This is a genomic window from Kitasatospora sp. NPDC085879 (assembly GCF_040686255.1).
Classification (GTDB): Bacteria; Actinomycetota; Actinomycetes; order Streptomycetales; family Streptomycetaceae; genus Kitasatospora.
The window spans coordinates 56,615-113,010 of record NZ_JBFBJZ010000014.1 but is presented as its reverse complement, the minus strand read 5'-3'; the positions used below and the strand labels follow the sequence as shown (position 1 = coordinate 113,010).

General features: G+C 74.3%; 52 protein-coding genes. 25 read left to right on the top strand and 27 right to left on the bottom strand.

Features of this window, described 5'->3' with window-relative positions; genetic code table 11:
• Positions 1–81: 81 nt before the first annotated feature.
• The 3 genes from AB0P35_RS13820 (at position 82) to AB0P35_RS13810 (ending at position 1,859) form a co-directional block, all read left to right on the top strand.
• Positions 82–951 carry a 3-hydroxybutyryl-CoA dehydrogenase gene (locus AB0P35_RS13820; protein WP_095872006.1) on the top strand — a complete coding sequence of 290 codons (870 nt, stop codon included), beginning with the start codon at positions 82–84 and terminating at the stop codon, positions 949–951.
• Between the two features lie 108 nt (positions 952–1,059).
• Entirely contained in the window at positions 1,060–1,296 is a 237-nt protein-coding gene (locus tag AB0P35_RS13815) for a hypothetical protein (RefSeq protein ID WP_363510239.1), read from the top strand.
• A gap of 101 nt (positions 1,297–1,397) precedes the next feature.
• Entirely contained in the window at positions 1,398–1,859 is a 462-nt protein-coding gene (locus AB0P35_RS13810) for a hypothetical protein (protein ID WP_144298581.1), read from the top strand.
• A gap of 439 nt (positions 1,860–2,298) precedes the next feature.
• Here AB0P35_RS13810 and AB0P35_RS13805 read toward each other — a convergent pair whose 3' ends face one another.
• The 9 genes from AB0P35_RS13805 to infC all read right to left on the bottom strand — a co-directional run bounded on the left by AB0P35_RS13805 (position 2,299) and on the right by infC (position 11,906).
• Complete coding sequence (locus tag AB0P35_RS13805) at positions 2,299–3,033, bottom strand: hypothetical protein (RefSeq protein ID WP_363510237.1); 735 nt, start codon at positions 3,031–3,033, stop codon at positions 2,299–2,301.
• 93 nt (positions 3,034–3,126) lie between these two features.
• Positions 3,127–4,014 carry a chitosanase gene (locus AB0P35_RS13800; RefSeq protein WP_363510235.1) on the bottom strand — a complete coding sequence of 296 codons (888 nt, stop codon included), beginning with the start codon at positions 4,012–4,014 and terminating at the stop codon, positions 3,127–3,129.
• Between the two features lie 286 nt (positions 4,015–4,300).
• Positions 4,301–6,814 carry a phenylalanine--tRNA ligase subunit beta gene (pheT, locus tag AB0P35_RS13795; RefSeq protein WP_363510233.1) on the bottom strand — a complete coding sequence of 838 codons (2,514 nt, stop codon included), beginning with the start codon at positions 6,812–6,814 and terminating at the stop codon, positions 4,301–4,303.
• Positions 6,814–7,935 carry a phenylalanine--tRNA ligase subunit alpha gene (gene pheS, locus AB0P35_RS13790; protein WP_095872011.1) on the bottom strand — a complete coding sequence of 374 codons (1,122 nt, stop codon included), beginning with the start codon at positions 7,933–7,935 and terminating at the stop codon, positions 6,814–6,816. The genes pheT and pheS overlap by 1 nt, the downstream gene beginning before the upstream one ends.
• A gap of 233 nt (positions 7,936–8,168) precedes the next feature.
• Complete coding sequence (locus AB0P35_RS13785; protein WP_363510231.1) at positions 8,169–9,272, bottom strand: ATP-binding protein; 1,104 nt, start codon at positions 9,270–9,272, stop codon at positions 8,169–8,171.
• Between the two features lie 47 nt (positions 9,273–9,319).
• Positions 9,320–10,195, bottom strand: coding sequence for an RNA methyltransferase (locus tag AB0P35_RS13780; RefSeq protein WP_363510229.1), 876 nt, complete (start codon positions 10,193–10,195; stop codon positions 9,320–9,322).
• Positions 10,196–10,334: 139 nt separating this feature from the next.
• Positions 10,335–10,718, bottom strand: coding sequence for a 50S ribosomal protein L20 (gene rplT / locus AB0P35_RS13775; RefSeq protein WP_030268651.1), 384 nt, complete (start codon positions 10,716–10,718; stop codon positions 10,335–10,337).
• Between the two features lie 103 nt (positions 10,719–10,821).
• On the bottom strand, positions 10,822–11,016 hold the full coding sequence (gene rpmI, locus AB0P35_RS13770) for a 50S ribosomal protein L35 (RefSeq protein WP_045302606.1): 195 nt from the start codon (positions 11,014–11,016) through the stop codon (positions 10,822–10,824).
• 131 nt (positions 11,017–11,147) lie between these two features.
• On the bottom strand, positions 11,148–11,906 hold the full coding sequence (gene infC, locus AB0P35_RS13765; protein WP_363510302.1) for a translation initiation factor IF-3: 759 nt from the start codon (positions 11,904–11,906) through the stop codon (positions 11,148–11,150).
• A gap of 418 nt (positions 11,907–12,324) precedes the next feature.
• Between infC and AB0P35_RS13760 the strand changes: the two genes are divergently transcribed.
• Entirely contained in the window at positions 12,325–12,696 is a 372-nt protein-coding gene (locus AB0P35_RS13760) for a DUF1844 domain-containing protein (protein WP_030268655.1), read from the top strand.
• 76 nt (positions 12,697–12,772) lie between these two features.
• Here AB0P35_RS13760 and AB0P35_RS13755 read toward each other — a convergent pair whose 3' ends face one another.
• Entirely contained in the window at positions 12,773–13,516 is a 744-nt protein-coding gene (locus AB0P35_RS13755; RefSeq protein ID WP_363510226.1) for an SseB family protein, read from the bottom strand.
• Between the two features lie 94 nt (positions 13,517–13,610).
• Between AB0P35_RS13755 and AB0P35_RS13750 the strand changes: the two genes are divergently transcribed.
• On the top strand, positions 13,611–14,564 hold the full coding sequence (locus AB0P35_RS13750; RefSeq protein ID WP_363510224.1) for a serine hydrolase: 954 nt from the start codon (positions 13,611–13,613) through the stop codon (positions 14,562–14,564).
• Positions 14,565–14,587: 23 nt separating this feature from the next.
• Complete coding sequence (locus tag AB0P35_RS13745) at positions 14,588–15,808, top strand: amino acid deaminase/aldolase (RefSeq protein ID WP_363510222.1); 1,221 nt, start codon at positions 14,588–14,590, stop codon at positions 15,806–15,808.
• A gap of 29 nt (positions 15,809–15,837) precedes the next feature.
• Here AB0P35_RS13745 and AB0P35_RS13740 read toward each other — a convergent pair whose 3' ends face one another.
• A complete protein-coding gene (locus AB0P35_RS13740) occupies positions 15,838–16,866 on the bottom strand; it encodes a DUF2510 domain-containing protein (protein WP_363510220.1) in 1,029 nt (342 codons plus the stop codon).
• 73 nt (positions 16,867–16,939) lie between these two features.
• Positions 16,940–17,599: an SDR family oxidoreductase gene (locus AB0P35_RS13735; RefSeq protein ID WP_363510218.1), complete on the bottom strand. Its 660-nt coding sequence runs from the start codon at positions 17,597–17,599 to the stop codon at positions 16,940–16,942.
• A gap of 138 nt (positions 17,600–17,737) precedes the next feature.
• Here AB0P35_RS13735 and AB0P35_RS13730 point away from each other — a divergent pair, with 138 nt between their 5' ends.
• From AB0P35_RS13730 to AB0P35_RS13720, 3 genes are all read left to right on the top strand, one after another.
• A complete protein-coding gene (locus AB0P35_RS13730) occupies positions 17,738–18,466 on the top strand; it encodes a gamma-glutamyl-gamma-aminobutyrate hydrolase family protein (protein ID WP_363510216.1) in 729 nt (242 codons plus the stop codon).
• Between the two features lie 149 nt (positions 18,467–18,615).
• Positions 18,616–19,695 (top strand): cation diffusion facilitator family transporter, encoded by a 1,080-nt coding sequence (locus tag AB0P35_RS13725; protein ID WP_363510300.1) that lies wholly within the window; start codon positions 18,616–18,618, stop codon positions 19,693–19,695.
• Positions 19,696–19,752: 57 nt separating this feature from the next.
• The gene (locus AB0P35_RS13720) at positions 19,753–20,676 is read left to right on the top strand and encodes a 5'-3' exonuclease (protein WP_363510298.1); all 924 of its coding nucleotides are present in this window, start codon (positions 19,753–19,755) and stop codon (positions 20,674–20,676) included.
• An 81-nt stretch (positions 20,677–20,757) separates the two neighbouring features.
• Here the strand turns inward: AB0P35_RS13720 and AB0P35_RS13715 are convergent, their stop codons facing one another.
• Complete coding sequence (locus AB0P35_RS13715; RefSeq protein WP_363510214.1) at positions 20,758–23,598, bottom strand: DEAD/DEAH box helicase; 2,841 nt, start codon at positions 23,596–23,598, stop codon at positions 20,758–20,760.
• A 551-nt stretch (positions 23,599–24,149) separates the two neighbouring features.
• On the opposite strand from AB0P35_RS13715, the gene AB0P35_RS13710 reads away from it, so the two are divergent.
• The 3 genes from AB0P35_RS13710 (at position 24,150) to AB0P35_RS13700 (ending at position 27,444) form a co-directional block, all read left to right on the top strand.
• Complete coding sequence (locus tag AB0P35_RS13710; protein WP_095872021.1) at positions 24,150–24,524, top strand: hypothetical protein; 375 nt, start codon at positions 24,150–24,152, stop codon at positions 24,522–24,524.
• 44 nt (positions 24,525–24,568) lie between these two features.
• Entirely contained in the window at positions 24,569–24,898 is a 330-nt protein-coding gene (locus tag AB0P35_RS13705) for a metalloregulator ArsR/SmtB family transcription factor (protein ID WP_095872022.1), read from the top strand.
• Between the two features lie 167 nt (positions 24,899–25,065).
• Positions 25,066–27,444: an immune inhibitor A domain-containing protein gene (locus AB0P35_RS13700; RefSeq protein ID WP_363510211.1), complete on the top strand. Its 2,379-nt coding sequence runs from the start codon at positions 25,066–25,068 to the stop codon at positions 27,442–27,444.
• 108 nt (positions 27,445–27,552) lie between these two features.
• Here AB0P35_RS13700 and AB0P35_RS13695 read toward each other — a convergent pair whose 3' ends face one another.
• A complete protein-coding gene (locus AB0P35_RS13695; RefSeq protein WP_095872023.1) occupies positions 27,553–28,179 on the bottom strand; it encodes a TetR family transcriptional regulator in 627 nt (208 codons plus the stop codon).
• Between the two features lie 150 nt (positions 28,180–28,329).
• Here AB0P35_RS13695 and AB0P35_RS13690 point away from each other — a divergent pair, with 150 nt between their 5' ends.
• The 9 genes from AB0P35_RS13690 to AB0P35_RS13650 all read left to right on the top strand — a co-directional run bounded on the left by AB0P35_RS13690 (position 28,330) and on the right by AB0P35_RS13650 (position 37,732).
• On the top strand, positions 28,330–29,907 hold the full coding sequence (locus AB0P35_RS13690) for an FAD-dependent monooxygenase (RefSeq protein WP_363510209.1): 1,578 nt from the start codon (positions 28,330–28,332) through the stop codon (positions 29,905–29,907).
• Positions 29,908–29,937: 30 nt separating this feature from the next.
• Positions 29,938–30,651: a helix-turn-helix domain-containing protein gene (locus AB0P35_RS13685; RefSeq protein WP_363510207.1), complete on the top strand. Its 714-nt coding sequence runs from the start codon at positions 29,938–29,940 to the stop codon at positions 30,649–30,651.
• Positions 30,652–30,758: 107 nt separating this feature from the next.
• The gene (locus tag AB0P35_RS13680) at positions 30,759–32,039 is read left to right on the top strand and encodes an MFS transporter (RefSeq protein ID WP_363510205.1); all 1,281 of its coding nucleotides are present in this window, start codon (positions 30,759–30,761) and stop codon (positions 32,037–32,039) included.
• Positions 32,040–32,205: 166 nt separating this feature from the next.
• Positions 32,206–32,589, top strand: a complete 384-nt coding sequence (locus AB0P35_RS13675) for a hypothetical protein (RefSeq protein ID WP_095872027.1) — start codon at positions 32,206–32,208, stop codon at positions 32,587–32,589.
• On the top strand, positions 32,589–33,566 hold the full coding sequence (locus AB0P35_RS13670) for a transcriptional regulator (protein WP_363510202.1): 978 nt from the start codon (positions 32,589–32,591) through the stop codon (positions 33,564–33,566). Before AB0P35_RS13675 ends, AB0P35_RS13670 begins: the two co-directional genes overlap by 1 nt.
• Before the next feature lie 37 nt (positions 33,567–33,603).
• Entirely contained in the window at positions 33,604–34,038 is a 435-nt protein-coding gene (locus tag AB0P35_RS13665) for a roadblock/LC7 domain-containing protein (RefSeq protein ID WP_095872029.1), read from the top strand.
• Positions 34,039–34,096: 58 nt separating this feature from the next.
• Positions 34,097–34,471, top strand: coding sequence for a hypothetical protein (locus AB0P35_RS13660; RefSeq protein WP_095872030.1), 375 nt, complete (start codon positions 34,097–34,099; stop codon positions 34,469–34,471).
• A gap of 167 nt (positions 34,472–34,638) precedes the next feature.
• Entirely contained in the window at positions 34,639–36,084 is a 1,446-nt protein-coding gene (locus AB0P35_RS13655; protein ID WP_363510200.1) for an aminopeptidase P family protein, read from the top strand.
• 151 nt (positions 36,085–36,235) lie between these two features.
• Entirely contained in the window at positions 36,236–37,732 is a 1,497-nt protein-coding gene (locus AB0P35_RS13650; RefSeq protein WP_363510198.1) for an amino acid permease, read from the top strand.
• 44 nt (positions 37,733–37,776) lie between these two features.
• Here the strand turns inward: AB0P35_RS13650 and AB0P35_RS13645 are convergent, their stop codons facing one another.
• Entirely contained in the window at positions 37,777–38,487 is a 711-nt protein-coding gene (locus AB0P35_RS13645; protein ID WP_363510196.1) for a helix-turn-helix domain-containing protein, read from the bottom strand.
• 120 nt (positions 38,488–38,607) lie between these two features.
• Between AB0P35_RS13645 and AB0P35_RS13640 the strand changes: the two genes are divergently transcribed.
• From AB0P35_RS13640 to AB0P35_RS13625, 4 genes are read left to right on the top strand one after another with little or no spacing between them, the layout of a single operon-like run.
• Complete coding sequence (locus tag AB0P35_RS13640; protein WP_363510194.1) at positions 38,608–39,417, top strand: urea amidolyase associated protein UAAP1; 810 nt, start codon at positions 38,608–38,610, stop codon at positions 39,415–39,417.
• Positions 39,414–40,019 carry an urea amidolyase associated protein UAAP2 gene (locus tag AB0P35_RS13635; protein WP_363510192.1) on the top strand — a complete coding sequence of 202 codons (606 nt, stop codon included), beginning with the start codon at positions 39,414–39,416 and terminating at the stop codon, positions 40,017–40,019. The genes AB0P35_RS13640 and AB0P35_RS13635 overlap by 4 nt, the downstream gene beginning before the upstream one ends.
• Before the next feature lie 6 nt (positions 40,020–40,025).
• Positions 40,026–43,631, top strand: coding sequence for an urea carboxylase (gene uca, locus AB0P35_RS13630; RefSeq protein WP_363510190.1), 3,606 nt, complete (start codon positions 40,026–40,028; stop codon positions 43,629–43,631).
• On the top strand, positions 43,628–45,286 hold the full coding sequence (locus AB0P35_RS13625) for an allophanate hydrolase (RefSeq protein ID WP_363510188.1): 1,659 nt from the start codon (positions 43,628–43,630) through the stop codon (positions 45,284–45,286). Before uca ends, AB0P35_RS13625 begins: the two co-directional genes overlap by 4 nt.
• Positions 45,287–45,464: 178 nt before the next feature.
• On the opposite strand, the gene AB0P35_RS13620 is transcribed toward AB0P35_RS13625, so the two are convergent.
• The 12 genes from AB0P35_RS13620 to tatA form a co-directional block, all read right to left on the bottom strand.
• Positions 45,465–46,169, bottom strand: a complete 705-nt coding sequence (locus AB0P35_RS13620; RefSeq protein ID WP_095872037.1) for a GntR family transcriptional regulator — start codon at positions 46,167–46,169, stop codon at positions 45,465–45,467.
• A 40-nt stretch (positions 46,170–46,209) separates the two neighbouring features.
• Positions 46,210–47,121 (bottom strand): ornithine cyclodeaminase family protein, encoded by a 912-nt coding sequence (locus tag AB0P35_RS13615; protein WP_363510186.1) that lies wholly within the window; start codon positions 47,119–47,121, stop codon positions 46,210–46,212.
• Positions 47,118–48,158 (bottom strand): proline racemase family protein, encoded by a 1,041-nt coding sequence (locus AB0P35_RS13610; RefSeq protein ID WP_363510184.1) that lies wholly within the window; start codon positions 48,156–48,158, stop codon positions 47,118–47,120. Before AB0P35_RS13610 ends, AB0P35_RS13615 begins: the two co-directional genes overlap by 4 nt.
• Positions 48,155–49,495: an aldehyde dehydrogenase family protein gene (locus AB0P35_RS13605; RefSeq protein WP_363510182.1), complete on the bottom strand. Its 1,341-nt coding sequence runs from the start codon at positions 49,493–49,495 to the stop codon at positions 48,155–48,157. The genes AB0P35_RS13610 and AB0P35_RS13605 overlap by 4 nt, the downstream gene beginning before the upstream one ends.
• A gap of 65 nt (positions 49,496–49,560) precedes the next feature.
• Positions 49,561–50,562: a proline racemase family protein gene (locus AB0P35_RS13600; protein ID WP_363510180.1), complete on the bottom strand. Its 1,002-nt coding sequence runs from the start codon at positions 50,560–50,562 to the stop codon at positions 49,561–49,563.
• 93 nt (positions 50,563–50,655) lie between these two features.
• Positions 50,656–51,564 (bottom strand): dihydrodipicolinate synthase family protein, encoded by a 909-nt coding sequence (locus AB0P35_RS13595; protein WP_095872042.1) that lies wholly within the window; start codon positions 51,562–51,564, stop codon positions 50,656–50,658.
• A 127-nt stretch (positions 51,565–51,691) separates the two neighbouring features.
• Positions 51,692–53,143: an FAD-dependent oxidoreductase gene (locus AB0P35_RS13590; RefSeq protein ID WP_363510177.1), complete on the bottom strand. Its 1,452-nt coding sequence runs from the start codon at positions 53,141–53,143 to the stop codon at positions 51,692–51,694.
• Positions 53,124–53,444, bottom strand: a complete 321-nt coding sequence (locus AB0P35_RS13585; protein WP_363510175.1) for a (2Fe-2S)-binding protein — start codon at positions 53,442–53,444, stop codon at positions 53,124–53,126. Before AB0P35_RS13585 ends, AB0P35_RS13590 begins: the two co-directional genes overlap by 20 nt.
• On the bottom strand, positions 53,441–54,607 hold the full coding sequence (locus tag AB0P35_RS13580) for an FAD-binding oxidoreductase (protein ID WP_363510173.1): 1,167 nt from the start codon (positions 54,605–54,607) through the stop codon (positions 53,441–53,443). The genes AB0P35_RS13585 and AB0P35_RS13580 overlap by 4 nt, the downstream gene beginning before the upstream one ends.
• A 38-nt stretch (positions 54,608–54,645) precedes the next feature.
• Positions 54,646–55,014 carry a hypothetical protein gene (locus AB0P35_RS13575; protein WP_363510171.1) on the bottom strand — a complete coding sequence of 123 codons (369 nt, stop codon included), beginning with the start codon at positions 55,012–55,014 and terminating at the stop codon, positions 54,646–54,648.
• Between the two features lie 95 nt (positions 55,015–55,109).
• Positions 55,110–56,051 carry a twin-arginine translocase subunit TatC gene (gene tatC / locus AB0P35_RS13570; protein WP_095872047.1) on the bottom strand — a complete coding sequence of 314 codons (942 nt, stop codon included), beginning with the start codon at positions 56,049–56,051 and terminating at the stop codon, positions 55,110–55,112.
• A gap of 66 nt (positions 56,052–56,117) precedes the next feature.
• The gene (tatA, locus tag AB0P35_RS13565) at positions 56,118–56,390 is read right to left on the bottom strand and encodes a Sec-independent protein translocase subunit TatA (RefSeq protein ID WP_363510169.1); all 273 of its coding nucleotides are present in this window, start codon (positions 56,388–56,390) and stop codon (positions 56,118–56,120) included.
• Between the last annotated feature and the right edge of the window lie 6 nt (positions 56,391–56,396).

The following is a 56,396-nucleotide window of genomic DNA, read 5'->3' as shown; positions in this document are numbered from 1 at the left end:
GGGGCCCACCGAGCTCCGGCGCCGGCCCGCTGAACAGCACCGCGCCGGGCAACCCCCGGCACCACCGTGAAGGGCAACTGAGTGAGTGACATCGCGCGCGTCGGAGTGATCGGCTGCGGCCTCATGGGGTCGGGCATCGCCGAGGTCTTCGCCCGCTCCGGTCTGGACGTCCTGGTCTCCGAGGCGACCGGCGAGGCCCTGGAGCTCGGCCGCACCCGGCTGACCAACTCGCTGGACACGGCCGTCCGGCGCGGCAAGCTGAGCGAGGAGTTGCGGGACGAGGCGCTGGCCCGGCTCTCGTTCACCGTCGACCTCGCCGACTTCGCCGACCGCGACCTGGTGGTCGAGGCGGTCGCCGAGCGCGAGGACATCAAGGTGCAGATCTTCGAGACGCTGGACCGGGTGGTGGAGCGCCGGGACGCGATCCTGGCCTCGAACACCTCGTCCATCCCGATCGTGAAGCTGGCCGCCGCGACCTCCCGCCCCGAGCAGGTCATCGGCCTGCACTTCTTCAACCCGGCGCCGGTGCAGAAGCTGGTCGAGGTCATCCCGACGCTGACCACCTCCGCGGAGACCACCACCCGGATCGAGGAGTTCGCGGTGCAGGCGCTCGGCAAGGAGCCGATCCGCGCCCGTGACCGCGCCGGTTTCGTGGTGAACGCCCTGCTGGTGCCGTACCTGCTGTCCGCGGTGCGGATGTTCGAGTCGGGTGTGGCCACCGCGGCCGACATCGACAAGGGCATGGAGGCCGGCTGCGCCCACCCGATGGGTCCGCTGCGGCTGTGCGACCTGATCGGCCTGGACACCATCGTGTCGATCGCCGACTCCATGTACGACGAGTACAAGGAGCCGCTGTACGCGGCGCCGCCGCTGCTGTCCCGGATGGTCGACGCGGGCCTGCTGGGCCGCAAGTCCGGCCGCGGCTTCTACGACTACACCGTCTCGGCCTGACGCAGAGGCGGTTGCGGCGCCCCCGGCCCGGGGACGGCCCTCCCGGGCGGGCGCCGCGCTCCCAGCACCTCCCCACCCGACGAGCAGCTCACCACAGGGGTAGTCCAGTTGAACGGGATCAGCGTCGCGCGCGAGGTCCTCGTCACCGCCCGCCGCCGGCACCTGCTGGCCGTCATCCGGGAGGAGGGTGGCCGCTGGGACTGGCGGCGGGCCGAGGCGCTGTACGACACCTCGCCGGAGCCGCACATCATCCGCCGCGACCTGCTGGAGCTGTGCCGTTCCGGGGAGCTCGTCCGGGTGGGTCTGGGCGAGTACGAGGCCGCGCCGCCGCGCCCCGCCGGCTGACCCCCGCCGACCGGCGGGAGTGCGCCACTTCCATGGCACAGCGCCGTCACAGCATGGTCACAGGCCTCGGCTTGCGGTGATCGCTCTGACACGGTGATGTCATGCGAACTCGAATGATCGTCACCACCCTCACCGCCGCTGCCGCCCTGTCCCTCGCCGCGTGCAGCAGCAGCGGCAGCACCACCGCCGAGCCGGCGAAGACCTCCGCGACCGCGGCGGCCCCGGCGTCCGGCGCCCCGACCGCGGCGGGCAGCTCGGCCCCTGCGGCGTCCACCGCCGCCACGACCGCGCCCACCAAGGCGGCCGGCACGCCGAACCCGACGGAGCTCGCCAAGGAGCTGGCCATGGTGGCCGGCCTGAAGCAGATCGACCCGAAGCTGGCGGCGGACAACCAGAAGACCGTCGCGGCCGCGCAGCAGACCTGCGCGGACATCAAGGCCGGCAAGGACGACGCGACGGTCGCGAAGAACACCATCACCTACTTCGCGGCGACCGGCGCCACGGTGAACGAGCAGCAGAGCCAGATGATCGCGGTGATCGTCAAGGCGGCGCTCTGCCCGTGACGCCGTAGCGCGCGGCGGCGGACGTGACGGGGCCCGGGAGCGGTATCCATCTCCCGGGCCCCTGGTGTGCCACCCAGTTGCTCGCACCGGCACGTTTAAGGCTGCGGATCATTCTCAGAGCCTCGTGTTCTGCCTTTGAACTACCGTGCCACGGGGAGAGGCACAGGCGGGACTTGAACCCGCATCCGGGGCTTTCCGTCCGCATCCGTTCGATCCGGTGCTCGGCGGCGAATGCTGAGACTTGAGCGAGAGTCTGAGTTTCAGGGGGCTGCCTCTGCCCTTGGGCCACCCCGGCACGGTGGTGCCGGGGGGAGGATTCGAACCTCCACTGTCACCCCGTCGTCAGCTTCACCTTCAGTGTCAGCTTCCGCACGGACCGGCTGTTGCGCCGGCCCGCACAGCCCCTCCGCTCAAAGAGGGGCGCTCATGGGTCCGGCCGCTACTGGCCGAACAGGTAGCCGAAGACGGCGTCGCCGGTGCGCCGGTCCGCGATCTCGGCGGCGTTGGCCTCCTCGCGGGCGAACTGCACGGCCTGCTGCAGCTTCTCGACCCGCTGGACGAGCTCGTTGACCCGCCGGGCGGGCAGGGCGCCGGAGAACTTGACGGTCGTCCAGTACCCGACCGGGATGTCCTCGTAGTAGACCTCGACCTGGGCCGGGTGCTTCTCGGTGGCCTCCGCCTTCACGTGGTTGCGGGGCACCTTCTTCGTCCGGATGGTGCGCACCGCCTCGGTCTTCCAGGCGTCGGTGGAGGCGTCCGGGCTCCAGGACTCGGAGGCGTCCAGCACCGGCAGCTTGCGGACGAAGGTGTAGAGGTCGGTGAGCTGCTTCTCCAGGAAGAGCAGGTGGGTGACGGGCACGTCCTTCAGCAGCGGCCGGCCGTCGACCACGACGTCCGCGCGGGCCTCGCAGTTGGCCCAGTCCTTGGTGGCGGTCACGTCGAACAGCCGGGTGAGCGAGGCGGCGGTGTCGCGCAGGATGTCCTCGGCGCGCACCTGCACGCGGGTGGACTCCGGCGGGAGCTGCTCGCCCTCCTCGTCCTTGGGCTGGTACGTGCGGGAGATCCCGGCGAGCAGGGCGGGCTTCTGCAGGCCGTGGTGGGCCGCCGTCAGCTCCTGGAACGACTTGGACTTGACGCCCTTTTCGACTGCGATGATCTGGTTGAGTTTCGCCACGGACGGGACGCTAGCAGCGTCCCGTCCGCTCTGTCGTGCGATTTACCGGCGGGCCGGGGGCGCGGTCGGGGCCCGCCCCCGGGCCGGCGAGGGTCAGCCGTTGATCTGGTAGCTGTCGCCGTAGACCTTCCACTTCAGCGGGGTGTTCAGGTCGAAGTTGCGGTCCTTGACCCAGACCTTCTGTGCGGTGTCGACCCGGCTGGTGTCGGCATGCGCCTCCTCCTGCTTCATGATCACCTTGCGGGCGTCCATGAAGGCGTTCAGGTAGGTGGCCTCGTCGCCGCCCTGGGCGGGGGTCTTGGCCTTCTTCATGGCCGCCTTGCGGATGCCGCCGAAGCTGTCGGAGCTGCTGCCGGGGCCGTGCATCACGATGGCGTCGTAGTAGACGAACTGGCCGAGCGCGCGCAGACCGTCGGCCTTGGCCTGCTGGACGGCGGGGTTGAAGTAGACCCGGTCCCGCTCGTCGTTCTGCGCCTGCTGGAAGACGCCGTCCTTGGCGGCGGTGGCCCAGTCCTTGGTGAAGGCGGTACCGAGACCGGAGTGCGAGTCGGTGCCGTTCACCTTGCGCAGCGCCGGCAGGTACTTGGCGAGGACGTTGCCGGGCTTGAGGTCGGTGTAGTGCTCGACGAGGTCCAGCATGTCGCCGGTGCCGGAACAGAAGCCGATGATGCCGGCGGTGTAGCCGCGGCCGTCGCCGATGTCCTCGATGTACTTGTACTGGGCCTTCCAGTCCAGCGAGGAGTTCTCCGCGCTGGAGACGATCTGCATGGCGATGTCCTTCTTGTGGGCGTCGTCCAGGCCGACCGAGGCGGCGGTGACCACGGACGCGCCGGCGCCGCTCGCGCCGAGCGTCGCGGTGGCGACGGTCAGCGGGACGGCGGCGAGCAGGACCGCGAGGGCGGTGCGGCCGACCCGGCGGCCGGCCCGGTGGGTGCCGGGGTTGGTGCGGGCGGTACGGGCGGTGCGGTGCTGTGCAGGCATGTGACGCTCCGTCGGCTCGAACTCGCGCGCAGGCATGGGAATGCCCGGGGCGCTCCAGTTAGGAAACTTTCCTAACAGCGATTGAAGCGGCCATGGCATTGAACCCGCAAGAGGGTCGGACCAACCTGCACACCGCCTTAAGCCCCACCTAACGTTCGCCAACTCACCCCCCGCACAAGCCTGCTGGCGATCATGGCGGCGAAGCCGCCGAACCCGCAGCCGGAAACGCCGACGGGCCCCGCCCCGGACACCAGGTCCGGGGCGGGGCCCGTCGGGCCGAAAGGCGTCAGGCGCCGCGCAGCACCGCGCCCGTGCGCGCCGCCGCGGCCGCCACCGCCGACTCGCGGGCGGCCGAGGCCTCGTCCGCGGTCAGCGTGCGGTCGACGGCCCGGAAGTGCAGGCTGTACGCCAGCGACTTCTTGCCCTCACCGGCCTGCTCGCCGGTGAAGACGTCGAACAGCCGGATCGACTCCAGCAGCTCGCCGGCGCCCTCGCGCAGCGCGGCCTCCACCTCGGCGGCCGGCACATCGGCACCCACGATCAGCGCCACGTCCTGGGTGGCCACCGGGTACGCCGACACCGCCGGGCCGTTCACCTTCCGCACGCCGTCGGCGAGCAGCAGGTCCAGGTCGAGCTCCATCGCGCTGGTGCGCTCCGGCAGGTGCATCGCCTTGACGACGCGCGGGTGCAGCTCGCCCGCGTGACCGACCACCCGGCCGTCCACCAGCAGCTCGGCGCAGCGGCCGGGGTGCCAGGGCGCGCGCTGCGCCTGCCGGACGGTCAGCTCCAGGTTGGCCGCCCGGGCGACCGTGCGGGCCGCCTCGACGGCGTCCGCCCAGCCGGACGGCACGCCCTTGCCCCACCAGCCGGACGGCCAGTGCTCGCCCGCCAGCGCGACCGCGACCCGGCGCGGCTGGTCCGGCAGCGCGGCGTCCAGCTCGGCGAGCTGCTGCTCGCTCGGCCGGTGCTCCACCGACAGCCGCGGCGCGACCTTCAGCTCGGCCTTCGGCAGGAAGACCGTGCCGGTCTCGAACAGCGCCAGGTCGGTGTTGCCGCGGCCGACGTTGCGGCGCAGCGCGCCGAGCAGGCCCGGCAGCAGCGTGGTGCGCAGCGCCGGCTCCTCGTCGTTGAGCGGGTTGACCAGCTTGACGGTGCGGCGGCGCTCGTCGTCCTTCTCCAGGCCGAGCCCGTCGAAGGCGGCGTCGCCGAGGAACGGGTAGGCGTTGATCTCGACGTAGCCGGCGCCGGCCAGGGCGGTGCCCATCCGGCGGTGGAAGCGCTGCGCCTCGCTCAGACCGCGGCCCGGCGGCACGTTGGGCATCCGGGGGGGCACGTTGTCGTAGCCCTCCAGGCGGATGACCTCCTCCGCGAGGTCGTACGGGTCGGTGAGGTCCGGGCGCCAGCTCGGCGGGGTGACCTCCAGGACGTCGGCGCCCATCACCGAGCAGCCGATCTCCTGCAGGCGGCGGGTGACGGTCTCGCGGCCGTACTCGGTGCCGGCCACCCGGTCCGGGAGGTCCGCCCCGATCGCGATGGTGCGCAGCGGGTGCGGCGCCGCGATGTCGGTGACGCCGGCCTCGGCGGTGCCGCCGGCGATCAGCACCAGCAGGTCGACGGCGCGCTGCGCGGCGGCGCGGGCGGCCTCCGGGTCGACGCCGCGCTCGAAGCGCTTGGACGCCTCGGAGGGCAGCTTGTGGCGCTTGGCGGTGCGGGCGACGCTGATCGGGTCGAAGTGCGCCGCCTCGACGACGATCTCGGTGGAGCCGACGACCTCGCCGGTCTCCGGGTCGACCACCGGGTCGAGGATCTCGGTGGTGGCGCCGCCCATGACGCCGGCCAGGCCGATCGGGCCGGAGTCGTCGCAGATCAGCAGGTCCTCGGCGGACAGCTTGCGCTTGACGCCGTCCAGCGTGGTGAGGGTCTCGCCCTCCTCCGCGCGGCGGACCAGGATCGCGCCCTGCACGCGGTTCCGGTCGTAGGCGTGCAGCGGCTGGCCGACCTCGAGCATCACGTAGTTGGTGATGTCGACGGTCAGCGAGATCGGGCGGATGCCCGACTTCTGCAGCCGGCGCTGCAGCCAGATCGGCGACTTCGCGGCCGGCTCCACGCCGGTGACGGTGCGGGCGACGAAGCGGTCGCAGCCGGCCGGGTCGGCGACCTTCACCGGGTAGCCGAAGGCGTTGGCCGGCGGCACGTCGAGCAGCGCCGGGTCGGCCAGCGGCAGGCCGTACGCGGCGGCGGCCTCACGGGCCACACCGCGCATGGACAGGCAGTAGCCGCGGTCCGGGGTGACGGCGATGTCCAGCACCTCGTCGACGAGCTGCAGCAGCTCGACCGCGTCGGTGCCGGGCTCCAGGTGCGACTCCAGCACCAGGATGCCGTTGTGGTCGTCGCCCATGCCGAGCTCGCGGGCGGAGCAGATCATGCCGGCCGAGGTGTGGCCGTAGGTCTGCCGGGCGGCGATCGGGAACGGGCCGGGCAGCACGGCGCCCGGGAGCACCACGACGACCTTGTCACCGACCTCGAAGTTGGTCGCGCCGCAGACGATCTCCTGCGGCTCGCCGGTGCCGTTGGCGTCGCCGACGTTCACGAAGCAGTGCCGGATCGGCTTCTTGAAGCCGGACAGCTCCTCGATGGAGAGCACCTCGCCGACCACCAGCGGACCCTTGAGGTCGGCGCCGAGCTGCTCGACGGTCTCGACCTCCAGGCCCGCCCGGACGAGCCGGGCCGCCACGTCGCGACCGGTCTCGCCGGTCGGCAGGTCGACGTACTCGCGCAGCCAGGAAAGCGGGACGCGCATCAGATCTCCATCCCGAACGGGAGGGTGAAGCGGACGTCACCCTCGACCATGTCGCGCATGTCGGCGACGTTGTGGCGGTTCATCAGGATTCGCTCCAGGCCGAGGCCGAAGGCGAACCCGCTGTAGCGGTTGGGGTCGACGCCGGCGGCGACCAGCACCCGGGGGTTGACGACACCGCAGCCGCCCAGCTCGATCCAGCCCTCGGAGGAGCAGGTGCGGCAGGGTCGGTCCGGGTTGCCGACGCTCTCACCGCGGCAGACGAAGCACTGCAGGTCCACCTCGGCGCTCGGCTCGGTGAACGGGAAGTACGAGGGGCGCCAGCGCAGTTCGAGGTGGCCGCCGATCAGCTTCTCGACCAGCACCTCGATGGTGCCCTTGAGGTCGGCGAAGGTGATGCCCTCGTCCACCGCGAGGCCCTCGACCTGGCGGAAGACCGGGGTGTGCGTGGCGTCCAGCTCGTCGGTGCGGTACACCCGGCCGGGGCTCACCGCGTACAGCGGCGGCTGGCGGTCGAGCATGGTGCGGATCTGCACCGGGGAGGTCTGGGTGCGCAGCACCACGCCGGAGTCGGCGGAGCCGTCCGGGGCCTGCACGAAGAAGGTGTCCTGCATGGAGCGGGCCGGGTGGTCCGGGTGCAGGTTGAGGGCGTCGAAGTTCAGCCACTCGGCCTCGACCTCGGGGCCGGAGGCGACCTCGTAGCCCATGGCCACGAAGGTGTCCTCGATGCGCTCCGCGAGGGTGGTCAGCGGGTGCCGGGCGCCGCGCGGGGAGCGGTCGTACGGCAGCGTGACGTCCACCGCCTCCTCGACCAGCACGCGGGCGTCGCGGTCCGCCTCCAGCTCGGCCTGGCGGCGGGCCAGCGCCTGGTTGACGGCGCCGCGGGCCTGGCCGATCAGCTTGCCGGCCGCCGCCTTGGCGTGCGGCGGCAGGGCACCGATCTCACGGTTGGCGAGCGCGAGCGGCGAGCGGTCGCCGGTGTGGGCGACCTTGGCCTGCTTCAGCGCGTCGAGGTCGGCGGCGGCGGCGAACGCGGCGACCGCCTCGTCCCGGGCCTGCTCCACCGCCTCGGGCTTGAGGGCCTCGACCTCTACCGGGTCGTACGACTTGTTGGGTGCCGACATCTCTATCTTTCCCGTGCTCCTGCTCGTGAAGTGGATGGCTCGCCCTTGCGCTACGCCCGGCGTGGCCAGAACACGGGCATCCCCTGGCCGGTGCCGGAAGGTGCCGGGAGGGGTGTCCGCGGCACGGCCGCGCAGGGCGTCCCACAACGCCAAAGGTCGAGTGTAGTCGCAGCACGCCGACGGCCGGCTCGCCGTCCGTGGCCGTGTGCGCGAGGAGCCCGCCAGGCGCGGACCTACAGCATGAAGTCCGGCACGCCCGCGGGCAGGATAAATCGGAACCGGGCGCCGCCCGAGGGGGCCCTGCTGATCCGGATGACGCCGCCGTGCGCCTCCACGATGCCCTTGACGATGTAGAGGCCGAGACCGGTGCCACCGCGCTTGGAGCCGCGCCAGAACCGGGTGAAGACGCGCGGCATCGACTCCTCGGGGATGCCGCTGCCTTCGTCGCTCACGGTGACCGCTGTCCCTTCCACCGTCCTCGGCGGGGTGCCCGGATGCTGCCGGCCGGCCGCCTCGACGATCTCGACGGCGGGGGCCACCTCGATGGTGACAGTCCCCTCGCCGTGCCGCACGGCATTTTCCAGCAGGTTCGCCAGCACCTGGTCGATCTTGTCGGGGTCGCCCCACTGCTGGCGCAGGCCGTCGGCGATCCGGATGTCGAAGCGCTCGGCTGGGATGCCGGCCGCCACCTTGCCGTCCACGTGGCGGCGGACGGCGGCCGCGAGGTCGACCACCTGCCGGCGGATCTCCAGCCGGCCCGCGTCGATCCGGGAGATGTCGAGCAGCTCCGCGATCAGCCGGGTGACCCGGTCGGCGTCGGCGTCGACGGTCTCCAGCATCACCCGCTTCTGCCCGTCGTTGAACCGCTCCCACTTGGCCAGCAGCGTCGCCGTGAAGCCCTTCACGCTGGTCAACGGGGAGCGCAGCTCGTGCGCGACGGTGGCGATCAGCTCGGCGTGGCTGCGCTCGGTGCGCCGCCGCGCCTCGGTGCCGCGCAGCGCCACCACCACCCGCTGGACCGGGCCGCCGGGCCGCTCCCGGACGTACCGGGCGGAGACCAGCACCTCGCAGCCGCCGGGCAGCAGCAGGTTGCGCTCGGGCTGGCCGGACCGGACGGCGAGGCCCCCGTACGGGTCGGTGATCTTCCACCAGCGGCGGCCGTCGAGGTCCTCCAGCGGCAGGACGTCCTCCAGCGGGCTGCCGAGCACGTCGCCCGGGCGGCGCCCGGTGAGCCGGCCCGCGGCCCGGTTGAAGCAGACCACCCGGCCCTCGGCGTCCGCGACGACCAGGCCGTCCGGCAGGTCGTCCGGGTCCAGCTCCGCCCCGCTGCCGACCATGGGTGTCCTCCCCTGACCCACCACCGTGCTCCCCGCCGAGGCCGACCCTAGCGCTCCTGCGGCTGTGTGCGACACCCTCCCGGCGAGCGCTGCGCACGGGCCGAGGCGTAGAGGCAGACGGCGGCGGCCGTGGCCAGGTTGAGGCTCTCGGCGTGTCCGTGGATGGGCACGCGCACCACCTCGTCGGCGAGTGCGCGGGTCTCCTCCGGCAGACCCCAGGCCTCGTTGCCGAACACCCAGGCGACCGGCGCGCCGAGGCTGCCCTCGTCGAGCTCCTGGTCCAGGTCCCGCTCGCCGGCGCCGTCCGCCGCCAGCACCCGGACACCGGCCTCGCGCAGCTTGGCGACCGCCTCTGCGATCGGCACCCCGGTGGCGAACGGCAGGTGGAAGAGGCTGCCCACCGAGGCCCGGACGGCCTTCGGGTTGTACAGGTCCACCGAGGCGTCGGTCAGCACCACGGCCTCCGCGCCGGCGGCGTCGGCCGTCCGCAGCACGGTGCCGGCGTTGCCGGGGTCGCGGACGTGGGCGAGCACGGCGACCAGCCGCGGACGCGCCTTCAGCACCTCCTCGAAGGGGGTGTCGATGAAGCGGCACAGCGCGACGATGCCCTGCGGGGTGACGGTGTCGCAGACCTCCGCGATCACCTCCTCGGTGGCGGTGAGCAGCGGCAGCCCCGCGGCGCGGGCGGCGTCCGCGATGTCGGCGTGCCGCTCCAGGGCCTGCGGGGTGAGGTAGATCTCGACCACCGCGTGCTCGGCCGAACCCGGCAGCCGCCCGTACGCCACGGCCTCCCGGACGGCCTGCGGGCCCTCCGCGAGGAAGCGGCGGTCCTTGCCGCGCTGGTTCCGCTTGGCCAGCCGGCGGGCGGCGACGACCCGCGGGGAGCGCAGGGAGGTGAGCAGGGGGGTGTCGGTGCTCTGCATGGTCTCGTTCTCTGAGGACTCTGAGGAGGCGTGGCCGGCGGGCGCCCGGCGGGGCCGAGCGGCCCGGAATGCGCATCGGGCCCGCAGGCGGTGTGTACCTGCGGGCCCGAAGAGCTCAACTACTGAGGCGTGGCCTGGATCAGGCGGCCTTGGGGGCGTTGACGTCCTCCGGCAGAGCCTTCTGGGCGACCTCGACGAGCACGGCGAACGCGGCGGCGTCGTTGACGGCCAGGTCGGCCAGCATCTTGCGGTCGATCTCGACGCCAGCGGCCTTCAGGCCCTGCACGAAGCGGTTGTAGGTCATGCCGTTGGCACGGGCCGCAGCGTTGATGCGCTGGATCCAGAGCTGACGGAAGTCGCCCTTGCGCTTCTTGCGGTCGTTGAAGTTGTAGACGAGCGAGTGGGTGACCTGCTCCTTGGCCTTGCGGTACAGGCGGGAGCGCTGGCCGCGGTAACCGCTGGCCCGCTCGAGGATGACCCGGCGCTTCTTGTGGGCGTTGACTGCCCGCTTGACGCGTGCCACTTGATTACTCCTTGGATTGGACCCCGGATGGCTCCTGGCGGTCCGTCAATCGATTGGGTCGGGAAGGATCAGCCGGTCCCGCGGGGGTGCCGCGGGTGGGCGATCACTTGCCGAGAAGCTTCTTGATCTTCTTGGCGTCGGCCGGAGCCAGCTCGACCGTACCGGCCAGCTTGCGGGTCAGCGTCGAGGGCTTGTGCTCCAGGAGGTGGCGACGGCCGGCACGCTCGCGGAGCACCTTCCCGGAGCCAGTGATCTTGAAGCGCTTGCTGGCGCCGCTGTGCGTCTTCTGCTTCGGCATGTCGCCGTATCTCCTCGTCGGTCCGCCCCGGCCCGCACAGTCGCTGTGCGGGCCGGGAGTGGATTGATCTCCTGGCCGGGGCGGGAGCCCCGGCCGCTGTGGCCGTCCGAACGGGGGCCGAGCCTTTCGGCTCAGCCCTCCTGCTCGGTGTCGGCCGGCTGCTCGACCTCGGCGGCGGGCGCGGCCTCGACGGCCTCGGGGGCCGTCTCGTGCTCGGCCTGCTCGGCTTCGACGACCTCGACGGCCTCCTCGGCGTCGTCGGCCTGCTCGGCGCTGCCGGCGGTGCGGCCCAGGCGCTCGGCCTTGCGGGCGTCCGCCAGGGCGCGCGCCTCGGCCATCGCCTCGGTCTTCTTCTTGTGCGGGCCGAGAACCATGATCATGTTACGGCCGTCCTGCTTGGCCGAGGACTCCACGAAGCCCAGGTCCTGGACGTCCTCCGCGAGGCGCTGCAGCAGTCGGAAGCCCAGCTCGGGGCGGGACTGCTCACGACCGCGGAACATGATCGTGATCTTGACCTTGTCGCCCTGCTTGAGGAACCGGACGACGTGACCCTTCTTGGTGTCATAGTCGTGCGGGTCGATCTTCGGCCGGAGCTTCATCTCCTTGATGACCGTGTGCGCCTGGTTCTTGCGCGCCTCACGGGCCTTCATGGCCGACTCGTACTTGAACTTGCCGTAGTCCATGAGCTTGCAGACGGGCGGCCGGGCGGTCGCCGCGACCTCGACCAGGTCGAGGTCGTACTCCTGCGCAAGCTCCAGCGCCTTGGCAAGCGGCACGATGCCGACCTGCTCGCCGCTGGGACCGACGAGTCGCACCTCGGGGACGCGAATCCGGTCGTTGATGCGGGGCTCGGTGCTGATGGGGCCTCCTCGGTTGCACCTTTTTCCGATGCGGCCGTCGGGCGGCGGTCGCACGTCGTGGTTTCGACCACTGGGCGGGGCTTCATTCATGCTCCGCTGCCCGAAAAGGCACCGAACGCACGAAAAAAGCCCCGCACGGTACAGGCGGGGCTCCACACAATCCGGGGCGCGCCCCTGGCGGGGCGCCACTGGCGTCGCACACCTCGCGGGGTACGTCGCGGACCGGGACCCGTCGACCCGGGGGCCGATCAGGTGGGAGACTGTCGCGGTTGCCCTCTCGGGCCTCCTGGGTGGAGCCTCCACTTGCTGGCCGGGCCTCCGTACGGATGCCTGGCCGGTCAGTCTCGAAGCATAGCAGCGTTTCGACGGCCACCGGTATTCCGGCCCCGGTCAGCGCGCCTTGTACGCTCCCTGATGAACGTCCACCGGCCAGACGGAGTGAGCCACCTTGACCAGCCAGCCCCACGAGCACGACGACGAGCAGGCCGTCGGCTTCGACGACCTCACCCGCGACATCGCGGAGGTCCCGGCCGTCGAGGTGATCACCACCGTGGCCGTCCACCTCATGAGCGCGGCGGCGGTGAAGTGCGGGCTCGCCGAGGGCGGCGAGGCCGACAAGGACCTCGACGAGGCCCGCAAGCTGATCACCGCCCTGGCCGGGCTGGTCACCGCCGGCGCCCCCGAGATCTCCAACTTCCACGCTGCACCCCTCCGGGACGGCCTGCGCTCCCTCCAGCTCGCCTTCCGCGAGGCCTCCGTCGTCCCGGACGCCCCCGGCGCCGGCCCCGGCGAGAAGTTCACCGGCCCGGTCTACTCGTAGGGCACACGAGAAGGGGCGCGTGCAGGCACCTCCCGGCCGAAGGCTGGAAGGCGCCCATGCGCCCCTTTGGTTCGCCCTACTCCCCCGCGGTGTAGAAGGGCTCGTCGGGGAGGTCGGTGCGGAGCAGCGCGAGCTGGAGGCCCCGGTCGAGGCGGACGCGGAGGGTGGCGTCGGCCGCGAGGCCCGCGACCAGGCGGTCGACGGCCTCCCGCAGGGCGTCCTCCCCGGCCCCGGCGGCGGGCACCAGCGCGAGGACGGCGTCCGCGTCGGTGTCCGGCCGGAGGTAGCCGCGGGCGACGGCCGGTTCGGCGGCCAGCAGCCCCCGCAGGGCCTCGCGGACGTCGGGGTCGGCGGCCGGCCGGACATAGCGCCGGTTCTCGGCGACGGCCCGCAGCCTGGCCCCGTTCAGCTGGTAGGTGACCGGCCCGGCCGGGTCGACCAGCAGGGTGTCGGCCCGCTCGGAGTAGGCGACCATGGCGGCCTGCGGTGCAGCGACGGGTGCGGGCCGGGCGTCCGCCCGCCAGCGGGCCATGGTCTCCAGCGAGGTGAAGGCCGGCAGGGCGCGTCGCCCGTCGGGTGCCTCGATCACCGGCACCGCCATGTCGCTGGTCTTCTCGTGCTTCAGCCCGTTGGCGTCGGTCTCGACCTCGCCGAGCAGCGCGACGATCGGCACCATCAGCCGGCTCGGGGTGAGGGCGTCGAGCAGTTCGGGCTCCTGCGAGGAGTCCTCCGCCCAGGCGGTGAGGGCCCGGGTGAGGCGGGGGTCGGCGGTGCCGTCGTCGTCGGCGAATCCGGGGTTCGGAATGTTCTTGCGCTCCACCCGTCGAGGGTATGCCACCCCTGCGTCCGGCTTCTCAGACGGTGCTCACGCCGGCCTCACCTGAGCCCGAGGAGCCCTGCCCAGGATCTCGGGCATGACCTCAGCCCGACGGGCCCGTACCGCCGCACGCAGGCGCCGTCGCCGACTGCGGCGCGGTGCCGCCCTGTTCACCGTGCTCGTGCTCGCCGCGGCGGGGGTGTGGCTGCACCGGGACCGGTCGGCCCGCGACGCGCTGCCGGTGGCGGCGGCCGCATCGCCGGCGGCCCCGACGGTCGACCTGGACGCGGAGCTCGCGGCGGCGGTGCAGGACTCCACCGGCCATCTGGCGGTCGCCGTGCTGGACACCGCCTCGGGGGCGGGTGCCGCGTACGGGACGGACCGGTTCGTCACCGCCAGCATCGTCAAGGTGGACATCCTCGCCGCGCTGCTCTGGCGGACCGGCGGCGAGCTGACGGAGCAGCAGCGCACCGCCGCCGCACTGATGATCGAGAACAGCGACAACGACGCGACCACCGAGCTGTTCGGCGAGATCGGCGAGGACGAGGGGCTGGACGCCGCCAACGCCGCGTTCGGCCTCACCGCGACGACGGCCGGCACCGACGGCTACTGGGGCCTGACCACGACCACGGCGGAGGACCAGGTGAGGCTGCTGCAGCTGGTCTTCGGCACCGACGGCGTGCTGAACGAAGCCTCCCGGGCGTATCTGCAGAAGCTGATGGGGCTGATCGCCGCCGACCAGCGGTGGGGTGTCTCGGCGGCGGACGACGACCACGCGGTGCACCTCAAGAACGGCTGGCTGCCGCGCACCGCCGAGGGCGCCTGGGTGGTCAACAGCATCGGCAGGGTGGTGCACGACGGCCGGGAGCTGCTGGTGGCGGTGCTCACCGACGGCTCCGACACCGAGGAGGAGGGCATCGGCCTGGTGGAGTCGGTGGCCGCCGCGGCCACCGACAGCCTGACCGCCGCCTCCCCCGAGGTCTCCACCGGGACTTCGTCCCCCGGTGCGGTCGCCGCAGGCGCGGAGCCGTCCGCCTCTACCCAGCGGTAGTCACCGTGTGGGACGCTGCCGCCATGGCCACCGACCTCGCCCCCGCAGTGCCCGGCGCCGTCTCGGACCGCTCGCGCTACGACCGGGCCACCGCGCATCTCGACGCGCCGTTCGCGATCGTCGACCTGGCCGCGTTCGACGCCAACGCGGCCGACCTGGTGCGCCGGGCCGGCGGCAAGCCGATCCGGGTGGCGAGCAAGTCGGTGCGCTGCCGCGCCCTGCTGGAGCGGGTGCTGGCCACCGACGGCTTCGCCGGGATCATGAGCTTCACCCTGGCCGAGTCGATCTGGCTGGCCCGCCAGGGCTTCACCGACGTCCTGCTCGCCTACCCGTCGGCGGACCGGGCCGGCTACGGGGAGCTGACCGACGACCCCAAGCTGGCGGAGGCGGTCACCGTCCTGCTGGACGACCCCTCGCAGCTGGACCTGATCGACTCCTCCCGCGAGGGGCCGGAGACCGTCCGGGTCTGCCTGGAGCTGGACACCTCGCTGGAACTGCTCGGCGGGCGGGTCCGGTTCGGTGCCCGGCGCTCGCCGCTGCGCACCCCGGAGGCGCTGGGCGCCTTCGCCGAACTGGTGCAGAACCGGCCGGGCTTCAAGGTCGTCGGCCTGATGGCCTACGAGGGCCACATCGCCGGGGTGGGCGACCGGGTGGCGGGCCGGCCGGTCCGCTCGCAGCTGGTGCGGATGATGCAGAGCCGGGCACGGGCCGAACTCGCGGAGCGGCGCGCCGCGGTGGTGCGCCGGCTGCGGCAGGTGGCCGAGCTGGAGTTCGTGAACGGCGGCGGCACCGGCAGCGTCGAGTCGACGGCGGCCGAGTCGGCCGTCACCGAGGTCGCCGCGGGTTCGGGCCTCTACCAGCCGCGGCTGTTCGACAACTACTCGTCGTTCCGCGGGCGGCCGGCGGCGCTGTTCGCCCAGCCGGTGGTCCGCCGGCCCGGGGTGGGCGTGGTGACGGTGCTCGGCGGCGGCTACCCGGCCTCGGGTCCGTCCGGGGCGGATCGCTCCCCCGTGCCGTACCTGCCGGAGGGCCTGCGCCTCGACCCGCAGGAGGGCGCCGGCGAGGTGCAGACGCCGCTGCTCGGCGCGGCCGCCGACGACCTGTTGATCGGTGACCGGGTGTGGTTCCGGCACGCCAAGGCGGGCGAGCTGTGCGAGCGCTTCGCGGAGCTGCACCTGGTCGAGGGCGACCGGGTGGTGGAGACGGTGCCGACGTACCGCGGCGAGGGGCGCACCTTCCTCTGAGGCACGCTCCCCGCCGGGGTGGGGTTCCGTCAGGTGCCGCCGACGCCACCGGCCTGGGCGGTGGCGATGCCCTTGACGATGGTGTCCATCTGGGCGAGGCCGGGCGCCTTGTCGGCGATGTCGAAGCCGAGGTGGACGGCGACCAGGCTGCCGGACTTGGCGCCGGGGAAGACCACCGTCTCCACGTAGCCGTCGTTGCCCTGCGGGGCGTCGACCTTCCAGCGGACGAGGTAGCCGCTGCGCCCGGCGACGGTGACCGCCTCCGACTTCAGCTCCTCGTGGGACTTCACGTCGCCGTATGACTCCTTGGCCGCGGCCGCGATGTCGGCGAGGGCGGCCTGCTTGGCGTCCGTGCCGTCGATGCTGTCGGTGCTCGCGCCGCCGAGCGAGCACCGGCTCTTGCCGTCGGCGCAGGTGTACGAGCCGATCGAGAGCGCGGCGTGGCCGTCCGGGGTGGTGGCGCCCTGCCAGCCGGAGGGGACGGGCAGGCTGATGCCGTTCACCAGGTCGATCGCGGTGTCCGCGTTCCGGCCGCCGCGGCCCGACCCGTTGCCACCGCCCAGACCGTCGCCGCTGCCGCCCTGACCGTTTCCGTTGCCCTGGCCGTTGCCCTGGCCGGGGAGGCCGGGGAAGCCGAAGCCGTCCGAGCCGGGCCCGCCGGGCCGGTAGCGACCGTCGAACGGACGGGCCGAGGCGCGGCCCTCGTCGTGGTCCATGGCCAGGTAGGTGACGCCCGAGCCGACCGCGAGGCCGGCCAGTGCGGCCACCGTCGCCGCGACGACCACCGGGCGCGAGGGCCTGCGGGCGGCCTTCGGCGGGGCCGGGACGGCCGTCGGCATCTCCGGGTAGCGCACGGTCGGACCGTCGTCCAGCACGCGGCCCTCGATCACCGTGGGCTCGTCGCCGGCCGCGGCCTCGTCACCGCCAGCGGGCGCCTCGGCACCGGGCGCGGGGCGGGTGGTCGCCGTCCAGCCCGTGCCGTCCCAGTAGCGCTCGGGGCGGGGGTCGCCGGTGTCCTTCGGGTCCGGGTACCACCCGGCGGGAATCTGCTCGCTCACACCATCGAATCTAAGGGCGGGCGGATAAGCGCCATATCAGCAGGAGGGTCGAATCGCCCGGTTCGCGATGAGATTACGGTGAGAATCGGACCAGGCTGCCGTTCACCCCGGCCGAGTCGTCGCTCGCGAGCCAGGCGGCCGCCGCGGCGAGCCGCTCCGCGTGCCCGCCGCCGAGCGCGTTGAAGCGGATGCCCTCCGGCCCGAAGCCCTCGGCCAGCTCCCGGGTGAGCGCGGCGACCCCGGCCGCGGCCACGGTGGCGGCCAGGCCGCCCTCGGCCGCCGGACCGGCCAGGTTCACCACCGAGCCGTGCCCGTGCCGCCGCAGGTAGGGCAGCGCGGCCCGGCAGCAGAGGAAGACGGCGGTCAGCCGGGTGTCCTGGACGACCCGCCAGGCGTCCGGCGGGACGTCCATCACCGGGCCGTCGGCGGGCGGCGCCCCGGACGGGCCGTTCACCACCGCGTCCACCCCGCCGAGGGTCTCGTACGCCTCGTCGAAGAGGGCCTCCACCATGTACTCGTCCAGCGGGTCGGTGTGCACGAACAGGCCGCCCACCGAGCGGGCCACCGCCTGGCCGGCCCGCTCGTCCGGGTCCGCGCAGACCACCCGGGCGCCCTCGGCGGCGAGCCTGCGGGCGACCGCGGCGCCGGCCTCGCCCGCGAAGCCGCTGACACCGGTCACCACCGCCACCCGCCCGGTCAACCGCCGGGGCACCTCCGGTTCCGTCCCCGCCATCGGGCACCTCCGCCACTCGCCGCGCACGTTCCGATACGACACGGTTACGGTACGTCGTACCGCCGACGGCGGCGGTGTGGCGCGTGCCGCACTCCCCGATCGCACCGCGGCGGCCCGTGAGGAGGCAGAATGCCCGCCATGACTCCTCGGCCTGTGATCGGCATCAGCACCTCTGTCCTCGATGCGGCCTGGGGCCGCTGGGACAGCATCCGCACGGTCCTGCTGGCCGAGCGCTACCCGTCCGTGGTGCAGGCCGCCGGCGGGCTCGCCGTGCTGCTGCCGCCGGACGCCGCCGAGCACGCCGCCGACGCGGTCGCCCGGATCGACGCCCTGGTGATCACCGGCGGCGCCGACGTCGACCCCGCCCGGTACGGCGCCGAGCGCCACCCGGAGACCGACGGCGGCGAGCCGGAGCGGGACGTCTGGGAGTCCGCGCTGGTGCGCGCCGCCCTCGCCGCGGAGCTGCCGGTCCTCGGCATCTGCCGCGGCATGCAGCTGCTCAACGTGGTGTGCGGCGGCACCCTGATCCAGCACCTGCCGGACGTGGTCGGCCACCAGGGCCACATCGGCGCGCCGGGCACCTACGGGCGACACCCGGTCCGGCCGGTGCCCGGCACCCTGCTCGGCGAGCTGCTGCCGGACGTCTCGGTGAACGTGCCCACCTACCACCACCAGGCCGTGGACAAGCTCGGCCAGGGCCTGTCGGTGTCCGCCTGGGCCGAGGACGGCACGGTCGAGGCGATCGAGGGCGCCGGATTCACCCTCGGCGTCCAGTGGCACCCCGAGCAGGGCGACGACCTGCGGCTGATGACCGCCCTGGTGCGGACGGCCGCCGCGGTCCGCATGCAGGCCGCCGTCACCGCCTGACCGGTCGCACGGGCCCGCCCCGGCGGGCCCGTGCGGCAACGACAACGGTCACCAGTGCAGGCTTTGGATCTTCGTCGGTTCTGGGGTTCACTTCGGGTGCGGGCGGTGTCCGCCGCCCGCACGGGCAGCACGTGCACGAGAGGACCCCGATGGCCGGCGACCACCACGATCACGACCGCGGCCGCGAGCACTCCCACGACCACGGCGCGCACGGGCACGGGCCCGGCGGCCGGGGCCACGCGCACAGCCACGGGGTCGCGGCCGACGCCGACCGGCGCTGGCTGGTCTGGGCGCTGGTGCTGATCACCGTCTTCATGGCGGGCGAGGTCGTGGTCGGTCTGGCGGCCTCCTCGCTGGCGCTGATCTCGGACGCGGCGCACATGCTGACCGACGCCGCCTCGATCGCGCTCGCCCTGGTCGCGATGCGGCTGGCCGCCCGGCCCGCCCGCGGCGGCTACACCTACGGCCTCAAGCGGGCCGAGATCCTCTCCGCGCAGGCGAACGGCGTGACCCTGCTGGTGCTCTCCGCCTGGCTCGGCTACGAGGCGGTCACCCGGCTGATCGATCCGCCGGAGGTCCGGGGTTCGCTGGTGCTGGTCACCGCGCTGGTCGGGGTGGTGGTCAACCTCGCCGCCACCTGGTGCATGTCCAAGGCCAACCGCAGCTCGCTCAACGTCGAGGGCGCCTTCCAGCACGTGCTGACCGACCTGTACGCGTTCATCGCGACCGCGATCGCCGGCGCCGTGGTGATGCTGACCGGGTTCGTCCAGGCCGACGCGATCGCCTCGCTGGTGGTGGTGGCGCTGATGCTGCGGGCCGGCACCGGGCTCGTCCGGGACTCGGCGCGGATCTTCCTGGAGGCGGCCCCGGCGGGCATCGACCCGGACACGGTGGCCGACCGGCTGGTGGCGGTGCCGCTGGTCGAGGAGATCCACGACCTGCACATCTGGGAGATCACCTCCGGCGAGCCGGCCCTCTCCGCGCACATCCTGGTCGCACCGGGCGGCGACTGCCACGCCGTCCGCCGCGAGCTGCAGCGCCGGGTCCGCGACGAGTACGGGATCACCCACGCCACCCTGCAGGTCGACCACCTCGGCGAGGACGGGCCGCACGAGCTGCTGCAGATCAGCCGGTCGGCGGAGGTCGACGGCGCCCCGGCGGCCGACGGCCAGGAGCACTGCGCGGATGCGCACGGGCCGGTCCACCGCAGCGGGCCGCACCGGCACTGACGGCCCCCGCCGACGGACCGGTACGGCATGATGCGGAGGGTGACCGCACCGCGACTGATGCTGCTCGACACGGCGAGCCTCTACTTCCGTGCCTACTTCGGTGTCCCGGAGTCCCTGAAGTCGCCCCAGGGCGAGCCGGTGAACGCCGTCCGCGGGCTGCTCGACTTCATCTCCCGCCTCGTCCAGGACCACCGGCCGGACCAGCTGGTCGCCTGCATGGACGCCGACTGGCGGCCGCAGTGGCGGGTCGACCTCATCCCGACCTACAAGACGCACCGGCTGGCGGCGGAGCCCGAAGTCGAGGGCGAGGAGGAGATCCCGGACACGCTGTCCCCGCAGGTGCCGGTGATCGAGCAGGTGCTCGACGCCCTCGGCATCGCCCGGGTCGAGGCGCCCGGCTACGAGGCCGACGACGTGATCGGCACCCTCGCCACCCGCGCCACCGGGCCGGTGGAGATCGTCACCGGCGACCGGGACCTCTTCCAGCTGGTCGACGACGCGCGCGGCGTCACCGTGCTCTACCCGGTGAAGGGCGTCGGCGCGGCCGAACGCGTCGACAACGCCCACCTGCTGGAGAAGTACGGCGTCGACGGCGCCTCGTACGCCGACATGGCGGCGCTGCGCGGCGACGCCAGCGACGGCCTGCCGGGCGTGAAGGGGATCGGAGAGAAGACGGCCGCCCAGCTGATCCAGACCTACGGCGACCTCGCCGGGGTCCGCGCGGCCGCCGCCGACCCGTCCTCCAAGCTCACCCCGGCCCGCCGGAAGAACCTGCTGGAGGGCGCCGCCTACCTGGACGTGGCGCCGACGGTCGTCCGGGTGGCCACCGACGTGCCGCTGCCCGCCTTCGACCCGGTCCTGCCCACCGAGCCGCTCCACCCGATGGCCCTGGAATCCCTCGCCGAACGCTGGGGCCTCGGCGGCTCGCTGGAGCGCGTCGTCGCCGTCCTGGCCGGCAAGGAGTTCCCGGGCAGCCGGTAGCGGCGGCCCGCGGACGGCGCGAGGGGCGCCGGAGCGGTCTCCGGCGCCCCTCGCGCCGTCCACAGGTGGGCGGCCGCCGGCTCAGCCGACCGAGGAGTAGGCGATGATGCCGCGCCGTAGGGCGTCGACGGCCTTGCGGGCGGTGGCCCGCAGGTCGGCGTCCGCGCCGGCGGCGTCCTGGATCTGGCCGAGTACGTCGATCAGCTGCTTCGTCCAGCGGACGAAGTCACCGGCCGGCAGCTCGGCGTCGCGGAGCACGGCGTCCAGGTTGTGACCGAGGGCCCAGCGCCAGGCGACCCAGGCGAAGCCGAGGTCGGGCTCGCGCTGGCCGACGCCCTCGGCGGTGGAGATCCTGTGCTGCTCCTCCAGGGCGTCGAGGTGGCCCCAGATCCGGATCATCTTGCCGAGCGCCTCCTTGGCCGCGCCCTCCGGGACCCGGGGGGCGACGGCGTCGTCGGACTGCCGGGCCTCGTAGACCAGGGCGGAGGCGCAGGCGGCGAGTTCGGCGGCGGAGAGGCCCTTCCAGACGCCCTCGCGGATGCACTCGGAGGCGAGCAGGTCGAGTTCGCCGTAGAGCCGGCCGAGCCGCTTGCCGTCGTCGGTGACGGTGTCGCCCTGCAGGTAGCCGAGGTCGGCGAGCAGGCCGCAGACCCGGTCGAAGGTGCGGGCGATGGTGTGGGTGCGCGAGCGCATCCGGCGTTCGAGCAGCTCGGTGTCGCGGTGCAGCCGGTGGTAGCGCTCGGCCCAGCGGGCGTGGTCCTCGCGCTCGTCGCAGCCGTGGCAGGGGTGCCGGCGCAGCTCGGCGCGCAGCCGGGTGATCTCGGCGTCGTCGGCCGCGGCGGCCCGGCCGCGGCGGTACCGCTCGGGTTCGAGGTGGCCGGCCTTGGTGCGCAGGGCGGAGGCGAGGTCCCGGCGGGACTGCGGGCTGCGCGGGTTGAAGGACTTCGGGATCCGGATCCGCTCGACGGCGGCGACCGGGTACGGGAAGTCGATCATGGCGAGCCGCTTGACCTGGCGTTCGGCGGTGAGCACCACCGGGCGCGGGCCGTCCTGGTAGTCGGGGTGGCGGGGGCCTCCGCGGCCGCCGCGGCCGACCGGCGGCAGGCCCGGGTCGAGGACGAGGGCGAGGCCGGCGAACTTGCCGGCGGGCACGTGGATGACGTCGCCGGGCTTGAGCTGCTCCATGGCCTCGACGGCGGCGGCGCGGCGCTGGCTGGTGCCCTCGCGCGCGAGCTCGTTCTCACGCTCCTTCAGCTGCCGGCGCAGGGCCATGTACTCGTCGAAGTCGCCGAGGTGACAGGTCATCGACTCGCGGTAGCCGTCGAGCCCCTCCTCGTTGCGCTGGACCTGGCGGGCGATGCCGACCACCGAGCGGTCCGCCTGGAACTGGGCGAACGAGGTCTCCAGCAGTTCGCGGGAGCGGTGCCGGCCGAACTGGCCGACCAGGTTGACCGCCATGTTGTACGAGGGGCGGAAGGAGGACTTGAGCGGGTAGGTGCGGGTGCCGGCGAGCCCCGCCAGCGCCTCCGGGTCGAGGCCGCGCTGCCACAGCACGACGGCGTGGCCCTCGACGTCGATGCCGCGCCGGCCGGCCCGGCCGGTGAGCTGGGTGTACTCGCCGGGGGTGATGTCGGCGTGCGTCTCGCCGTTCCACTTCACGAGCTTCTCCATGACCACCGAGCGGGCGGGCATGTTGATGCCGAGGGCGAGGGTCTCGGTCGCGAAGACGGCCTTGACCAGGCCCTTCACGAAGAGCTCCTCGACGACCTCCTTGAAGCGCGGCAGCATGCCGGCGTGGTGGGCGGCGATGCCGCGCTCCAGGCCGTCCAGCCACTCGAAGTAGCCGAGGACGTGCAGGTCCTCGTCCGGGATGTCGTAGCAGCGCTGTTCGACGATCTCGCGGACCTGGCGGCGCTCGCTGTCCCGGTTGAGTCTGAGGCCGGAGGCGAGGCACTGCTGCACGGCGGCCTCGCAGCCGGCCCGGCTGAAGATGAAGGTGATGGCGGGCAGCAGGCCCTCGGCGTCGAGGCGTTCGATGACGTCGATCCGGCCCGGGGTCCAGATCCGGCCCGGGCGGCCGGCGGGCATGGAGCGCCCGCGGCCCTTGGCGAACCGGTCCCGGCCGCGGTCCGCCTCGGAGCGGGCCAGCCGGACGAGTTCGGGGTTGACGGCCTTGGCCGGGTTGCGCGGGGCGTCCTTGGGGCGTCCGTCGCGGTCCGGGTTGGCGAACAGGTCGTACATCCGGTTGCCGGCCATGACGTGCTGCCACAGCGGCACCGGGCGGTGCTCGGAGACGATCACCTTGGTGCCGCCGCGCACCGTGTCCAGCCAGTCGCCGAACTCCTCGGCGTTGGAGACGGTGGCGGAGAGCGAGGCCAGCACCACCGACTCGGGGAGGTGGATGATGACCTCCTCCCAGACGGCGCCGCGGAAGCGGTCGGCCAGGTAGTGCACCTCGTCCATCACCACGTAGCCGAGGCCGTTGAGCGCGCTGGAGCCCGCGTACAGCATGTTGCGGAGCACCTCGGTGGTCATCACGACCACCGGGGCGTCGCCGTTGACGCTGTTGTCACCGGTGAGCAGGCCGACCTTGGCGGCGCCGTAGCGCTTGACCAGGTCGCCGAACTTCTGGTTCGAGAGCGCCTTGATGGGCGTGGTGTAGAAGCACTTGCGGCCGCTCGCCAGGGCCAGGTGCACGGCGAACTCGCCGACGATGGTCTTGCCGGAGCCGGTCGGCGCGGCCACCAGGACGCCCTCGCCGGCCTCCAGGGCCTGGCAGGCCTCGATCTGGAACGGGTCGAGCGGGAAGTCGTACAGCTGCTGGAAGCCGTACAGCGCCGTGGCCTGTTCGGCGGCCCGGCGGCGGGAGGCCGCGTAGGCCTCGGCCGGGCTGAGCTGCTCCTCGGGCAGGGGGGCGTCCATCTGCGTCACCTTCTCTTCCCGTGGGAGTACTGCCCGTGCGGGCCGGACGGGTGCGCAGACGGCGACGCCTGCGGCTGCGGGGCCGTCCGGACAGTCGGTCCGACCGGGGCGCAGCGGGTGTGGTGGGTGTGGTGATCGAGCATCTCGCCCAGAGGTTACCCGGCGTGGCCGACATCGATAGCACCCTTTTCGGGGTCTGCTGCGGGCTCCCCCGCGGACGGTCGCCGGGCGCGGTCACCGGGTGCGGTCGGACCGCTGCGACGGGTCGCCTCGACGGCTCCCGGGTGGGTCGCGGGGAGGGTCCCGAGCGGGTCCCGAGCGGATCACCGGGCGGTCGCAGGTGCGTTCGACAGCGCGCCCGTATCTGGCAGTTCAATCACATCCTTAGTTGCAAATGTCTTCAAGTCATCAGCGAATCGACGTCGAGAGAGCGCTGATCGCTCATCCGTGATCGATTCCGATCATCGAGCGAAGATTTCACGCCCCTCTCCCTACAGTCGTTGCCGAACCCGCCCGAACGGTGCGGGCACGGCGACACCAGGAGGAAGACGATGGCGAACCCGGAGACCGCGCTCAAGGAGGCCATGACGATCGAGGGCGCGATCGGCGTCGCCCTGGTCGACTACGGCAGCGGGATGGCGCTCGGCACGCTCGGCGACGCGGCCGAGCTCGACCTCAACGTCGCCGCCGCCGGCAACACCGACCTCGTCCGGGCCAAGATGCGGACGATGGAGATGCTCAACCTGCACGACAACGAGATCGAGGACATCCTCATCACGCTGACCAGCCAGTACCACCTGATCAGGCCGCTCACCACGTCCAGCGGCCGCGGCCTCTTCCTCTACCTGGCACTGGCGCGCAGCCGCTCCAACCTCGCCATGGCCCGCCACCAGCTGAAGCGGATCGAGGCCAGCCTTGAGGTCTGACCCCGGCCGCCGCAGCACCTACCCGGCGCTGGAGAGGGGGCCGCGTGCCCGTACCGCTGTACCAGGCCAAGGCGGAGTTCTTCCGGATGCTCGGGCACCCCGTCCGCATCCGGGTGCTGGAGCTGCTCCAGGCCGGCCCGACGCCCGTCCGTGACCTGCTCGCGGACATCGACATCGAGCCGTCCAGCCTCTCCCAGCAGCTCGCCCAGCTGCGCCGGGCAGGACTCGTGACGGCCACCAGGGAGGGCTCCACCGTCGTCTACGCACTGGCCGGCGCCGATGTCGCCGACCTGCTCCGGGCGGCCCGCCGCATTCTGACGGAGCTCATCCAGGACCAGGGCGTCCTGCTCGCCGAGCTGAGAGCCTCCGACTGACGGCCCGACCGGCCGCGCACCTCCCACCACCACGCACACACCTCGACGACCGCCGTCCCGCCGGGCGGGGGCGTGATGACGCACGTTCACATGTCTTCCATGTGACCGATGACATGTGAAATATTACCCGCGCTCATCCGACCACCCCCGCCCGGAAGGACCGGTCCTTGAAGCGCACACCCTCCGCAGCCCTCGCGGCTGCGCTCGCCCTCGGCGCCCTGGCCGTCGGCATACCCGCGGCCTCGGCCGCACCGGCACGGTTACCCTCGGTGCCCCCCGCGGCGCGGCTCGCCGCCGAGCCCGCGCAGGGCACCGAGGGCCCGCAGCCCGAACCCGCCCCGCAGGAACGCACCCGGCAGGCCCTGCGCGCCGAGGCCCTGGAGCAGCTCAACCGCGGCACCGTCGCCCGCACCCCCGACCACCGCGCCCCGTCGCGGGTCCGGATCGGTGACGACTACGTCCAGCTCGGCCTGGAGCGCCGCGACAAGGTCTTCGTGATCCTCGCCCAGTTCGGCGACCAGGTGGACACCACCACCCAGTGGAACGGGCAGCCCCGCTACGGCGGCACCCCGGGGCCCCGCCACAACGCCGTCCCGAAGCCGGACGCGAGCGACACCCACACCTTCTGGAAGGCCGACTTCGACCGGGACTACTACCGGCGGATGTTCTTCGACGCCACACCCGGCGCCAACTCGGTGCGCAACTACTACCGCACCCAGTCCTCCGGCCGGTACGACATCGACGGCACCGTCAGCGACTGGGTGACCGTCCCGTGGAACGAGGCGCGGTACGGCAGCAACAAGGGCCCGCAGGGCAGCGGCGCCTGGACCCAGGCGCAGGAGTTCGTCCGGGACGCCGTCAAGGCCTGGTACGACGGCGAGATCGCCAAGGGCCGCACCGCGGCCGCGGTACGGGCGGAACTGGCGCAGTACGACGTCCACGACCGCTACGACCACGACAAGGACGGGGACTTCGACCAGCCGGACGGCTACCTCGACAACGTGATCGTGGTGCACGCCGGCGTCGACGAGACCTGGGGCGGCGGCGCGCAGGGCACCGACGCGCTGTGGGCGCACCGCAGTTGGGCCTTCCCCGACCCGACCGGCGGCACCGGCCCGGCGGGCGACCGGATCGGCGGCGTGCCGGTCGGCGACTCCGGTCTCTACGTCTACGACTACCTGCAGGCCGGCGAGAACAGCGGAGTCGGCCTCTTCTCCCACGAGTACGGCCACAACCTCGGCCTGCCCGACCTCTACCCGCTGACCGGCGGCGACAACTCCGTCAACTTCTGGTCCCTGATGTCCTCCGGCTCCTACCTGGGCACCGGACGGAAGAACACCACCGGCGAGTACCCGGGCGACCTCGACGCCTGGAGCCGCCTCCAGCTCGGCTGGCTGAACTACGACGAGGCACAGGCCGCCACCCGCTCCAGCCACGCGCTCGGGGTGAGCGGCTACAACACCGACCAGGCGCAGGCCGTCCTGGTGCACCTGCCACCGGGCCGCACCACCACCGACCTCGCCGACCCGTACGAGGGCGGCGCCCAGTGGTGGAGCGACACCGGGGACAACCTCGACAGCACCCTCGCACGCACCGTCGACCTCACCGGCCGGACCGGCCCCGCCGCCCTGGACGCGGCCGCCTGGTACGACCTCGAACAGGACTACGACTTCCTCACCGTCGAGGCCTCCACCGACGGCGGGAAGACCTGGCGCCCGCTGCCGGGCACCGCCGACGGCGCGCCGATCCCCGCCGGCCCGGCCGGCACCCCCGCCCTCAGCGGCGCCTCCGGCGGCTGGCGGCAGCTGCACGTCCCACTGGACGGCTTCGCCGGCGGCAGCGTGAAGCTCCGCCTCCGCACCACCTCCGACTCCAACACCCACGGCAAGGGCGCACTGGTGGACGCCGTCCGGATCACCGCCGGCGGAGCCGAACTGCTCTCGGACGGCGCCGAGCACGGCGGCGACCCGGGCTGGACGGCCACCGGCTTCTCCGTGCTCCAGGGCCGCGCCGCCGTGCGCGAGCACCCGCGGGCCTACCTGGTCGAGAACCGGCGGTACACCGGCTACGGCACCTATCTCCGCACCGGACCGTACAACTTCGGCTGGACGGGGGTGCCCGGCAAACAGGGGGTGATCGACACCTACCCGTACCAGGAGGGTGTGCTGGTCTGGCTCTGGGACACCGCCTACGCCGACAACAACACCAAGGACCACCCGGGCGGCGGACTGATCCTGCCGGTGGACGCGCACCCGGGCGCAATCCGGTTCACGGACGGCACCCCGGTGAACGGCCGGGCGCAGACCTACGACGCGGTGTTCTCGCTGCGGCCCACCACCGCCTTCACCCTGCACAGGGCGGGTGAGGCGGTGCGGATCGGCGCCGAGCCCGCCGTGCCCGCCTTCGACGACCACCGCGGGGTGTACACCGACCCGGCCCTCCCCCAACTCGCGGTCGCCGTGCCGGACACCAACACCCGGATCGAGGTCGTCCGGGAGAGCCAGGGCGGCCGGATCACCACCGTCCGGGTCGGCCCGGCCTCCTGAGCCGCATCTCCGACGGGCGCGCTGCGCCGCAGTGCGGCAGGCCCACCCCACCGGCCCCCGGCGGATCCACCGCCGGGGGCCGGCCGCGTCCGTAGCCGGAGGGCTGTGTCAGTAGCCGAAGCCGGCCGCGCCGGTGCGCAGCAGGGTGAAGGCGGTGGCCGTGTCCTCGACCGCCTGCCGGTGGGCGGCCTCCTCCGGCATGCCGTCCGAGAGGCGCTGCCAGTTGACCCGGGTGAGGTCCTGCCGGACGGAGACGAGCTGGGCGGCGAGCAGCCGGGCCGTCAGCTCGCCGGGGCCGCCGAGGGCCTCGGCCAGCAGCTCGGTGTCCTGGGCGATCCAGTCGCGCAGGTGGGAGGAGAGGCTGGGTGTCCCGTAGACCAGCCGGTGGAAGGCCAGCACCCGCGGGTCCGCGGAGAGGCCCGTGACGGCGTCGCGGGCGGCCAGCCGGTCGAGATGGTGGCGCTCCAGGGCGTCCAGCGGGGTCTCCCGGGGCCCGCGGGCGGCGACCACCCGGGCGGATTCGCCGAGGTGGTCGGCGATCCGGTGCAGGACGAGCTCCTCCTTGCTCGGGAAGTAGCGGAACAGGGTCGGCTTGGAGACCTCGGCGGCGGCGGCGATCTCGAGCACCGAGACCCCGTCGAAGCCGTGCGCGAGGAACAGACCGATCGCCGTGTCGGCGATGGCCTGCCGGGTGCGCTCCTTCTTGAGGGTCCGCAGACCGGGCGGCTCGTTCATGGTGTCGATTCTAGCCGCACCCCTGACCCGGACTCTTTTGTGACCGGGTTGCATTTCTTACCGGGTTGCTGTTCCATGAGCTCTGTCGCTTCACGGTGCCGTCCGGGCCTACCAACAGCCACGCCCGGACCCAGGGGGAGGAGCTCCACCATGTCCATGTCCACGTCGTCCATGTCGGCCATGTCGTCCGCGCCGTCCGCGTTCATGACGCCCGCATCCGCCACGTCCGTCCTGATCTCCGGAGCCGGGCCGACCGGCCTCACACTCGCCTGCCTGCTGGCCCGGCAGGGCGTGGCCGTCCGGGTGATCGAGCGGGCCCCGCAGCCGCACACCGGCTCGCGCGGCAAGACGCTCAACGCGCGCAGTCTGGAGGTGCTGGCCGACCTCGGCCTCGCCGGCGACCTGCTCGCCGAGGGCCGCACCGGCCTGCCGTTCCGCCGATACTTCGACGGCGCCTTCGCCGCCGAGTCCGACCCCTCGGCGGACACTCCGCCGACCCCGGGCGCCCCGTACCCTGCCTCGCTCCACCTCCCGCAGGACCGGATCGAGGAGCTGCTGCGGGCCCGACTGGCCGAGCTGGGGGTGGCGGTGGAGTTCGGCACCGAGCTGACCGGCTTCGAGCAGGACGGCGAGCGGGTGACGGCCCGCCTCGCGGACGGCAGGGAGGTCACCGCGCAGTACCTGGTCGCCTGCGACGGCGGGCGGAGCACCGTCCGCAAGCAGCTCGGCGTGGCCTTCACGGGCACCGGCGAGCCGGAGCCGGCCATGGTGGTGGGCGATCTGGAGCTGACCGGGCTGGAGCCCACCGCGTGGCACCAGTGGTTCGGCCCGCAGGGCGCCCTGATGCTCTGCCCGTTCGGTGAGGAGGGCGACCGCTGGCAGGTCCAGGCGACCCCGGAAACGGGCCCCGACGGCACCGCGCTCGCCCCGTCGCTGGAGGGCTTCCGCCGGATCATCGCCCGGCACACCGGGCGCGACGACATCCGGGTGCACGCGGCCGGCTGGCTCTCCAGCTGGCGGGTCAACGTGCGGATGGCGGAGCAGTACCGGGTCGGGCGGGTGCTGCTCGCCGGCGACGCCGCGCACGTCCACCCGACGGCGGGCGGGCTCGGCATGAACACCGGCATCCAGGACGCCTGGAACCTCGGCTGGAAGCTCGGGTACGCACTGTCCGGCCGGGCACGGTCGGCACTGCTCGACAGCTACTCGGAGGAGCGCCGGCCGATCGCCGCCTGGACGCTTGAGACCTCCGCCGCCGGGATGGCCGCCGTACGGGAGGGCGCCCGAACCCCGGGGGTCGGGCTGGAGGCCGTCCGGGTCGCGGACATCACCGGCCTCTCGCTCGGCTACCGCGGGAGCAGCCTCGCGGAGGACCTGCTGGGCGGCCCCCTCCGGGCCGGCGACCGGGCCCCGGACGCCCGTTGCACCGACGCCGAGGGGCGACCGATACGGCTCCTGGAGACGTTCGCGGGCGATCGGTTCACTCTGCTCGCCTTCGGCCACCGGCCCGCCCTCGACCCGGCCGCCCTCGACCTGTCGGCGCACCTCCGCACGGTCACCGTGGACACCGACGACCCGGCCGGGCTGCGGGACACCGACGGGCACGCACGGCGGGCGTACGGCATCGAGGGCGACGCCCTGGTGCTGGTCCGGCCGGACAACCATGTGGCGCTCACCGCGCCCAGGGGCGGGGAGAAGGCCGTCCTCGACTACCTCGCCCGGTTGTAAAGCATTCTTTCTAAAGATAGCTTTAGAAGCATGACCGAGGAGCGTCCGGCACCCGAAGTGCCACCCACCGTGCAGCTCAGCGACCCGCGGGCGCTGCGGGCCTACGCCCATCCCACCCGGATGGCACTGGTCGGACTGCTCCGCCGCGAGGGCCCGCTGACGGCCACCCGGGCCGCCGAACTGCTCGGCGAGTCGGTGGCAAGCTGCTCCTTCCACCTCCGCCAGCTCGCCAAGTACGGGCTGGTGGAGGAGGCGGGCGGCGGCCGCGGCCGGGAGAAGCCCTGGCAGGCCACCGCCCTGTTCACCAGCTGGGACACGGCCGCCGATGACCCGGCCACCGCCGAGGCAGCCGGCGCTCTCCACCGCACGGTCGTCGAGCGGTACGCCGCCCTCGCGGTTCGCTGGCTGGAGGTCCAGCCGGGCGAGCCGCCCGCCTGGCGCAGCGCCGCCGGCATCGGCGACACCCTCCTGCACCTCACCGCCGAGGAGCTCACCGAACTCGCCGCGCGGATGGACGAGCTGACCCGCCCGTACCTGGACCGCCTGGGCGCCGGGGCCGAGCGCCCGCCCGGCAGCCGCCCGGTGCTGCTCGTCCGGATGGCCCTGCCGATCGACCTGCCGCCCGGCGCCGACCCGCCCCCCGTCTCCGACCCGCCGCACGACAGCGACGGCCTCGACAGCCGCAACGACCGCGACGAGCACGATGACCGGCCGCAGCACCGGACCGAGGAGGGGGCCCGGTGACCTCGACGACCGACTCCGCCCCGCAGCCCGCTCCGGCCGCCTCTGCCCCTGCCCCTGCCCCTGCCCCTGCCCCTACTACCCCTACGGCCGCCTCCCCGGTCGCCCCGATGTCCGGGACCGCCGCTCACGAGGTCCGGGGGCGCCGGCTGATACCCGCGCTGCTGCGGGTCACCGAGTTCCGCCGGTACTGGACGGGCCAGACGATCTCGGCGGTCGGCGACCAGATCACCGGCATCGTGCTGCCGCTGGTCGCGGTCAGCACGCTGCACGCCGACGCCGGGCGGATGGGCCTGCTCACCGCCGCGGGCTGGCTGCCGAGTCTGCTCTTCGCGCTGCACGCCGGCACCTGGGCGGACGGCCGCTCCGACCGCCGCCGGGTGATGATCGTCGCCGATGTCGCCCGGGCGGTCCTGCTGCTCACCGTGCCGGCGGCCCACCTGCTGGGTGTCCTGACGCTCACCCAGCTGTTCGTGGTCGCCTTCGTGATGGGCAGCTTCTCGGTGCTCTTCGACGTCTGCAACGCGCCGCTGTTCGTCGCGGTCGTCCCGAACGAGCGCTATGTGGAGGGCAATTCGCTGGTCAACGGCAGCCGGGCGATGTCCTCGGCTGCCGGCCCGGGCCTCGGCGGCGGCTTGGTGCAGTTGCTCGCCGCGCCCCTGGCCCTGGTCGCCGACGCGCTCTCCTTCCTTGCCTCCGCGCTCGCGCTCGGCAGCATCCGGCCGACCGAGCCGCCGGCCGAGCCGCGCACCCGCGGCCGGATCTCCGCCGGGCTGCGGTTCATCACCACCACCCCGATCATGCGGGCCGCCCTGCTCGGCACCGCGACGGTGAACCTCTTCACCTTCATGATCGCGGCGCTCTTCGTGCTGTTCGCGACGACCGAACTCGGCCTCTCCGCGGGCCTGCTCGGCACCGTGCTGAGCGCGGGCGCGCTGGGTGGGCTGCTCGGCGCCGGCCTGACCGGCCGGATCAGCCGCCGGATCGGCATCGGGCGGGCGGTGGTGCTCGGGCTGATCGCCTACCCCGCGCCGCTGCTGCTCGTCCCCGCGGCGCGCGGCGGCACCCTGCCGGTGGTCGCGCTGCTGCTGGTCGCCGTCTTCCTGTCCGGGATCGGCGTGATGATCCTCGATATCACAGTCGGCTCGCTCTTCGCGGCAGTAATCCCGGATCGGCTCCGATCCCGGGTCTCCGGGGCCTATCAGGCGGTCAACTACGGCATCCGTCCGCTAGGTTCCCTTCTGGGAGGGGTGCTCGGCAGCACGCTCGGCCTGCGGCCGGCGCTGTGGGTAGCCGCCGTAGGCGCGCTCACCTCGTTCCTGTGGCTGTTGCCGTCGCCGATTCCCGGCCTCCGTTCCCTGCCCGATGCGCAGGAGGAGAAGGGACTCTGACCCATCGTCAGAGAAAATCCGGGGAGTCGGGCATATGCCCGAGGAAAGTGCCGGAACCCTCCCCCACGCCGCTTGCGGCGCGGTAGCGTTACGCCCCGTTGGGGCTACAGCCAGTAAGGGCGTGGCCACGGACGCGTCACGGGGGCGCTGAGGAGGGGTGCGACCTTTGCCGGGAATCGACGAGTGTCTGATCGACGCGATGACCATCACCGGGGCTCTCGGTGCCAGCCTGGTCGACTGGACCAGCGGTCTCGCCCTCGGCGCGGCCGGCGCCGGTCCCGGCGGTGACCACGACGCCGGAGCGGCGGACGCCACCGAGGTGGCCCGCGCGATCACCCAGACCTCGTCGTTCGCCGACCCCGCCGCGAGAACCGCCCCGGCCGAGGACGTCATCGTCACCTCGGCGGGCACGTACCACCTGATCCGCTTCGTGGAGACGCCGTTCGACAGCAGCGTCTTCCTGTACCTGCGGCTCGACCGGGCCACCGCCAACCTCGCCATGGCCCGGTTGCGCCTCGCCTCCATCGCCGACGGACTGGTGCTCGCCTGATGCAGCCGACCCTGCAACCGGCCCCCGCGCCGGTCCTCCGACCCGCCGTCAGGCTGCCCCGAAGGCACCGGTCGGGCTTCGCCCCGGCCACCGTCTTCGAGGCGGCCCTGACCGACCTCTCCGCCGACCTCGCCACCGGTGCCCTGCACGGCTCGGCAGGCACCGTCCACCTGGTGAACGGGGAGGTGGTGCATGCCGAGAGTCCGGCCACCCCGGATGTCGGCACCCTCCTCACCTCCGCCGGCCGGCTCTCCGCCCGCACCTGGGCGGACGCCATGGCTGCGGCGCGCGACCGTTCGGCCGCCGAGTACCTGGTCGCCGCCGGCTCGATCGGCCGCGGCGAGCTGGAGCTCTGCCACCTGACCGCCGTCCTGGACGCCGCCTTCTTCGCACTGCCGCAGAACGACGGCCCGATCGGCTTCCTGCCCGGGGTACGGCCGGGGTTGACGCTGGCCCGGCCGCTGGCCACCGGAGAGCTGCGCCTGGCGGTCGGCCGGCGCCGCGTGCTGCTCGACCGCACCCACCCGGTCGCGGACCTGGACGTCTCCCCCGTCCGCGCCCGCACCGGTCCGACCGAGGCCGGCCGCCGGCCCGCCACCTGCAGCGGTCGGCGCCGGGCGGTGCTGGCGGCGGCCGACGGGTTCCGCACCCCCGCCCAGATCGCCCGGCTGCTCGGCCGGTCCGCCTACACCACGCTGCTCGACATCCGGCACCTGGCGGCTGCCGGGCTCGTCGAGACCCCGGCCCCGGCGGCCGTGCCGGCCCCGCTCGCCGCAGCCCGCGCGGCCGCCGGCCCGGTGGCCGCACCCGTCCTGTCGTCCGCCCCGGCACGGCCGGACGGAGTACCGCCGCAGGCCGGGCCGCCCCCGGCCCACCCGGAGGTACTGCTGCCGTCGCCGGCGCTGCACGATTTCCCGCCCGATCCGGAGATCGCCCTGCTGCTCCGGATCCGAGCCGCCCTGGAGGCCCGACTGTGAGCGTCCCACCCGCCCGTACGCCGTTCCGGGCCGCGTCATGAAGCGCGCCCTGCGCCAGTTCACGGCGAAGCGGACACCCGCCCTGCCCGAACCCGAGGTGCTCAGCGAGCTGCGCGGGCTGCGTGCCACCGTGCCGCACCTGACCGGCGGGCTGGTCGCCACCACCGACGGGCTGGTGGTCGCCCACGACACGAACGGCCTGGAACCGGAGGGCCTGGCGGCGCTGACCGCGGCCGCCCTCGGTGTCGGTTCCCGGCTGATCGAGGCCAGCGGCCAGGGCGGCTTTCGCGAGCTGCTCACCCGGGGCGAGCACGGTTACACGGCCACCTACGCGGCCGGCGGCTACGTCGTGCTGACGCTGTTCGCCGGGCCGGACGCCAATGTGGGCCGGCTGCACTTCGAGGCGCGCCGGGCCGGCGGCCGGATCGCCGCCCTCGCCGACGCGGCCCTGGAGCGCCAGGACCGCCCCTGACCACTCATCACCGACTCATCACCGACACACCGTCAATCCATTCCCGGAAGGAACCACCATGGCCAGCACGGAGCACTCCCTCAAGGACGCGATGAGCTCGATCGAGGGCGCCATCGGCGTGGCCCTCGTCGACTACAACAGCGGCATGGCCCTCGGCACCATCGGCGGCGGTCCGGAGCTCGACCTGAACGTGGCCGCGGCCGGCAACACCGACGTCGTCCGGGCCAAGGTCAGGGCGATCGAGATGCTGAACCTCAAGGAGGCGATCGAGGACATCCTGATCAGCCTCTCGAGTCAGTACCACCTGATCCGCCCGCTCACCAGCCGCTCCGGCAAGGGCCTGTTCCTCTACCTCGCCCTCGACAAGCAGCGCGCCAACCTGGCGATGGCGCGCCACCAGCTCAAGCGCATCGAGGCCGAACTGGAGGTCTGACAGCAGCACAACGGGCTGCGGGCCGGGCGGAGTCGACTCCCCCGGCCCGCCGGTGCGTCCGGAGAACCGGCATACCCCTGGCCAGGCATGAGGTGTCACACATAACATGGCAATGTGAAATTTCACTGACCTCAGCTCCACTCGGCCCGAAGGAGAGCCAACCCGCCGTGACCAGCGACGCCGTCCCCGTTCCGCCGAACACCGGCAGCCACGACCTCCCGGTCTCCCCCGCCCTCGACGCCTTCATGGGCACCGCCTGGGCACCCACTCCGCTGCCCGTCGGCGACCGGGTCGCCGCACACGCGGTGACACCCGCCCGCCGGGCCGCGCTGGCCGCGGCCTTCCCCGGCGAGCGCCTGGTCGTCCCGGCCGGGCAGCTGAAGGTGCGCAGCAACGACTGCGACTTCCGGTTCCGGCCGCACAGCGCGTACGCCTGGCTCACCGGGCTGACCGGCGAGGAGCAGGTCGGCCATGTGCTGGTGATCGAGCCGGACGGCGAGCCGGTGCTGCACGTCCGCCCGCGCTCGCCGCGCGGCGGGGGTTCCGAGTTCTACCGTGACCGCCGGTACGGCGAGTTCTGGGTCGGGCGGCGGCCGGACCTGGCCGAGGCCGAGCAGCTGACCGGCATCCGTACCGTCCACCTCGACGAGCTGGCCAAGACCGTCGGCCCCGCCGCCCGGGTGCTGGCCGGGGTGGATCCGGTGGTGGACGCGCTGACCGGCCGTCCGGCGGCCGACCGCGTCGTCGGCGACGACCGGCTGGCCGCCGTCCTCTCCGAGCTCCGGCTGGTCAAGGACGCCTGGGAGGTGAGCCAGCTGCAGCTCGCCGTCGACCACACCGCGGCCGGCTTCGAGGACGTCGTGCGGGCGCTGCCGGCGGCGCTGCGCCACCATCGCGGCGAGCGCTGGCTGGAGGGCACCTTCGAGCGGCGCGCCCGGCTGGAGGGCAACGGCACCGGGTACGAGACGATCGCCGCCTCCGGCGCGCACGCCTGCGTGCTGCACTGGATCCGCAACGACGGGCCGCTCGACCCGTCCCGCCTGCTGCTGCTGGACGCGGGCGTGGAGACCGACACCCTCTACACCGCGGACATCACCCGCACCCTGCCGCTGAGCGGCACGTTCACCGCCGCCCAGCGGGACGCCTACGAGCTGGTGCTGGCCGCGCAGGAGGCGGGCATCGCGGCGGTGCGGCCGGGCGCGAGCTTCCGCGACTTCCACCGCGAGGCGATGCGGGTGATCGCCGAGGGGCTCGCCGAGTGGGGCGTGCTGAAGGTCTCGGCGGAGGAGGCGCTGCGTCCGGAGAGCGGGCTGTTCCGCCGGTACACCCTGTGCAGCAGCGGCCACATGCTGGGCCTGGACGTCCACGACTGCGCCAGGGCGCGGACGGAGACCTATCTGGACGGCCGGCTGGCGGAGGGCCATGTCCTCACCGTGGAGCCGGGGCTGTACCTCCAGCCGGACGACGAGACGCTGCCGCCCGAGCTGCGGGGCATCGGCATCCGGATCGAGGACGACCTGGTGGTCACCGCGGACGGCGCCCGGCTGATGTCCGGTGCGCTGCCGCGCACGGTCGCCGGCATCGAGGAGTGGATGGGCGCCCTGCTGGGCTGACCGTGGCGGCGGGGTGGGGCTGGCGCACGGGGCGTCGGACGGCCGGTGAGCACACGGCAACCTGGCGGCAACAGCCGGGCAACGCACGGGAATCCGGCCGGCCCTAATTTCTGTCAACCGACAGAAAACGCCCGCGGAAAGCCGGTGCCCGATGACCACCAGCACTTCCCTCGCCCCTGCCGAGACCCCCGGGCCGCCGTCCCCCGGCGCGCTCCCCTACCCGCAGCAACTCCACCGCACGATGGGCAGGTTCGCCTCCTTCGCGGCAGGGTTCTCGTTCATCTCCGTCCTGACGACGGTCTTCCAGCTCTTCGCCTTCGGCTACGGCGCCGCCGGTCCGGCCTTCGTCTGGACCTGGCCGGCGGTGCTCGCCGGGCAGCTGCTGGTGGCCGCCTGCTTCGCCGAACTCGCCGCCCGCTACCCGATCTCCGGCGCGATCTACCAGTGGGCGACCCGGCTGGCGAACCCGGTCTACGGCTGGTTCACCGGCTGGCTGATGGTGCTCGGCCAGGTGGTCGTGGTCACCGCCGCGGCGCTGGCGCTGCAGGTGGTGCTGCCCGCGCTCTGGCCGGGCTTCCAGCTGCTCGGCGGCGACCCCTCGCCGACCACCGCGAGCGGCGCGGCCAACGCGGTGCTGCTCGGCACCGCGCTGATCGCGCTGACCACCCTGGTGAACGCGGTAGACAACCGGGTGCTGTCGGTGGTCAACGGGATCGGTGTGACGGCCGAACTCGTCGGCATCGCCCTGATCGTCGTGCTGCTGTTCACCCACACCGAGCAGCCGGCCAACGCCGTGCTGCACACCGCCCCGGTCGGCGGCGGCTTCTGGACGCTGCTGGTCGGCGCCTTCACCGCGGCGTACGTGATGATCGGCTTCGACAGCGCCGGCGAGCTCTCCGAGGAGACGGTCGCCCCACGCCGGACCGCGCCGCGCACCATCCTCACGGCGCTCGCCGCGGCCGGGGTGACCGGCGGGCTGCTGCTGCTCGGCGGAGTGCTCGCCGCGCCCAGCCTGACCGACGGCCGGCTCGCCACCGAGGGCCTGTCCTACGTGCTGACGAGCAGTCTGGGTGACGGCCTGGGCCGGGTGCTGCTGGCGGACGTCGCGGTCGCGGTCTGCGTCGGCACCCTCGCCATGCAGACCGCCGGCACCCGGATGGTGTTCTCGATGGCCCGGGACGGCGCGCTGCCCGGCGCCCGCCGGCTGGCGAAGGTCTCGCCCCGCAGCGGGATGCCCCGGTGGGCGGCGCTCGCGGTCGGCGTCCCCGCGGCGGCGTTCCTGCTGCTCAACCTGGTCTCGCCGGCCGCGTTCCTGGCCCTGTCCGCGACCTGCATCGTGCTGGTCTACGCCGCCTACGCGCTGGTGGTGGGGGCGCTGCTGGTCCGCCGGCTGCGCGGGCTGCCGCTCGGCGAGGACGGCCCGGCCCTGGACGAGGCCGGCCGGCCGCTCTTCACGCTCGGCCGCTGGGGGCTGCCGGTGAACGTGCTGGCCCTGCTCTACGGGCTGGCGATGACGGTCAACCTGGCCTGGCCGCGCGCCTCGGTCTACGACCCGCAGGGCGGCCACTGGTACCTGCGCTGGTTCGCCGTCCTGGTCCTGGCCGCAGCGGTCGCGGGCGGCGCCGCGTACCGGCTGCGCCGCCGCTGACCCCGCCGCAGGGCCACCGGCCCTGCCGCACGGTACCGGGCCCCTCAGAGAAGCCGCTCGCCCTCCCGGCGGGCGGCTTCGGCGCGTTCCGGTGCGCAGCCGGCGAAGCGCACCGCGGCGTCCGCCACGGCCCGGGCGACCGTCGCCGCCGAGCGGCCGCCGTGTTCCCGGGCGACCGCCACCCCGCCCTCCACCAGGCCGAACAGCAGGTCGGTGCGGAGCGCCGCGTCGGCGCCGGGGGCGAGCAGCGCGAGCAGCCGGCCGTACGCGGCCTTCAGCGCCTCGCGGGCGCCGCGGAAGTCGGCGAACCGCTCGCCGCGCACCTCCGGCAGCTGGTAGAGGGCGCCGAGGTTGTAGAGGCCGCCGTGGAGCAGTTCGGCGTCCCGGGCGGCCAGGGCCCAGAGGCGGGGCGCCGGGTCGGCGTCCGGGTCGGCGAGCAGCGCGGTGGCGAAGGCCAGCGAGGGCTCGACGGTGCTCTCCAGCAGGGTGGCGAGGATGTCCTCCTTGCCGGTGAAGTAGTGGTACATCGAGGCCTGCCGCATCCCGGCGCGCTCGGCGACGGCGCGGGTGGTGGTGGCGGCGTAGCCGTTGCGGGTGAAGAGGTCGGCGGCCGCGGCGAGCACCTGGTCGCGCGGGGCGAGGCCGCTCGCCGAGGGGCCCTGGGCGCGCGGGCGGCCGACCCGGCCGGTACCCGTCGTGCCGGCGGTGCCGGTGGTGCGGGCCGGGCGGGCTGCGGGGCGGCTGCTGGCGGACACCCGGCGATCCTCGCACATCGCCGCACCTCACCGCGGACGGCGATCGCCGTGAGAGGACGGTAACTCCGGCGTTACGCACGGGCAATGGCGGCGAATCCGGCCCTCCCTAATTTCTGTCGCATGACAGAAATCCACGACGCGGAGGCCGGCACCGCCACCACCACGGCCGCCCGCGCCCACGCCAGGTCCCAGGCGGGCACGGTCGTCGACTGCATGCCGCAGCTGCCGCCGCCCCCGGGCACGCTGTGGTCGGAGACCGTCGCCGGCGGCGGCTACACCCACCTCGTCCTGCCGGCCGGCACCCATGTCACCCTCACCGACCGGGACGGCGACGCCTGCGCCCACCTGCTGCTGTACGTGACGGGCCGGCCCTGGGAGCGGCTCAACGCGGCCGACACCGTCAAGGTGCAGTGGAACGCCTACCTCTCCGAGGGCAGCCAGCTGCTCTCCGACCAGGGCCGGGTGCTGGCCACGCTGGTCGAGGACACCTCCGGCCGGCACGACGCGCTGGCCGGCACCTCCACCGCGGCCCGCAACACCGCCCGTTACGGCGGCGGCTCCGCGCACGGCCCCTCCCCCGCGGGCCGCGAGCTGTTCACCCTGGCCGCCGCCAAGCACGGCCTGACCCGGCGCGACCTGCCCGCCTCGGTCTCGTTCTTCCGGGGCGTCACCGTCGACGCGGACGGCACCCTGCGGCCCACCGGCTCGGCCGGCCCCGGTGCCCGGGTCACCCTCCGGCTGGAGCAGCACACCACCCTGCTGCTCGCCAACACCGCCCACCCGCTGGATCCGCGACCCGACTGGCGCTGCACCCCGCTGCAGCTGACCGCCGTGCCCGGCGAGGTGACCGGCCCCGGCGACCCGCACTGGGACGCCTGCCCCGAACGCCACCGCGCCCACCTCAACACCGCCGCCCTGGGGGCCCGATGACCGTCCTGCTCGACACCACCGTGCCCGCCCGCGGCGCCTGGTCCGCCGTCGTCCGCCGCGGGCAGCGGCTGACGATCACCGACCTCGGTGGCAACCAGGCCGTCGACTGCCTGCTCTACGACGCGCACGACACCTCCGTCCGCTACAGCGCCGCCGACACGATTCAGGCCCAGGGCTCCGTCTTCCTCGACAAGGGCAGTGTCCTGCTCTCCACCGAGCACACCCCGCTGATGACGGTCGTGGAGGACGACTGCGGCCGGCACGACACCATCGCCGGCGCCTGCTCCAAGGAGTCCAACACCCTGCGCTACGGCCACCACACCTGGTCGCAGCACGCCTGCGTGGAGAACTTCCTCGCCGAGGGCGCCCGGCACGGCCTCGGCAAGCGCGACCTGGTCTCCAACATCAACTGGTACATGAACGTGCCGGTCGAGGCGGACGGCACGCTCGGCATCGTCGACGGCATCTCCGCGCCCGGCCTGCGGGTGGTGCTGCGGGCCGAGACGGACGTGCTGGTGCTGGTCTCCAACTGCCCGCAGATCAACAACCCGTGCAACGGGTTCGACCCGACGCCGGTCCGCATGACCGTCACCGAGGACTGAGCCGCGATGAGCTTCGACACCCTGCTGGTCGCCAACCGCGGCGAGATCGCCGCCCGGATCGTCCGCACCGCCCGCCGGATCGGCATCGCCACCGTCGCGGTCTACTCCGACCCGGACCGCTCCGCCCCGCACGTCCGGCTCGCCGACCACGCGGTGCGGCTCGGCCCGGCCGCCGCCAAGGACAGCTACCTGCGCACCGACCTGGTGCTGCGGGCCGCCCACGACAGCGGCGCCGGCGCGGTCCACCCCGGCTACGGCTTCCTCTCCGAGGACGCCGCGTTCGCCCGGCAGGTGGAGGCCGCCGGGCTCGCCTTCGTCGGCCCCACCCCCGGCCAGCTGGAGGTGTTCGGCGCCAAGCACACCGCCCGCGCGGCCGCCGAGGCCGCCGGGGTGCCGCTGCTGCCCGGCACCGGTCTGCTGCCCGATCTGCCGGCCGCCCTCGCCGCCGCCGAGACCGTCGGCTACCCGGTGATGCTCAAGGCCACCGGCGGAGGCGGCGGCATCGGTATGCAGGCCTGCCGCGACGCCGACCAACTCGCCGGCGCCTGGGAGCGGGTGCAGCGGGTCGCCGCCGCCAGCTTCGCCACCGCTGGGCCCCTCCTGCCCGGCGGCGGGCAAGGAGGGCGGGTCTTCCTGGAGCGTCTGGTGGAGCACGCCCGCCACGTCGAGGTGCAGGTCTTCGGCGACGGCGCCGGCCGGGTGGTCACCCTCGGCGACCGCGACTGCTCGCTCCAGCGCCGCAACCAGAAGGTCCTGGAGGAGGCCCCCGCCCCCGACCTGCCCGACCGGGTCCGCCGCCGACTCGCCGACTCCGCCCGCGAGCTGTGCGCCTCCGTCGGCTACCGCTCGGCCGGCACCGTCGAGTACGTCTACGACGCCGCCCGCGAGGAGGCGTACTTCCTGGAGGTCAACACCCGTCTCCAGGTGGAGCACCCGGTCACCGAGGCGGTGTACGGGGTCGACCTCGTCGAGTGGATGCTCCGGCTGGCCCAGGGCGACCGCTCGGTGGTCCGCGAGGTCGGCGCACCCGACGGGCACGCCGTCGAGGCTCGCGTCTACGCCGAGGACCCGAACCGCGACCACCGCCCCAGCGCCGGCCTGCTGACCGAGGTCGCCTTCCCCGACGGCGTCCGGGTGGACACCTGGGTGGAGACCGGCACCGAGGTCACCACCGCCTACGACCCGATGCTCGCCAAGGTGATCGTGCACGGCGCCGACCGCGCCGACGCCCTCGCCCGGCTCACCGGCGCCCTGGACGCCACCCGCATCCACGGCATCGAGACCAACCTCGGCCTGCTGCGCGCCGTCCCGGCCGTGCCCGAGGTCGCCGCGGCCGCCCACCACACCGGCACCCTGGCGCACGTCGCCGACCCCACCCCGCGGATCGAGGTGGTCCGGGCCGGCACCCAGACCACCGTGCAGGACTGGCCCGGCCGCACCGGCTACTGGCACGTCGGCGTGCCGCCCTGCGGGCCGATGGACGACCTGTCCTTCCGGCTCGGCAACCGGGCGCTCGGCAACCCCGAGGGCGCCCCCGGCCTGGAGTGCACCCTGCTCGGGCCCGCCCTGCGCTTCACCGCCCCGACCTGGGTCTGCGTCACCGGCGCGCCCACCGGCGTCACCCTGGACGGCACGCCGGTACCGCAGTGGGAGCCGGTGCTCGTCCCGGCCGGCGGCCTGCTCGACATCCCCGCCCCGCCCGGCCCGGGCCTGCGCAGCTACCTGCTGGTCGCCGGCGGCCTGGAGGCCCCGGACTTCCTCGGCAGCGCCGCCACCTTCACCCTCGGCGGCTTCGGCGGCCACGGCGGTCGGGCGCTGCGCACCGGCGACGTCCTGCACGGCGGCACCGGCACTCTCGGCGCGGGCGCGGGCCCGGTCGCCGACCGCCCGGAGTTCACCTCGCAGTGGCGGCTGCCCGCGGTCGAAGGACCGCACGCCGCACCGGAGTTCTTCACCGAGCAGGACATCGCCGACTTCTACGCCGCCGACTGGTCGGTGCACTTCAACAGCGCCCGCACCGGTGTCCGCCTGGTCGGCCCCAAGCCCGCCTGGGCCCGGCCGGACGGTGGCGAGGCCGGCCTGCACCCGTCCAACATCCACGACACCCCGTACGCGGTCGGCGCCGTCGACTACACCGGTGACATGCCGGTGCTGCTCGGCCCGGACGGCCCCTCGCTCGGCGGCTTCGTCTGCCCGGCCACCGTCGTCTCGGGCCAGCGCTGGAAGCTCGGCCAGCTCCGCCCCGGCGACACGGTCCGCTTCGTGCCGGTCACCGCGGAGAACGCCGCCGCGCTGCGCCGCGCCCCCGCCGCCGAGCCGAGCGCCACCCGCCCGGCGATCGTGGACGGCGGCGTGCTGCACTGCACCCCGGCGGGCGACGACCGGCCGAGCGTCACCTACCGGCGCAGCGGCGACGACAACCTGCTGGTCGAGTACGGGCCGATGCAGCTCGACCTGGCGCTGCGGATGCGTGTCCACGCGCTGGCCGAGCGGCTCGCCGAGCGGCGGCCGGAGGGCGTGGTCGACCTGACCCCGGGGATCCGCTCGCTGCAGGTGCACGTCGACCCGGACGTCCTGCCGCTGCCCGAACTGCTGGAGCTGGTCCGGGGGATCGAGCGGGCGCTGCCCGCGACCGACCGGCTGGTGGTGCCCAGCCGCACCGTCCACCTACCGCTCTCCTGGGACGATCCGGCGACCCGGGAGGCGATCCAGCGGTACATGGCGGGCGTCCGTGACGACGCGCCGTGGTGCCCGTGGAACATCGAGTTCATCCGCCGGATCAACGGCCTGGCCTCGGTCGAGGAGGTGTACCGCACGGTCTTCGACGCCGAGTACCTGGTGCTCGGCCTGGGCGACGTCTACCTGGGCGCGCCGGTGGCCACCCCGCTCGACCCGCGGCACCGGCTGGTCACCACCAAGTACAACCCGGCCCGCACCTGGACGGCCGAGAACTCGGTCGGCATCGGCGGCGCGTACCTCTGCGTGTACGGCATGGAGGGGCCGGGCGGCTACCAGTTCGTCGGGCGGACGGTGCAGATGTGGTCGGGCTGGCAGCAGCGCGGCCCGTTCGAGCCGGGCGCGCCCTGGCTGCTGCGGTTCTTCGACCGCATTCGCTGGTACCCCGTCTCGGCGGAGGAACTGCTGGAGATGCGGGCCGACATGGCGGCCGGGCGGCTCGCCCTGAAGGTCGAGGAGGGCGAGTTCGCGCTCGCCGACCACCTGCGCTTCCTGGACGAGAACGCCGCGCCGATCGCGGAGTTCCGGGCCGTCCAGGCGGCGGCGTTCGCCGCCGAGCGGCAGGCTTGGGAGGAGGCGGGCGAGTTCGACCGGGCCGAGCGGGCGGCCGGCGCCGCACCGGTCGCGCCGCGGGCGGTCACCGTGCCGCCGGGGGGCGGCGTGGTGGAGGCCGAGTTCACCGCCTGTGTGTGGAAGGTCGATGTCGCACCGGGCGAACGGGTGCGCAAGGGGCAGCAGTTGATGGCGCTGGAGGCGATGAAGATGGAGACGGCGGTGACCGCGGACCGGGACGGCGTGGTGGCGGAGCTGCTGGTCGGCTCCGGCGACCAGGTCGAGGCCGGCAGCCCGCTGGTGGTGCTGGGGGCGATCGCGTGAGCGCCGCCGTCGGGGCCCTGGAACGGGTCCGCCGGGCGTACGCGCGGATCGCCGCCGTCGACCGGCCCGAGGTGTGGATCGACCTCCGTCCGCAGGCGGAGGCCGAGGTCGAGGCGGCCCTGGTCGACGCCCGGGTGGCCGGCGGCGAGCACCTGCCGCTGGCCGGCACGGTCACCGCGGTCAAGGGCAACATCGACGTCGCCGGGCTGCCCACCACGGCCGGCTGCCCCGCGTACGCGTACCCGCCCGACCGGGACGCCCCGGCGGTGACCCGGCTGCGGGCGGCGGGCACGGTCGTCCTGGGCACCACCAACCTCGACCAGTTCGCCACCGGTCTGGTCGGCACCCGCAGCCCCTACGGCGCCGTCCGCAACGCCGTCGACCCGGAGCGGATCTCCGGCGGGTCGAGTTCCGGCTCGGCGGTGGCCGTCGCCCTCGGCGTGGTGGACCTGGCGCTCGGCACCGACACCGCGGGCTCCGGCCGGGTGCCCGCCGCCCTCAACGGCATCGTCGGCCTCAAGCCCACCCCGGGCCGGGTGCCCACCGGGGGCGTCGTCCCCGCCTGCGCGAGCCTGGACTGCGTGTCGGTGTTCGCCCGGACGGTCGACGAGGCGCAGGCGGCGCTGCGGCTGCTCGCCGATCCGGCGCCGGCGCCGCTGCCCGCGCGGCGGCCCGGGCCCTGGCGGATCGCCGCCCCGGCCGCCGCCCGGCTGGGCACCCTCGCCGACGGCTGGGCCGGGGCGTACACCGCGGCCGCCGACCGGCTCGCCACGGCCGGCGCCGAACTGCGCGATCTCGACCTCGCGCCGTTCGACAGGGTCGCGGCGATGCTCTACGGCGGCGCGTTCGTCGCCGAACGGTACACCGCGGTGGGCGCGTTCGTGGACGCCCTCGCCGAGAAGGGCGGCGAGGGGCTCGACCCGGTGGTGGCCGGGATCATCGGTGCGGCCCGCGACCTGCCCGCCCACCGGCTGTACGCCGACCTCGCCGAGCTCGCCCGCCTGCGGGACGTCGCCCTGGCCGAACTCGGCGACGCGGACGCCCTGTTGCTGCCCACCACCACCTGGCACCCGACCCTCGCCGAGGTGGCTGCCGACCCGGTCGGCAGCAACACCCGGCTCGGCCGGTTCACCAACTCGGCCAATCTGCTGGGGCTCTGCGCGATCGCGGTGCCCGCGGGCACGGTCGACGGACTGCCGTTCGGCGTGATGCTGGTCGGCCCGGCCGACACCGAGGAGCGGCTCGGCGCGATCGCCCGCCTGCTCGCCGAACCGCCCGCCCGCCTGGCGGTGTTCGGCGCCCACCTCACCGGCCAGCCCCTGAACGGCCAACTGACGTCTCTGGGAGGCCGGTTCTGCGGCGAGGTACGGACGGCGCCGGCCTACCGGCTGTACGCCCTGGAGACCGTCCCGCCCAAGCCCGGACTCGTCCGGGTCGACGAGGGCGGCGCCACCGTCGCGGGCGAGCTCTGGGAGCTCCCCGCCGCCGGCCTCGGCACCCTGCTGGCCGCCCTCCCCCACCCGATGGCCCTCGGCCCCGTCGACCTCGCCGACGGCACCCGCGTCCCCGGCTTCCTCTGCGAACCCGCGGCCCTGACCGGCGCCGAGGACATTACCGCCACCGGCGGCTGGCTGGACCACATCGGCGCCCCCTAGGGGCGTTGGGGGTACCTCCCGGCCGAAGGCTGGGGGCGGAACTGCGCAACCCAGAACCGGCTCATCCGGACAGTGCGGCCAACGCAAAACAGGGGCGCGGGGAACTGCGCGAGGCGGGAGAAGCTGAGCTGCAACTCTTCCGCTGCGCGCAGTTCCCCGCGCCCCTACGGGTTCGCCTTCAGCGCGCGCGGAGCCTCACCGGCTCCTCCTCGGGAGCCTCCAGCCCCGCCGCCCACAGCGAACGGACGTGGCCGAGGTGCCGCGACATGCACTCCTCGGCGGCCTCGGCGTCGCCGGCGATCATCAGGTCGAGGAGTTCCAGGTGCTCCTCGGCGGAGGAGACGAGTTCGCCGCGCTGGTCGAGCCGGGTCAGCCCGTACAGTCGGGACCGCTTGCGGAGGTCGCCTACGGTCTCGACCAGCCGGGCGTTGCCGGCGAGGCCGAGCAGGCCGAGGTGGAAGCGCCGGTCGGCCTCCAGGTAGGCGATGAGGTCGTGGGCACGGGCGGCGGCGACGATGGCTTCGGCCTCGGGCCGGAGGGCCTCCAGCTGTTCGCGGGTGGCGGTGCGGGTGACCCGGCCGACGGTCGGGACCTCGATCAGGGCGCGGATCTCGGTGAACTCGTCGAGGTCGCGCTCGCTGAGCTCGGTGACCCGGAAGCCCTTGTTGCGGACGGCCTCGACCAGGCCCTCGCGGGCGAGGTCGAGCATGGCCTCGCGCACGGGGGTGGCGGAGACGCCGAAGTCGGCGGCGAGGGCGGGGGCCGAGTAGACGACGCCGGGGCGCAGCTCGCCGGAGATCAGGGCCGCGCGCAGGGCGTGGGCGACCTGGTCGCGCAGTCTCTCCTGGACGGAGATGAGGGCGCGGGGCTTGAGGTCCGCCATGGTGTGCCTCCGGAGGTGTACTGGACCTCATCGTACAATGTCACGTTGCGCCGGGCTTGCCACCGAGCTCGTACTGGGCGGCGGCGACCGCGAGATCCTCCCAGGCCATGCCGACGCTCTTGAAGAACCGTGGTCGATCCTGGGGCACAACTGCCCCGCCCGTCACCAGTTCTGAAAGATTAGCAAGCGGTGCCGGGCCGGTTTCGGCGAAGGCCGCCAGCAGGTCCCCGGCCTCCCGCAGGGCCGCCGACCGCGCCTCCGCGTAGAGCGCGGCCCGCCGGACGAGCGCGGTGTCGACCTCCCGGGCAGCGGGTTCGTGGGAGCCGACGGCGGCCACCGCGGCGTGCGCCGGGACGAGCCGTCCGTCGAAGAGCGGGGTGCGGGCGGTGGTGCAGCAGACCACCAGGTCGGCTGCGGTGACGGCGTCCGGGGTGCCGGCCTCGGCCGTGAGGCCGAGCGTGCGGGCGTGTGCGGCGAGGGCCTCGGCGGGGCCGGGGCGGCGGCCGACGACGGTGACCCGTTCGAGCGGGCGGACGGCGAGCAGCGCGGCCAGGTGCCCGTACGCCTGCGGGCCGGTGCCGAAGAGCACCAGGCGGGTCGCGTCCGGGGCGGCGAGCCGGTCCAGGGCGAGGGCGGTGACGGCGGGGGTGCGCAGCGCGGTGAGGGCGGCGCCGTCGAGCAGGGCGAGCGGCTGCAGGGTGGGGCCGTCCAGCAGCAGGTAGCCGCCGGTGATCCGGGGCAGTCCGCGGCCGGGGTTGCCGGGGGCCACCCCGGCGATCTTCACTCCGGCGAAACCGCCGGCCGCCGCCGGCATCAGCAGCAGTTCGCCGGCCGGGACGGGGACGGCGGTGCGCGGCGGCTGGGTCTCCGGGTCGAGTCCGGCGGTGAGGGCGTCGGCGAGGGCGCGGACGGCGGCGGCCGGGCCGAGGGTGAGCGGCAGGTGCGGGATCACAGCAGGAAACCCGTCCCGAGGCCGTCGTCGGGGTCGAGCAGGAAGCGGTGCTCGCCTGTGCGGTGGGCGGTGCCGGTGACCTCGGTGAGCAGCCCGCCGTCCTGCTCGCCGAGCAACCGGCCGGTGAACACGGTGTCGATCACCGACACGTGGCGCAGTGCCTTGCCGGGCGGGAGCAGGCCGTCGGCGGCCAGCAGCGCGAGCCGGGCGGAGGTGCCGGAGCCGCAGGGCGAGCGGTCGACCTGGCCGTCGGCGAAGACGGTGACGTTGCGCTGCGCGGGGCCGTCGGCGGTGTCGGGCAGCGCCTCGTGGAGGACGACGCCGTAGACGCCGGAGAGCCGGTCGTCGGTGGGGTGCCGGGTGGCCGGGTGGCCGTCCAGGGCGGCCCGGACGGCCTGTCCGGCGGCGGTGAGGCCGGGGAGTCGGGCGGCGGTGACGGACAGCCCGAGGTCGGCGGCGCGGACGGAGGCGTAGCAGGCGCCGGCGTGTGCCACGTCCACCGTGCAGGGCCCGTACCGGGTGGTCACGGGCAGGGCGCGGGCGGTGACGAAGGCGGGCACGTTGCGGAAGGCGATGCCGGTGGTGCGTCCGCGGCTGCGGTGCACGGTGGCGGCGACTCGGCCGGAGGGCACGTCGATCCGCACCTCGGTGGTGCCGTCGTCCGGCGCGGGGACGAGGCCGGTGTCGACCGCCCAGGCGGCGAGCGCGATGGTGCCGTGGCCGCAGGCGGTGGAGTAGCCGTCCTTGTGCCAGAAGAGCACGCCGAGGTGGGCGCCGGCGTCGTCGGGCGGCACCACGAAGCCGCCGTACATCCCGCTGTGGCCGCGCGGCTCGCGGCTGAGCAGGCGGCGCAGTTCGTCGAGCGGGCCGGGGCGGGGTGCGGTGGCCGTGCCGCCGGCGCCGATCGCGGCGGCGCGGCGTTCGGCGACGGTGGCGCCGAGGACGTCGGGCAGTCCGGTGGCGACGATCCGGAACGGCTCGCCCGCGGTGTGGTAGTCGACGGCCTCGACCACGGCGGGCCCGGGTGCGTCGCTCATGCGGACGGGAGCAGCGTGACGGTGCGGCTCGCGGTGTAGAACTCGAGGGCGGCGGCGCCCTGTTCGCGTCCGCCCCAGCCGGCGGAGCCGGTGCCGCCGAAGGGCAGGTGGAAGTCGACGCCGGTGGTGGGGGCGTTGATCCGGATCATGCCGGCGGCGAGCCGGTCGGCGGCGGCGAGCGCGGTGTCCAGGTCCCGGGTGTGCACGGAGGCGGCGAGGGTGTGCCGTCCGGCGTTGGCGAGGGCGATCGCCTCGTCGAGGTCGGCGGCGGCCAGCAGGACGGCGATCGGCCCGAAGTACTCCTCGGTGCGCAGCGGGTGGCCGGCCGGGACGTCGGCGAGCAGCGCGGGTTCGAAGCCCCAGCCGGGGCCGGGGGTGCGGCCGCCGCCGGTCAGGACACTCGCCCCGGCGGCGCGGGCGGAGTCGACGGCGCCGGTGAGCCGTTCCAGCGCGGCCTCGCCGATGACGGGGCCGCGCTCGGCGGCGGCGAGCCGCTTGGCGAGCGCCTCGCGGAGCGGTTCGTATGCGGCGCCGACGGCGATCACCTGGCCGGTGGCGGTGCACTTCTGGCCGGCGTAGCCGGCGACGGCGGCGGCGAGGTGGTCGGCCGCCTGCTCGATGTCGGCGTCGGGCAGCACCAGGGCGGCGTTGAGGCCGCCGAGTTCGGCCTGGGCGGGGATGCCGCGGGCGGCGGTGGCGGCGACGACGGCCTGTCCGACGGCGGTGGAGCCGGTGAAGGAGACCACGTCGGCGGTGTCGACGAGGGCGGCGCCCTCCTCGGCGCCGCCGGGCACGACGGTGAGCACGCCCTCGGGCAGGTCGAGCAGTTCGGCGAGGCGCAGCGCGCAGCCGGTGGCCTCGGGGGCGGGCTTGAGGACGGCGGTGTTGCCGACGGCGAGGGCCGGGGCGGCCTTCCAGACGGGGATCGCCAGCGGGAAGTTCCAGGGAGTGACGAGTCCGGCGACGCCGTGCGGGCGGCGGCGGGTGAGCAGCAGGCCGGGGCCGGCGGCGGTGTCGTGGACGGCGCCGGTCGGCGCGTACGGGGCCTGCGCGTAGTAGCGGAGGATCGCGACGGCCCTTGCGGCCTCGCCGCGGGCCTCGGCGAGCGGCTTGCCGACCTCGCGGGCGGCGAGCGCGGCGAGTTCATCGGCGGCGTTCTCGACGGCGTCGGCGGCCCGGCCGAGGGCAGCGGCGCGGGCGGCGGCCCCGGCGGCGTACCAGCCGGGCTGGGCGGCGCGGGCCCGGTCGACGGCGGCCCGGGTGCCGGCGGCGCCGGGGGTGTCGACGGTGGCCACGAGGTCGGCCGGGTCGGCGGGGTTGTACGAGGTGACGGTCACGTCGGGCCCTTCGGGGTGGGTGCGCGCGCGGCGGACGGGTTCGGCGGACGGGTTCGGCGGACGGGTCAGAGGAGGAAGCCGGCCGGGAAGGGGTCGTCCGGGTCGAGGAAGTACTGGGCGGTGCCGGTGATCCAGGCGCGGCCGGTGACGGTGGGCACGATGGCGGGCCGGCCGGCGACGGTGGTGCGCTCGACGATGCGCCCGGTGAAGGTGGTGCCGATGAAGGACTCGTTGACGAAGTCCTGGCCGATCGGCAGTTCGCCGCGGGCGTTGAGCTGGGCCATCCGGGCGGAGGTGCCGGTGCCGCACGGGGAGCGGTCGAACCAGCCGGGGTGGATGGCCATGGCGTGCCGGGAGTGCCGTCCGGTGGAGCCGGGGGCGACCAGCTGCACGTGGTGGCAGCCGTGGATGGTCTCGTCCTCGGGGTGGACGGGCCGGTCGGTCTCGTTGATCGCGGCCATCAGGGCGAGGCCGGCGTCGAGGATCTCCTGCTTGCGGGAGCGGTCGAAGGGCAGGCCGAGCCGGTCCAGCGGCAGGATGGCGTAGTAGTTGCCGCCGTAGGCGAGGTCGTAGGCCACCGTGCCGTGGCCGGGGACCTGGACCTTGAGGTCGAGCCCGGCGGAGAAGGACGGTACGTTGCGGATGGCGACGGCCTTGGCGGCGCCGTTCTCGACCCGCACCTCGGCGGTGACCAGCCCGGCCGGGGTGTCCAGGCGGACGGTGGTCACCGGTTCCCGCACCTCGACCATGCCGGTCTCGACGAGCACCGTGGCGACGCCGATGGTGCCGTGGCCGCACATCGGCAGCAGGCCGGAGACCTCGATGAAGAGCACCCCGAAGTCGGCGTCCGGCCGGGTCGGCGGTTGCAGGATCGCGCCGCTCATCGCGGCGTGGCCGCGCGGCTCGCACATCAGCAGGGTGCGGAAGTGGTCCAGGTGCTGCTGGAAGTGCACCCGCCGCTCGGCCATGGTGGCCCCGGGGAGGGTGCCGAACCCGCCGGTGATCACGCGGGTGGGCATGCCCTCGGTGTGCGAGTCGACGGCGTGGAAGACGTGGCGGCTGCGCATGGCAGCTCCCCCTCGTGGTGAAAGGTGCACGATCGGTGAGGTCATCAGGGGCGCGTGGGGGTACCACGCGCCCCTCGTCGGATACCCGGTGTCCTAGGACAGGCCCTCGGCGAGCGCCTTCTCGGTGGCGGCGCGGACGGCGGCCGCGACCTCCGGGGCGAGCGGGCCGCGGGGCGGGCGGCAGGGCCCGCCGGGCATTCCCGCGATGTCCATGGACAGCTTGATGGCCTGGACGAACTCGGTCTTGGAGTCCCAGCGCAGCAGCGGGTGCAGGGTGCGGTAGAGCGGCAGCGCGGTGGCGAGGTCCCCGGCGACGGCCGCCTCGTACAGCGCGACGGAGGCCTTCGGCAGCGCGTTGGGGTAGCCGGCGATCCAGCCGACCGCGCCGGCCAGGGCGAGCTCCAGCAGCACGTCGTCGGCGCCGATCAACAGGTCGAGCCCGGGGGCGAGTTCGGCGATCTGGTAGGCGCGGCGGACGTCGCCGCTGAACTCCTTGACCGCGACGATCGAGCCGTCCGCGTGCAGCCGGGCGAGCAGTTCCGGCACCAGGTCGACCTTGGTGTCGATCGGGTTGTTGTAGGCCACGACCGGCAGCCCGGCCCTGGCCACCTCGGCGTAGTGGGCGCGGACGGCCGCCTCGTCGGCGCGGTAGGCGTTGGGCGGCAGCAGCAGCACCGACCCGGCGCCGGCCTCGGCGGCCTGCTCGGCCCAGCGGCGGGACTCGGCGGAGCCGTACGCGGCCACACCGGGCATCACCCGGGCGCCGTCGCCGGCGGCCTCGACGGCGGTCCGCACCACCCGGGCCCGCTCCTCCGGGGTGAGCGTCTGGTACTCGCCGAGCGAGCCGTTCGGCACGACGCCGTGGCAGCCGGCGTCGATCAGCCGGCGGACGTGCTCGCCGTAGGCGTCGTGGTCGACCGTGAGGTCCGCGCGCAGCGGCAGCGCGGTGGCGACCATGATGCCCCGCCAGGGCCGGGCGGGGTCGTACGGGACTCGGGTCATGGGGTTCGCTCCTGAGTGGTGAGGTGTGACATTTTACCGACCCTCGCAGGCCGCCACAAGGGCAACCCGCCGGGATCCCGGCGGGTTGCCCGTACGGCGGTGCCGCCGCGGCTCCGCGCCGGCGGGTTCAGCCGCTGCCGCCGGGTGACTCGTCCGCGGCGTCGGCGAGGTGCGCGAGCGGGACGGGGCAGGCGAGCGGCCGGCTGTCGGGGCGGGGCGGGCCACCGCCCGCGAGGCAGGCCACGGCGGGGCCGCACATCCGGCCCTGGCACCAGCCCATCCCGGCGCGGGTGAGCAGTTTGACCGTCCGGGCGTCGCCCGCGCCGAGTTCGTCGACGGCCTCCCGGATGCGGGCGGCCGTCACCTCCTCGCAGCGGCAGACGTCCGTCCGCGGGGTGAGCCAGTCCGTCCAGCCCGGGCCGGGCCGGTGGGCGGCGGCCAGCAGGTCGGCGAAGGCGCGGCGGCGGCGGCGCAGCGAGCGGAGTGCGGCCGGTACCGGCCGGCCGGCGATCTCGCGGGCGGCGATCTCCCCTTCGACCAGGGCGAGGTCCGCGCCGCCGACCCCGCAGGTCTCGCCCGCCGCCCAGAGCCCGGGCAGGTTGGTGCGCAGCCGCTCGTCGACGGCCAGGGCGACGGCGCCGTCCGGGCCGGTGCGGGTGGCGGCGCCGAGTTCGGTGGCGAGTTCGATCTGCGGCAGCAGTCCGTGGCCGACGGCGAGCGCGTCGCAGGCGATCCGCCGCCCGGTGCCGGGGACGGGTCGCCAGTCGGCGTCCAGCCGGGCGACCGTGACGGCGGTGACCCGGTCCTCGCCGTGGGCTTCGACAACGGCGCTGCGCGGCCGCAGCCGCACCCGGTGGCGCAGCAGCAGGGCGGCGTGCCGGGCGCCCTCGCCGAGCTTGCCGGGGTTGCGGGCGAGGGCGGCGAGGGCGGCGGGTGTCCGGGCGTAGCCGAGGTAGTCGCCGGCCTCGACGACGGCGGGCACCCGGGCGCCGGCCGTGGCGAGCGAGGCGGCCGCGGCGAGCAGCAGCGGCCCGCTGCCGGCGACCACGATCCGGCGACCGGGTAGCACCAGCCCGGACTTGAGCATGGCCTGGGCTCCGCCGGCGGTGACGACCCCGGGCAGGGTCCAGCCGGGGAAGGGCAGCTGGCGTTCGTAAGCGCCGGTGGCGAGCAGCACCGCGCGGGCCTCGACCACGGCGGCCCGGCCGGCGCTGCCCGCGCTGCTGGGGCCGCCGGGGCCGACGACGGCGTGCAGTCGCCAGGTCTCGCCGGGTTCGGCCGTCCAGACGTGGTGGCCGGACAGGTGGTCGACCCGTCCGGCCCGGGTATGTGCGTCGAGTCGCCGCAGGAGGGCCGCGAAGGCGGGCCAGTGGTGGTGCAGGCGGTCGGGGCGGGCTGCGCCGAGGCCGGGCGCGGGGTGGCGGTAGTACTGGCCGCCCGGGCGCTCGGCGGCGTCCAGCAGGGCGCAGCGCAGGCCGAGTCCGGCGGCGGTGACGGCGGCGGCCAGCCCGGCCGGTCCGGCGCCGACGATCGCCAGGTCGTAGGGCCGGGCGGCCGGGTCAGACTTCGAGGTCGGCACGGCCGTGTCCCTCCTGGGTGGTGACGACGGTGCCGGGCTCGGCGGGCAGCAGGCAGGCGCGCAGGTTGGGCCGGCCGTCGACGGTGGCGAGGCAGTCGTAGCAGACCCCGATGCCGCAGAAGGCGCCGCGTGGGCGGTCCCCGCCCCGGGTGCGGCGCCAGGCGAGGATGCCGTTCGCCCAGAGCGCGGCGGCGATGGTCTGGCCGGGCAGCGCGGGGACGGGCCGTCCGTCGAACTCGATGGTGTGGCCCGGCCCGGGCCGGGCGTCGACCAGCCGGGCGGGGGTGCGGTGCGCGGTCATGCCTCTCCTCGATCGGCGGACGGGTCCGCGAAGCGGTCGGCGCGGAAGGGTGTCGGGTCCAGCGCGGTGGGGCGGCCGGTGAGTTGCTGGGCGATCAGCAGGCCGGTGGCGGGGGCGAGCCCGATCCCGGCCCCCTCGTGGCCGCAGGCGTGGAAGAGCCCGGGCACGCGCGGGTCGGCGCCGACGGCGGGCAGGTGGTCGGGCAGGTACGGGCGGAAGCCGCGGTAGGCGCGCTGCACGGCGACCTCCCGGAGCACCGGGAAGAGGGCGGCGGCCTGGGCGGCGAGCCGGCGCAGCACCTCCACGGAGAGCGTGCGGTCGAAGCCGACCCGCTCCCGGCTGGCGCCGATCAGCACCGGGCCGGCGGGGGTGCCCTCGACGACGGCGGAGGTCTGCAGCGCTGCGGAGCCGCTGGCCACGTCGGCGACGTAGTCGGCGGCGTACACCTTGTGCCGGACGATCCGTGGCAGCGGCTCGGTGACGAGGACGAAGCCGCGCCGCGGCAGCACCGGCAGGGCGACGCCGGCCAGGGCGGCGATCTCGCCGCCCCAGGTACCGGCGGCGTTGACGACCGCGGGGGCGGCGAGCTCCCGCCGGTCGGTGGCCACGCCGCGGACGGCGCCGGTGGCGGTGGTGCGCAGGGCGCGGACGGTCTCGCCGAGGAAGCGGTCGGCGCCGGAGGCGCGCAGCAGGTGGGCGGCGGCGAGGGCGGGCTGCACCTGGGCGTCCTGCGGGTAGTGGACGCCGCCGGCGAGGCCGGTGGCGAGGTGCGGTTCGAGGTCGGCGAGCCCGTCCGCGGGGATCTCCTCGGCGCGGATCCCGAGGGCACGCTGGCGGTCCGCGAAGCGGTGCAGGGCGGCCAGCCCGGCCGGGTCGGCGGCGACCACGAGGCCACCCTTGGGTTCGTACTCGACGGCCTCGCCGAGCTCCCCGGCGATCTCCTGCCAGAGGCGGGTGGAGAGCAGGGCGAGGTCGAGTTCGGGCCCGGGCTCCTTGTCGGAGACGAGCAGGTTGCCCTCGCCGGCGCCGGTGGTGCCGCCGGCCACCGGGCCGCGGTCGACCACGGCGACCCGCAGGCCGGCCCGCGCGGCGTAGTAGGCGCAGGCGGCGCCGACCACACCTGCGCCGATCACCACGACGTCGTGGCTGGGTTCCGTGAGCACAGCAGTAATATGTCACATGGTTCAGCTGGACGGAAGGGTCACTGCCCGGACGCGGCCCGCGCCATCGCCTCCTCGAAGGCCCGCAGCTCCGCGGTCGGGCTGAACTGGACGATCTCGGTACCGGCCGCGATCCACGGCACGTGGCCCGGTGGCAGGTGAAAGGCGTCCCCCGCCTCGAACACCTCCTCGCGGTCCCCGAACCGGAAGACCATCCGGCCGCGGAAGACGTAGCCCCAGTGCGGGTAGCTGCATGCGCCGCCGGGCGCGGACGCCATCAGCGGCGCGCCGTCCACCTCCTGCCTGAACTCGACGAAGTCCACCGTCCAGTCGCCGGCCTCCCCGCGCCGGGCCGCCACCGGCCCCTCGTCGGCCGGCCCGGCGGCGCCGGATCTCGACACCTTGGGCATCGCACCCACCTCCTCCCCTCCATGAGAACGCCGGGAGCCCCGGTCCGCCGTGGTCATCGGCGGGCCGGGGCTCCGGGGCAGGGACTCGGGCCGGATCAGGTGATGTCGTCCATCTGCTCGGTGCGGGCGGCCGGCACCGGGGCGGGCGCCTCCGGGGCGGCCGAGGCCTCGATCGCGTCCGGGCCGTCCACGCCCTCGACCGAGAGGTCCAGGTGCGAGGCCTCCTCGTCGCTCAGTCCGGCGTCCGGGTTGCGCCGCGCCCGGCGGCGGTCGTTGAGGATCGCGATACCCGCGGCGAGGAAGTACAGCGCCCAGATCGGCGCGGCCAGCGCCAGCATGCTCACCGGGTCGGCGCTGGGCGTGGCGAAGGCGGCGAAGACGGTGATGCCCATGACCATGCCGCGCCACCAGCCGAGCAGCCGCTTGCCGCTCAGCGCGCCGACCAGGTTCAGCATGACCAGCAGCAGCGGCAGCTCGAAGGCGCCGCCGAAGACCAGCACCATCCGGGTCACCACGTCGAGGTAGTCCTCGGCCGGCATGATCGGCACGGCCTCGGTCGGCGCGAAGGAGATCAGCATCCGGGCGGTGGCCGGGAGGATCAGGTAGGCCAGCACGGTGCCCGCGAGGAACAGCGGGATGCCGGCGGTCAGGAAGCCGACCGAGTACTTGCGCTCGTGCTTGTGCAGGCCGGGCGAGACGAAGGCCCACAGCTGGTACAGCCAGACCGGGGTCGACGCCACGACACCCGCGGTGAGGCTGACCTTGAGCGCGAGGGTGAACGGCGTCAACAGGCCGATCGTCGACACCACGCCGCACTTCTGGCCGTCGGTGGTCAGACCGTTGCCGCCGCAGGTGGGGAGCGGTTCGAGCAGGAAGTTCGTCAGCTCACGATGGAAGTAGAACGCGACGATCGTGGTGATCACGATGGTGAGGACCGACTTGACCACCCGGTTGCGGAGCTCGCGCAGGTGGTCGGCGAGCGCCATCCGGCCCTCGGGGTCCTTCGGCGGCTTCGGCGCCTTGGAAGACTTGCTCAAGCCCGGTCCTCAACTCGTACGAGGGAGCCCGCCGGACGGCGGGCCCCCGGTAGCAGGGGTGCCGGCTCAGCCCCGTGGGGCCGCGCCGCGGTCGGCGGGGGCGACCGGACGGGCGTCGCCCGAGCCGGGCGCCGGCTTGATCGTCATGGGCGCCGGACCGGCCTCCGGCCGTGCCTGCGGGGCGGGCCCGGAACCGTCGGCGCGCAGGGCCGCGGCCTCACTGCGCAGGATGCGCAGCGACCTGCCGAGTGCCCGTGCCGCGTCCGGCAGCCGTTTCGCCCCGAAGAGCAGCACCGCGAGGACAGCGACCACCAGGATCGCCGTCGGCGAGATGCGCATGTGCGA

Coding starts and splice junctions, on each gene's coding strand:
- AB0P35_RS13810 (WP_144298581.1), top strand. CDS start 1,398: ATGCGAACTCGAATGATCGTCACCACCCTCACCGCCGCTGCCGCCCTG.
- AB0P35_RS13800 (WP_363510235.1), bottom strand. CDS start 4,014: ATGCCTGCACAGCACCGCACCGCCCGTACCGCCCGCACCAACCCCGGC.
- pheT (WP_363510233.1), bottom strand. CDS start 6,814: ATGCGCGTCCCGCTTTCCTGGCTGCGCGAGTACGTCGACCTGCCGACC.
- pheS (WP_095872011.1), bottom strand. CDS start 7,935: ATGTCGGCACCCAACAAGTCGTACGACCCGGTAGAGGTCGAGGCCCTC.
- AB0P35_RS13785 (WP_363510231.1), bottom strand. CDS start 9,272: ATGGTCGGCAGCGGGGCGGAGCTGGACCCGGACGACCTGCCGGACGGC.
- AB0P35_RS13780 (WP_363510229.1), bottom strand. CDS start 10,195: ATGCAGAGCACCGACACCCCCCTGCTCACCTCCCTGCGCTCCCCGCGG.
- rpmI (WP_045302606.1), bottom strand. CDS start 11,016: ATGCCGAAGCAGAAGACGCACAGCGGCGCCAGCAAGCGCTTCAAGATC.
- AB0P35_RS13750 (WP_363510224.1), top strand. CDS start 13,611: ATGACCTCAGCCCGACGGGCCCGTACCGCCGCACGCAGGCGCCGTCGC.
- AB0P35_RS13745 (WP_363510222.1), top strand. CDS start 14,588: ATGGCCACCGACCTCGCCCCCGCAGTGCCCGGCGCCGTCTCGGACCGC.
- AB0P35_RS13735 (WP_363510218.1), bottom strand. CDS start 17,599: ATGGCGGGGACGGAACCGGAGGTGCCCCGGCGGTTGACCGGGCGGGTG.
- AB0P35_RS13730 (WP_363510216.1), top strand. CDS start 17,738: ATGACTCCTCGGCCTGTGATCGGCATCAGCACCTCTGTCCTCGATGCG.
- AB0P35_RS13725 (WP_363510300.1), top strand. CDS start 18,616: ATGGCCGGCGACCACCACGATCACGACCGCGGCCGCGAGCACTCCCAC.
- AB0P35_RS13720 (WP_363510298.1), top strand. CDS start 19,753: ATGCTGCTCGACACGGCGAGCCTCTACTTCCGTGCCTACTTCGGTGTC.
- AB0P35_RS13715 (WP_363510214.1), bottom strand. CDS start 23,598: ATGGACGCCCCCCTGCCCGAGGAGCAGCTCAGCCCGGCCGAGGCCTAC.
- AB0P35_RS13710 (WP_095872021.1), top strand. CDS start 24,150: ATGGCGAACCCGGAGACCGCGCTCAAGGAGGCCATGACGATCGAGGGC.
- AB0P35_RS13695 (WP_095872023.1), bottom strand. CDS start 28,179: ATGAACGAGCCGCCCGGTCTGCGGACCCTCAAGAAGGAGCGCACCCGG.
- AB0P35_RS13690 (WP_363510209.1), top strand. CDS start 28,330: ATGTCCATGTCCACGTCGTCCATGTCGGCCATGTCGTCCGCGCCGTCC.
- AB0P35_RS13685 (WP_363510207.1), top strand. CDS start 29,938: ATGACCGAGGAGCGTCCGGCACCCGAAGTGCCACCCACCGTGCAGCTC.
- AB0P35_RS13680 (WP_363510205.1), top strand. CDS start 30,759: ATGTCCGGGACCGCCGCTCACGAGGTCCGGGGGCGCCGGCTGATACCC.
- AB0P35_RS13670 (WP_363510202.1), top strand. CDS start 32,589: ATGCAGCCGACCCTGCAACCGGCCCCCGCGCCGGTCCTCCGACCCGCC.
- AB0P35_RS13665 (WP_095872029.1), top strand. CDS start 33,604: ATGAAGCGCGCCCTGCGCCAGTTCACGGCGAAGCGGACACCCGCCCTG.
- AB0P35_RS13660 (WP_095872030.1), top strand. CDS start 34,097: ATGGCCAGCACGGAGCACTCCCTCAAGGACGCGATGAGCTCGATCGAG.
- AB0P35_RS13650 (WP_363510198.1), top strand. CDS start 36,236: ATGACCACCAGCACTTCCCTCGCCCCTGCCGAGACCCCCGGGCCGCCG.
- AB0P35_RS13640 (WP_363510194.1), top strand. CDS start 38,608: ATGACAGAAATCCACGACGCGGAGGCCGGCACCGCCACCACCACGGCC.
- AB0P35_RS13635 (WP_363510192.1), top strand. CDS start 39,414: ATGACCGTCCTGCTCGACACCACCGTGCCCGCCCGCGGCGCCTGGTCC.
- uca (WP_363510190.1), top strand. CDS start 40,026: ATGAGCTTCGACACCCTGCTGGTCGCCAACCGCGGCGAGATCGCCGCC.
- AB0P35_RS13620 (WP_095872037.1), bottom strand. CDS start 46,169: ATGGCGGACCTCAAGCCCCGCGCCCTCATCTCCGTCCAGGAGAGACTG.
- AB0P35_RS13610 (WP_363510184.1), bottom strand. CDS start 48,158: ATGAGCGACGCACCCGGGCCCGCCGTGGTCGAGGCCGTCGACTACCAC.
- AB0P35_RS13600 (WP_363510180.1), bottom strand. CDS start 50,562: ATGCGCAGCCGCCACGTCTTCCACGCCGTCGACTCGCACACCGAGGGC.
- AB0P35_RS13595 (WP_095872042.1), bottom strand. CDS start 51,564: ATGACCCGAGTCCCGTACGACCCCGCCCGGCCCTGGCGGGGCATCATG.
- AB0P35_RS13585 (WP_363510175.1), bottom strand. CDS start 53,444: ATGACCGCGCACCGCACCCCCGCCCGGCTGGTCGACGCCCGGCCCGGG.
- AB0P35_RS13575 (WP_363510171.1), bottom strand. CDS start 55,014: ATGCCCAAGGTGTCGAGATCCGGCGCCGCCGGGCCGGCCGACGAGGGG.
- tatA (WP_363510169.1), bottom strand. CDS start 56,390: ATGCGCATCTCGCCGACGGCGATCCTGGTGGTCGCTGTCCTCGCGGTG.